Origin of the sequence: Zwartia panacis, from assembly GCF_030410395.1 — a bacterium.
Lineage (GTDB): Bacteria > Pseudomonadota > Gammaproteobacteria > Burkholderiales > Burkholderiaceae_B > Zwartia > Zwartia panacis.
Map to the genome: position 1 here is coordinate 461,374 of NZ_JAUHHF010000001.1, position 57,671 is coordinate 519,044.

The following is a 57,671-nucleotide window of genomic DNA, read 5'->3' on the forward strand; positions in this document are numbered from 1 at the left end:
TCGGTCGGCAACTTCGACTGCCGCACCAATGTCGTGGGTCACAAATATCACTGACAAACCGAGTTCGCGCTGGAGTTCGCGCAGCAACAGCAAAATCTGAATTTGCACAGTCGCATCCAGCGCTGTTGTTGGTTCATCCGCGAGTAAAAGTTGAGGATGACTGGCAAGCGCCAAAGAAATCATCGCGCGCTGTCGCATCCCGCCCGACATTTCGTGCGGATAGGCATCCAGTCGACGTTCCGGACTCGGGATACGGACTCGTTCGAAAAGGGACAACGCGCGAGCGCGGGCAGCGTCCTTGCCGATCGATTCATGACGCAGGATCGCTTCGATGATTTGTTCGCCAACCGTATAGACGGGATCCAGCGCCAGCAGAGGTTCCTGAAAAATCATCGAGGCGACTTTGCCCCTGAAACTGGACAAATCGGCATCGGAAAGTTTGACGACGTCCTGGCCGCCCACGACGATTTGACCTTCAAGTTTTGATTTGTCCGGATTGTGTAGTCTCAGAATCGAGCGCAATGTCACGCTTTTCCCGGAGCCTGATTCACCAATCAGCGCGACAACTTCACCGCGTTTGACAGATAAACTGACACCCGAAACTGCCCGCACGGGCTTGCGTCCTCCGGTAAACGTCACCGTCAGATCTCGAATATCAATAAAAGGTTTTTCTTGAGTCATGGTTGTGCTGCTGTGTGTTGACTTTACTTCCGTAGTTTGGTCCATCATGCAGCCTCCTGGGCGACTGTTGGCGCTTCAGTGTGACCACTGTTGACGACATGCATGAGGCAAGCCACACCGTGTCCATCCCTGGACATCGCCAAAGGAGGCATTTTTTCAGCACAAACAGCTTGAGCGTGCACGCAGCGGGTGTGGAAACGACAGCCAGAGGGCGGATTGATGGGATTCGGGGGATCTCCGGCGAGAGGAGGCTCTTCGGTCCGGTTGTCGGGATCCATGGAGGGCACAGAGGAGAGCAGTGCGCGCGTGTAGGGGTGCTGGGGACTTTCAAAAAGTGTCTCGCAGTCACCAATTTCCACGACCTGTCCCAAATACATCACCATCACACGGTCAGAGATATAGCGAACCACGTTCAAGTCATGACTGATGAACACGTAGGTCAGTCCGAAATCCTCTTTGAGATCAAGCAACAAATTCAGCACTTGCGCTTCTACAGATTTATCGAGCGCTGAAACAGCCTCGTCCAAGATAATTAGACGAGACTGCAAGGCCAGCGCACGCGCGATATTGACGCGCTGACGTTGGCCACCTGATAGCTCATGGGGGTAACGTTCTGCAAAACGTACGGGATCCAACCCGACGCGGCGAAGCAGATCCCGAGCGCGTTCGATGGCCTCGTTTTTAGATACGCCATGAACTTGAGGGGCAAAAGCAATGGAGTCTTCGATGGTCAGTCGAGGATTAAGCGACGCATAGCTGTCCTGAAACACCATCTGCGCCTGACGCCGAAACTCCTTGAGTGAGAGGTCTCTTCCACCAACGGACATCCCGTCAAAAATGATGTCCCCGTTGTCAGGTTTAATGAGATTCATTAATAAGCGGGCGGTTGTGGATTTTCCACAGCCCGACTCACCGACCACACCGAGTGTTTCACCTTTGCGGACCATGAAGTCGATGCCATCGACAGCACGCACAACACCGCCACCTCGCCCCAGCATGTCCTTTTTAAGCGCGAAGTGTTTGATCAGATTTTTAACCATCAGCAGCGGCTGAGCCTGACCGCCAACATCCGTTTGATTTTTCACAGTCGTATTCATTAGTTCTTGATCTCCATGGCGGTGCGCAGGCCATCCGAGAGCAGGTTGAAAGCAATCGAAGTCACGAAAATCATGACGCCGGGTAGAGCGGCAATCCAAGGCTGGACGTAAATTGCGGTGCGCAATGTATTGAGCATCAGACCCCACTCAGGCTCGGGAGGCTTGACGCCCAAGCCCAGGAAGCTCAAGCCAGAAGCTAGAATCATCGAAACGGCAATCAAGCTCGTGGCGTATACAAAAATAGGCCCCAGGACATTGCCCAGAACATGCACGCGAACGATTGTGAACGCATTGGCACCCGATGCGCGGGCCGCATCGACAAAGTCCCGACCCCTGATTTGAGTGGTCACGCTCTCGGCGACCCTGGCGATCGGGGGAATGAAGACGATGGTCAGAGAGATCAGAGAGTTGGTGATACCCGCACCCAGAACGCCTGATAACGCAATCGCCAGCAGCACGGAAGGGAATGCGTAGAAGACGTCAATCGTACGCATAATCACGGTGTTGATTTTGCCACCGGCATAGCCTGCGACCAGGCCGATAACCGATCCGATACCAAACGCCAGGATCACGGGCGTGATACCCATAAACAGGGACAATTTTGTACCGACGACCAGTCGACTCAGCATGTCACGCCCAAGCTCGTCTGTACCCAGGATATGGTCCGGGAATCCAATCGGCTTGAGCCGTTTCATGATGGAAGATTGAAACGGATCATGCGGGACGAGCCATGGTCCGAATATCGCCATGATCAAGAGGATCAGAATGACGATGCCGGCAAAAACGGCCACCTTGTCGCGCATAAAGCGTTGACCGACGTTTTTCCAGTAGCCCGTGGATTTCTCCATGACAACGGCAGGCACTTTAGAGGGATCTACGGTGATATTAAGCATGTGAGTTCCCTGTTCCTTAGCTACGCGCGATGCGTGGATCGAGCAGGGTCTGAATGACGTCTACGATCATGTTGAGTACAACGAAAAACATGGCGAGCACCAGAATCGTGCCTTGGAGTAACGGCAAGTCTCTCTGGAAGATCGCTGCGTTCAATAAAAATCCGGTACCAGGCCAGGAGAACACTGTTTCGATCAGGATCGAACCGCCCAGCAGATAACCAAGCTGCAAACCCATGACTGCCAAGGCAGTCGGGGCGGAGTTTTTGACGACATGCATAAAAATACCCACATTCGTCATACCCTTTGCACGCAGACCGACGATAAATTCCTGCGCGAGGATATCCGCGACCAAGGCCCGAACCGTCCGGGCGATGATTCCCATCGGAATCACACTCATCGTGACAGCAGGTAGGATCAGGTGTTTCATATGCTCCCAGTCCCAGACCCAGTCCGCCGAACCCCCTGGGCCAGCGCCGCTTGGAGGAAGCATCATGAGTGTCGAGCTGAAAATAATAACTAAGACCATGCCAAGCCAGTAGTGAGGCACGCTCACACCCAGCACTGAAGTTAGAGAGGCCGCCTTGTCAATCCAGGAGTTTTGAAAGTAGCCTGCGACAAAACCAAACAAGCTGCCGAAAATAAAGCCAATGATGGTCGCAAACACTGCGAGTCTGAGAGTGTTGCCAACAGCTTTGATGACTTCGTCCGTCACAGGACGATTCGTGGCAATGGATGTTCCAAGATCACCTTGTATCGCGCGCCATACCCAATGGAAAAATTGTTCAGGATAGGAGCGATTGAAACCATAGAGTTCAATCAACTGATCGCGCAGATCCTGCGAGGCATCGGGAGGCAAAATTGCCATCAATGGATCGCCAGGTGCCAGATGAACGAGGGAGAAACAGACGAGTGCTACGCCTACCATAATCGGGAGGGTGTAAACCAGACGCCTCAGGAGAAAGCTAAACATTAGAGGAGGTCTCAGAAAAAGGGTTGTCGGGCAAAACCAAATCAAACATGCGATTTAAAACAATACGTAAAAAAGATACGCAAAAAAAACTCGCCACATCCTCATGATGTGGCGAGCTCTCACAAACTTACTGCACGTTCATTGTGGCGAGATCGATGAACCAGTTTTGTGGCTGGACAACATCCTTCACCTTTTTGCTCATCGCGCGAGGACCTGCGTCGTGGGCAATCCAGACGAAAGGTGCATCGTTGACGATCTGAGTATGCAGGTTCGCGAGCGCAACATCCCGCTCTTTGGCATCAAACGTGGTGCGTGCCTTGGTCACGAGCGCTTCGACCTCAGGGCTGTTGTAGTAGCCCCAGTTGTTCGACACAGGTGGGAAGGTGCCCTTGCTGCTAAAGCGGACCATGCCAAAGAAAGGATCCATTGCCGAGAAGCTCACGTTGATCGCGTTAGCACCGTTGGCGGAAGGATCTTTGGCACCTTTGCGCCAGTTCGTGAACAGTGTGTTCCACTCGATCACGTCGAACTCGACGTTAAAGAAGCACTTTTTGAGTGATTCCTGAACGAATTCGTTCATAGGCAGCGGTTGCATTTGTCCTGACCCCGATGCTGAAATCTGGACCTTCACCTTCAGAGGCTTGGCAGCCGAAAAACCTGCATCAGCCATCAGCTTTTGGGCGGCTTTCGGATCGTATTTGACATCGAAAGAGGGTTTGCCAAACCATGGATGATCGGGTGCCATGGTGCCTTTTGGAATACCCATGATGCCGCCCAATAGCGTTTTCAGACCCTCACGGTCTACACAGAGGTTGGCTGCCTGGCGCACGCGTTTATCAAGCCAGGGTGAGCCTTCTGCGAAAGAAAGCTGCCATGGCCACACGTGTGGCTGGGGGTTGCTGTAGATGGTGAAGCCACGCTGCTTGATCTGAGGCATGGCATCCGGTGCGGGTGCTTCAATCCAGTCAACCTGGCCGGACAATAGAGCTGCCGTACGAGCATTTGCCTCGGGGATTGGGAGCAAAACGACGCGATCAATCTTGGGTGTACGCTTGGGATCCCAATAGTCTTTGTTTGCCACCATTTCAACACGCTCGCGTGGAACGAAACGTGCCATCTTGAATGGACCGCTACCCGACGCGTCGGCTGCAAAAGCAGCCCAAGCTTGTTTGGAACGCTCGGCGGGGTTGGTGACAGAAGCCGGCACTGCGGCAAGCTTTTTGTTCCAGTGCTCAGGTGAAGCGATAAACAGGTTGGTCAGGTTGATCGGGAGAAAAGCATCTGGTTCGCTGGTCGTGAGCTCAACCGTCAGATCATCGATCTTTTTGGCGCTGCGCAAAGTTGGCATGCGCGAGGCGGTCACGCCCACTTGTGATGCGTCAAATTGGGGGGAATCCTTGTCCAGGACTTTTTGAACGTTCCAGACGATGGCGTCTGCATTGACGGGCGAACCATCGTGAAACTTGACGCCAGGACGCAATTTGAAGACCCATTTCGTCTTGTCATTTGGGTTGACTTCCCAGGATGTCGCCAAACCTGGAATCACCACGCTGGGGACGTCTGCCTTTGAGAGATCCCACTGCGTGAGCGAGTCATACATTGGGATGCCGGTGAAACGATTGCCTTCGAAACCTTGGTCAGGTTGGCCAAGCGTGCGTGGGATATCAGCGGCCGTCATGCCGATGCGCAGCACTTTTTCTTGCGCGGAAGCGGGCAATGCGGCGCCGACTGCCAACGCTGCTGACAGAACGGTGAGTCCGAGTGGTTTACCTACCAGGCGGGAAATCAACGTATGTTGTTTCATGGAATCTCCAGTAATTCGGTTGTAAAAATATAGCTAACAGGTTTTGCTGCAAATCTGATACTTTTAGACCGGTCTGTGTTGTCTGCCTCCAGCTCGGTTGAGCCAACGTGACCGATATATGACCAGTGGTACGTTTTACGTATTGAAATACGTTTTGTTATCAAGCAAAAATCATGCCATGTTTAGCGCTCATGAATGTACACATTTCGCGATCATTGACGTTGATTTTTTAGTTTTTAAAAAGGTTATTGATTTCAGATGCTCCATACTGGTGTCTCATGTTCATTTTGGGGCATTTTTGTCCAGTTTGGTGCAAAAGCTTTGTTTCAATAGTAACTAAGGTAAACCAAGAACACACGATGAAACTACTTCTCATAAACCCTAATACGTCTGCACCGATGACCGCAGCCATCGCCAAAGGTGCGCAGGCTGTCGCAAGTTCCAATACCGAGATTATTGCGACTCAACCCAGCTTTGGTCCTTTGTCCATTGAAGGCCATTATGACGAGGCTTTCGCCGCCGCAGGCGTGGCTGAGCAGGTTAAGCTAGCTGCGTCCTGGGGACCGGATGCGGTTGTACTGGCTTGTTTTGGCGACCCTGGACTGGAAGCGGCACGAGAGGCAACCTCGGCCCCGGTGCTAGGTATCGCAGAGGCTGCTTTTCACGCGGCGAGCATGCTTGCGACAGGATTCTCTGTCGTGACAACGATGACCCGCACATGCATCATCGCCGAGCGTCTTGTTCAGCGGTATGGCTTTGAGCATCAGTGTCGCGGTGTGCACGGCACTGATATTGCCGTACTGGATCTGGAGGACGGCGGCGAGGAGATCATCGGACAAATCGAGCACGCAGCTCGCGAGGCGCTCAGCCGGGACCGAAGCGGTGCGATCGTGCTGGGATGCGCGGGGATGACCACGCTTTGTCACACCTTGACTCAGCGTTTGGGTGTTCCAGTGATTGATGGTGTGGCGGTTGCCGTCAAGTTCGCCGAGGCGCTGAGTGCCTTGGGGCTCGGTACAAGCAAACATGGTGATTACGCGACACCGCTCCCCAAGGTATACACGGGTTGGGCTGCGCCCCTCGGTTGGCCCAAAGCCCGCTGACACTCCTGAAGGTATAGAGACAGCTTGCTCACTCGTCTTCAGTCGCTCTTTGCGATTCATCTCGTCGCCATTCTTTTTGGAGCGACTGGAATTTTCGGCGCGATCATCCGCGCCGATGCCTTGATCATTACATGGGGACGCGCGTTATTTGCGGTGCTGTCATTATGGATCTTGAGCCGGTCGCTTGCGTTGATCGCACCTACTCAACAGGTCAAGGCAGGCTCGAGTTGGCATCAGCATTTGGGTGCTTTTGTGATGAGCGGCGCGATGTTGACGCTGCATTGGGTGACCTTTTTTCACTCAGTCAAAATAGGAGGTGTCGCCGTGGCGACACTCGGATTTGCCAGTTTTCCAGCCTTCATTACACTCATTGAGGCGCTTGTTCTCAGGGAAAAAGTGGGGCGAGCAGAGTGGCTCAGGCTGTTTCTGGTCAGTTTTGGGCTGGTCTTAATCACGCCCTCGTTCGATTGGGCGAACCAGGGTACCGAGGGGCTGGTGTGGGGCGTCATTTCTGGTGCTGCTTTTGGTGTTCTTGCTGTCCTCAATCGACGTCAATTGAGTCAAGTCAATGCTTTCAAAGTCGCAGGCTTTCAGAATGCACTGGTGTTTTTGTTTTTATTGCCTTGGGTGATGCCTAGTTTAAATGAAGTCACGCTGTCTGATTGGCTCTTGATTGCATCGCTTGGCGTGGTCTGTACAGGGCTGGCGCATTTGTTGTTTGTCCTGAGTCTGAGGCAGTTGCCTGCGCGCACGGCCGGGTTAGTGGTGGCCTCCGAACCCCTTTATGCGATCTTCTTTGCCTGGGTTTTGTTTCAAGAGGTCCCTTCTGCCAGGATGCTCCTCGGGGCGGCAGTCATGATGACCGCAATATTTAGTGCAAGCATGGCTGTCAGGCAGAAAAACACGGAATCGACAAGCTAAAGTTATGATGTCGAGATGAATTCCAATATTTCCACTCACTCTATGACAGCACAGACGACTGCTCCACATACCCGTGAGCTGGCACAATCCATGATTAGCTGCGTGGTGCCTGCCTACAATGAGCACGATAACTTGGGATTGTTATTGCCCAGGCTTCAGGCAGTTTTGGCCCAGACTGGCGCCAACTGGGAGGTCGTCGTGGTGGATGACGGTAGCAGAGATGCAACCGCCACATTGATGTCGGCTTGGACCCAGAATCCAGGTTTTCGCTATGTGCAGTTGTCCCGCAATTTCGGTAAAGAGCCAGCCATCACTGCCGGCATCGAAGCGGCGGTTGGCGATGCCGTGCTCATTCTGGATGCTGATCTGCAACATCCTCCCGAGCTATTGCCAAAAATGTTGAGTCGGTGGCAGGCAGGGGTCGATATGGTCTTTGCTGTTCGCGAAAATCGGGATGATGAAAGCTTTGGCAAGCGCCTCGGCACTAAGTTGTTTTACTCACTTCTGAGATCTTCGCGCGGTGTGGAGGTGCCTCCTCATGCGGGTGATTTTCGCTTGATGGACCGGACGGTGGTTGACGCCTTGCTTCGATTGCCTGAGCGCAACCGTTTCATGAAGGGTTTGTACGCGTGGGTAGGATTCAACACCGAAGCGATTCAATATGTGCCGGATGCAAGACTGCACGGTGACTCACGATTTAGCGCATTGACATTGCTCAGGCTAGCGATGGCGGGCTTGATGTCTTTCACGACTTGGCCATTACGTTTAGTGAGCTTGCTTGGTTTTCTGGTGTCCATTTGCTCTTTTGGGTATGGTCTGTTCATCGTCATCGAGTACTTGCTGTATAAAAATCCTGTTGATGGTTGGCCCACGATCGTGACCATTCTTCTTTTCTTTTCTGGCATCAACTTGATGTCTCTGGGTGTGGTGGGCGAATACATTGCAGGCATTTTCGATGAGGTCAAAGGCCGGCCGCTTTACATCGTGCGTCAGTCGCTTGGAAAGCCTTTCAAAAACTCAAAGTCCTGAGCGTCGATCACAATGATTTCAGAGCCTCGTCCACTTGTTGTCTGTGCAGATGACTTCGGTATTGAGTCGGGCGTGGATCGCGCGATTGTCGAGCTTGCGCAGACCGGACGTTTGAGCGCGACGGGTTGCCTAGTCACCTCTGAAAGATTTTCGTCTGCGGCACCTTTGCTTTCAGGATTGCCGATTGATGTCGGCCTTCATCTGAATTTCACCGAGTTTCTGGGATTGCCAGGGTTTTACACGCCGCTGGGTCGTTTGATCGCGCTGACCTATACGCGACGTATTTCCCGAATCGATGTACGCAGACAGATTGAGGTTCAGCTTGACTTGTTTGAGCTTCACATGAAGAAGACTCCCGACTTTGTCGACGGTCACTTACATATCCATCAGTTCCCTGTCATCCGAGATGAACTCCTTGCTGCGCTCTCTCGTCGCTATGCGGGACGTCTACCTTGGTTGCGTGATACACGACCCACTCACATGTCCGGATCGCTGCCGTTCATGCAACGCTTTAAGGCGCATGTGATTGGTGCGCTGGGAGCGCGTAGGCTGGTGAGTCAAGCCAAACGTGCTGGCATGGTCGTCAATGATGGTTTTATGGGAGCCTACGATTTTTCCCGACCCCACCCACCGTATCTGTCGATGTTGAGCGCATGGCTTGAAAACGCACGGATCAACAGTGTATTGATGACACATCCTGCTCAGTATGCGTCAGATAAGCTGGCCTTTGGTCGTGACCGTGTCGAAGAATACCGGGTGTTAGGTAGTGAGAACTTTGCAGCGCTTCTTGAGCGTCATGGCCTGAAAATAGGGCGCTTAAGCTCAGTTTAGGTTCGGATTCAGTTCAGTCCGGTTTGAGGATTTCTTCGCGACCATAAAACTTGACTCCGAGCGTGATTCGATCTCGACCTTGCGAACGGCGATGTCTGTTGGTGTCTCTTAGGGAATACACACAACCGCAGTACTCTTGCTGGTAAAACTCTTCCCGTTTGCTGATTTCGATCATGCGCGCCGAGCCGCCATGCTTGCGCCAGTTGTACGTCCAGTACAGCAAGTTTTCATAACGCGATGCGGCACGCTCACCAGAGCCATTGATTTGATTCATGTCCTTCCAACGCGAGATTCCTAGCGAACTGGTGATCGTGTCGTAGCCATGTTCATACGCATACAAAGCGGTCCGCTCGAAACGCATATCAAAACATTTTGTGCAGCGTTCACCTCGTTCAGGCTCGTTTTCGAGCCCTTTGATTCTATCGAACCAGTTGTCCACGTCATAGTCTGCGTCGATAAACCCGATTCCGTTTTTTTCAGCGAAACGGATGTTTTCATTTTTCCGGATTTCGTATTCTTTTACGGGATGAATATTAGGGTTGTAAAAGAAAATATCGTATTGAATGCCGGCTGCGAGCATGGCTTCCATCACCTCGCCCGAACAAGGGGCGCAACATGAGTGCAGCAAGACCTTGGAGCGGCCTTCGGGCAGTGCAAGAGAGGGTCTGAGAGCGTCTTTCACGGTGCTGAGTTCAGTTGAATAAGGTGGTTTGAACAAATGGTATTTCTTTGATTTTAGACTGTTTCAAATGGCGGATGCGCCCAAAACCGAGTCCCAAAGCTTTCGCACAGATGCGCGCTCTTTCATGAGTTGATCCTGGGGGACTCTTGCCTTATCTGCTCCTTGCAGGCGGGTCTCGTGCTGCGCACGGCGCAAGTTCCGATAGGCATCACCACCTTGAGTGGCGAGCTCTGCAGGAATGAGGCCCGCTTCGGCGCTCAGGCGAAGCAGGGCAATATTGCCCAGATTAGCTAATAAAGCGGGGTGATGACGTGCGTGAGTCAGCACAAGATATTGGGTGACAAACTCCAGGTCCACCATGCCACCCGCGTCATGTTTAATGTCAAATTCTTGACTTGTGTTCGGATGCCCAGCCGTCATTTTTTTGCGCATTTGCCGGACCTCCTCCGCGAATAACTGCGGTTCCCGGTTGAGCTTCAGTATTTCCTCGCGAATCTCTTCAAAGCGTTTCCCAACGGCTGCATCACCCGCCGCATACCTCGCGCGAGTCAGTGCCTGATGCTCCCAGGGCCAGGCTTTATCAAGCTGATAGGCTTTGAATGCCTCGACTGATACGGCGAGTAAGCCTGCGTCACCATCGGGTCGCAATCTCAGATCGACTTCGTAGAGACGGCCTGACGATGTCATCGTGGAGAGCCAGGATGTCATGCGTCGTCCCAGCTTTGTGTAGAGTTCAGTCGCGTCATCGCGGGGGTCATCATAAAGATAGACCAGGTCCAGGTCTGATGAGTAGCCGAGCTCTTTTCCGCCTAAGCGACCATACGCAATGACGGCAAGTCGCATGGGAGGAAGTACGCCTTGATCATTGGGTTTGGCGACAAGTGGCCATACTCTGTGCAGGGTTTCATTCAACAACATATCCGCAAGCGCAGAAAGCTGATCACCAAGACTCTCGACGGTCAACACCCCTTCAAGATCCTGTGCAAGCAGTTGAAAGCTGATTTGCCTTTGGATGTCTCGCATCATGTTCATCTGCTGCTCAACGTCCGCACTGCCGTCGGGCAGGACGCAAGCATCCAGATCCGCCCGCATCGCGACTTCCACCCTTTCATAGTCGACAGGTTCCATCAATGTGCGCCAGGCAATCAGGCTGTCGAGTACGACTGGATTTTGAGTGAGATATTGTGCGGCCCAGGGGCTTGCTGCCATCATGCGAGCGATACGCGCAAGTGTTTCCGGATATTCGGCGAGTAGCGCCACGTAAGCGCTGCGTTGAGAAATGGACTCGATCAAATCCAGCAAGCGCAAGGCTGTCGCCATGGGCTGATTGGTTTGCAGCGCAGCATGAAGCGCGATTGGCAGAAGAGTATCGATTCTGTTTCGGCTTGTTGTGGAAAGCGCCCGAATGCGATGTCCCTCCAAAAAACTGTCAATTCTCGAGGTCAGCGCTTGGGCATGCTCACCAAATTCAGCGATTTTTTGCACGAGGGCAGATCCCTCGGAGCCTTGTCCAGTGGTGCGACTGCCCGGTGAGATCGCGTGACTGGCAGGATCTATTTGCTCGGTTGCGTCTCCCAGGCCTGCGATCCTGAACGCATCGCGAAAAGTCTGAGCCACAAAGTGTCGATGCTTCGCGAGTGTTTGCACAAAGTCTTCGTGCGCCATTCCCAAAGCTGTCGCCAGTTCACTCATCCGTTCAGTCGTTTGTGGCAAAAGATGAGTTTGAGCGTCCTCCGCGTATTGAAGGGCATGTTCGACCCGGCGTAAAAAACGGTAAGCCTGCGCTAGCTGATCCGCGCGATCATTTGTCAAAATCCCCGCGCGTCGCTGCGCTTCGAGAGCGATTAAAAGCCCTCTTTGCTGGAGCGCGGGCATTCTGCCTCCCCGAATGAGCTGGGATAACTGCACGACGAACTCAATCTCTCTGATCCCGCCATCCCCGAGTTTGATATTGTGAGTGGACTCCACCCCCGGCCGCGCTAGCACTTTGCGTTGCCAGTCCTGCCGGATGCGTTCGCGAAGCGCGCGCAAAGCTGCCAAGGCATCAAAGTCAAAATATTTCCTGTAAACAAAAGGGATCCGCAGGCTCTCGGCATGCTGAAGACTCGCAGTTGGATCACTTTGTTCAAAAGCTTTGGCCGGGATCACCCGACCCTTCAGCCAGGCATAGCGCTCCCATTCTCGACCTTGTGTGAAGAGATATTGCTCAAACGCATCCAGGCTCCATGCGACAGGCCCTGAGTCTCCATCGGGCCGCAGTCGCAGATCAGTTCTGAATACTTGTCCATCAGCATCGGCTTCTGACAGGATAGGCATCATTTTGCGTGTCAGTCTGGCATAGAACTCATGATGGCTGATCGGTCTGGGACCGTCTGTTTCGCCTTCCTCTCCATAAAGCATGACCAGATCGATATCGGAGGAAACATTCAGCTCGCAACCGCCTAACTTACCCATGCCAATAATGATCATTTCTTGAGGTAAGTTTGTAGCGGGATCCCTGGGCGTACCATGAACAGGGAGTAAATCCTGAATCACGCTTCGATAAGCCTGTTCCACGCATCGATCCGCGAGTGCCGTCATCGCACCCACAACTTCCTCTAGATCAGCCAGCCCCCCAAGATCCCGCACCATGACCAGGTAAAAAGTTCTTTTGCGCAGGAGTCTCAGAACTTTTTTACAAGTTGGAATGTCCAGCTTTGCCTCTGCGACAGGCTGACCGGCGAGTTCGTGAAACCACAGATCAATTCGCTCTGGGCTGACCTTTTGGCTACTGGCGGTCTCCAGCCATTGCATGAAATCGGGGTTGGCGCTGCCCAGCCTGCGCAACACGCCTGACCAGGACAATGCGTTTGTCAGCGGTGATTTATTCATGGAGAGCTTGTCGTCAAGTTAAAATGGTTCTTAGTGATAGTGGTAATGGTAAGCGCTTTTTTATCAGTCATATACATTTCTAAGGTCATATCAAGTTTTGTTATTCGTTCGTAAAACTCTTCGCTATTTGCTGATTACTCTGCTGTTGCTCTATTTTGTCGCGGCAACCATGATGTTGGGTGTTCGATATTTGGTGTTGCCGCACATCAATGAGTGGCGGCCCCAGATCGAAAAGCGGCTGTCCAGCGCATTGGGCGCCCAAGTCACGATGGGCGAGATTGCTGCGAGCTGGTCTGGCCTGAATCCGACCCTTGCGCTGGAAAACCTGCGATTACGCGATCGTCAGTCCAACCTGGAGCTTCTGTATGTGCCCGATGCGTTTGCAGTCGTGTCCTGGCGCAGTCTTCTGGCGCTCGATATTCGGTTAAGACAACTTGAGATTAACGGTATCCATCTTTCCGGAAGCCGAAGGGACGATGGTCGGTTTGTATTGGCGGGGAATGTCGTCGAGGAACATAGCAGCGAAAAATTCAAACTTTCGACGGATACGCCGGCTGTGCGCTGGCTCCTGAATCAAGGACAAATCGTGATTCGGAATGCGACGTTTCTGTGGGATGATCAGTTGCGTCGCGCGCCCGAACTTGCGATCGAAGGGATCGACATCACCATTTCCAATGGGATTTTTCGCCATCAGCTGCGCGCGATTGCGACCTTGCCTCCAGAGCTTGGCAGCACTGTCGAAATGATTGTGCGTACGGACAATTTAATCAATCCACTCGCATCGCACGAACAAGGTGATGCAGAAGTTTTCTTTGAGATCAATGATGCGCAACCAAGCGCATGGCGTCCTTGGCTGGATGTGCCTCAAACCGAAGGCCGGTTTGCCACACGCGTCTGGATGACCATGTCGGCGGGACATTTTGGTCGAACAACTGTTGATCTGGCAGGCTCTCACGCAGCCGTTTTTCTAGGGGAACAAGATCGCACAGTCGTTCGGGCCGACAGGCTTGAACTCCGGCTCAACGGTTGGCTGGGCGATCTTTTTCCAGAAAATCAGTGGCTGATTTTTGATCGAAGTCCCAATCGACTGGGTACCGCACTTTCGCTCAAAGGGCAGGGCCTGAAAGTAGAAAACGGTATGTTTGATCCCCCCGTATTGCTGGTGGGAGACGTTTCGGCTAATACCCAATGGAATCGCACTGAGAATCAAAAGCTTCAAGTGGCCGCGACACGAATTGCTCTCGAATCAAAACAATTAAGCGCAGAACTTCAAGGTAAGTGGACGGAGGGGAACAACCCTTCTCCAGGAGTGGTGGATTTGACTGGAACCATACAAAAAGCCGATCCGACCCAGCTATACCAGTACGTGTCGACTGCTGTGAGTGCCGAATCGAGGGAGTGGATGCGACGCGCGATTCGAGGTGGCGAGTTAAACCAGATGACGCTTACTTTTCAGGGCGATCTCGCCAAGTTTCCATTTAATGCGCCTGGCAAAGAGGCGGGGATTTTTCGTCTTGAGGGGCAGTTTGCCAACGTTACATTTGATTACGATTACGTCGAGCCACATGAACCCCAGTGGCCGGCCGTGACCGTCGAAAAAGGCATTGTTGAGCTTGACAAGATGGGTCTGTCAATTAAAAGCGATCAGGCCCATGTTGTGGGTATGCATGGACGTCCCATCCAGATATCCTCGCTCGAAATCAAGGCGCCTGATCTTGAGCTCAATCCTAATATTTCTATCCGGCTAAATAGTCATGGATTGATACAGGATTACATGGCGACCTTAAATCGCACGCCCATTTCTCATGATTTGGGAGCACAGCTGGAGTCGATGGAGATCAAAGGTCAAGCTTCAATGCCTTTAGCCGTTGACTTCGATCTAGAGCAAAATAAAACCTTGACGGTTAATGGCCAATTCAAACTCAATGATGTCTCAGTTGCACTTTCTAAGGGAAGCATTCCAGTTGAAAAAATCAATGGAATGATCGACTTTGACGATGAAATGCTGGTGGTCAGAGATTTGCAAGGTCAGGCTTTGGGTGGCCCCGTTTTATTGACTGGCCAGTGGGGTTTTAAAAAACAAAGTCTCTCTCTGCGGGGTGAGTTGACGACCCTTGCATCAGAGAAACATCAAAAAATCAGCGCCATGCTCGCCATCACGGGTCGAACGAGCTATCAGGCTGACATCAAGGGGAATGAAAAAGGTGGAATAGAAGTTGAAGTGAAATCCAGTCTCGAAGGGCTGACAGTCAAACTTCCTCCTCCGCTTGGTAAGTCCGCGGCTCAGAAATGGCCGCTTTCAGTGCGTTTTGTGAGCACAAAGGACGGAAAGCTTGAACGTTCTGCACTCACTTTTACACTTGCCAATTTAATGAATGGTCGATTTGAGCATGTCCCGAATGGCAAGGGACAGCCTTACTTTTCGCGCGGTTCAGTCGTAATGGGAGGGCCTGCAGTGTTGCCCGCCTCTGGACTTTCAGTCAACCTTGGTTTTGATCGCGTGAACTGGGATGATTGGAAAGCATTATCTGATCAGTTGACGGCCCCGTCTCATAACAATGCAGTCAGTGCGCAGACTCCAATTTTTCCTGATTTGCAGCAACTGCGCGTGCGTTCCCCTGAATTCATTTTCGCTGAGTTGAATCTTCATCAAATGGATTTGATGGTGAGCAAAACAGCGTCTCAAAAATGGGCGGCTCGTCTGGAGTCGAAGGAGACACAGGGCGTTGCCTCATGGTCAACCGATCCCCGCGGGCGGATTGGACCCGTTGTCGCCAGGTTTTCCAGGCTTTCTGTAGGAACCGAGGGGACATCGACTGGCGAGCCGCCTAAAACGGAGGTGATTGATGATAAGCAATGGTCATCCATGCCCGCAATTGACCTGACAGTTGATGACTTTACTTTGTATGGAAGTCGACTTGGCACTTTGCGTCTTGTGGGTCAAAACGCGGACAACGGCACGCGCTGGATGATCAATGAGTTAGAAGTGACCAATCCGCATGCCAAAATGTCTGCAAAGGGTTTGTGGCTGTTGAAAGGGCCAGAGCGTGGCGTCAGTCTGGATGGCAAGATTGATATTTCCAGCTTGGGCAAGCTTTCGGATCAAATGGGGTATGAAAACCGGGCCGCAGAGGGATCTGGCACGATTACGGCAAAGGTGAACTGGACAAACTTTCCTTGGGTTTTCAGCTATGCAGGCTTGAATGGGCAAGTCAACATCGATTTGAAAAACGGCGTTTTTCAGCACGTCAATTCTCGTAGCGCTCGGCTCCTCGAGGTCTTATCCTTACAGTCTCTCCAGAGAATTTTGAGCTTTAATTTCCGCACGGGTGATGAATTTAAGGATGGCTTTCCCTGGAACAGCATTAGTGGGGATCTTTCTCTGAAGCAGGGTGTTGTCCATACCACGGATCTTGTCGTGCGCAGTCCTATCGCACGTATAGCATTGACCGGTGGCTCAGACCTCACTCAAAAAGTGTGGAACATGGAGGCGGATGTCCGTCCCGTCTTGGACATGAGTGGAGCAGCCGTTGCCACCGCGTTTGTCGTCAATCCGCTCGCAGGATTGAGCGCGCTTGTGACGCAGTTTTTGTTGCGCAATCCGATTGAGCGTGCGATGAGTGCAAAGTATGAGGTCAAGGGTCCTTGGGATGAGCCTGAACTCATCCCAATCGGAGTGCCGACTCCTGTCCAGACTCAGACGAGTCCAGGAGGATAGTCAAGTTTCTTGACTAGTTTCCGGATACCTTACTTCTTCATCATGTCAAAAAATTCGGCGTTGTTTTTAGTCGAACGCATTTTGTCCATGATGAATTCCATGGCTTCCACTTCGTCCATATCATGGATGAATTTGCGAAGGACCCAGATTTTTTGCAACAAGTCTGGTTTGATCAGTAGCTCTTCGCGTCGTGTGCCTGACTTGTTCAAGTTGATCGCAGGGTAGACGCGTTTCTCGGCCAGGCGGCGCTCGAGGTGAACCTCCGAGTTACCCGTACCTTTGAATTCTTCGTAGATGACTTCATCCATGCGGCTGCCCGTTTCAATCAGTGCAGTACCGATGATCGTCAATGAGCCGCCTTCCTCGAGGTTGCGAGCCGCACCAAAAAAACGCTTGGGGCGTTGGAGGGCGTTGGCATCGACACCGCCTGTCAACACCTTGCCCGAAGCAGGAACAACGGTGTTGTAGGCGCGAGCCAGTCGGGTGATGGAATCAAGCAAAATCACCACGTCTTTTTTCATTTCTACCAGACGTTTCGCGCGTTCTATGACCATTTCAGCGACTTGGACGTGGCGTGTAGCGGGCTCGTCAAAGGTTGAGGCAACAACCTCTCCACGAACAGTGCGCTGCATTTCAGTCACTTCTTCAGGACGCTCATCGACCAGCATCACAATCATTACCGCTTCGGGAAAGTTGGTGGTGATCGCATGAGCGATATGTTGCATCATGACCGTCTTGCCTGACTTAGGGCTCGCAACGATCAGACCGCGCTGGCCTTTGCCGATTGGAGCAAAAATATCCAGGATGCGACCCGTCAAATTTTCTTCGCTCTTGATGTCGCGCTCAAGTGTCATGACCTTGTCAGGATGCAGCGGAGTCAGGTTCTCAAACATGATCCGATGCTTAATTGCCTCGGGCGGAAAACCGTTGACCTTGTCAACTTTGACCAAAGCGAAATAGCGCTCCCCGTCCTTCGGCGTGCGCACCTCACCCTCGATTGAGTCACCGGTATGCAGGTTAAAGCGACGAATCTGAGATGGGGAGATATAGATGTCGTCCGTGCTGGCCAAATAAGAAGTGTCAGGCGAGCGCAGGAAACCAAAACCATCTGGCAACACTTCGAGTACGCCATCACCAAAAATCTGTTCGCCTTGTTTCGCACGCCGCTTCATGATCGCAAACATCAGTTCTTGCTTGCGGAGTCGGTTTGCGTTTTCGATTTCGAGGCCTGCGGCCATTTCGAGCAGCTGCGAAACGTGCTGCGCCTTTAGTTCATTCAGGTGCATTGATATTTATCTGGAAAAGTGACTTCTTTAGAGAAGACAAGGGTCAAAAGTAAGAGGGAGGTCAAGACGCGCTAAGAAGAGTCTGTGGCGGGCCTCGGACGGGCCCGCGCGTGGAAACGAATTAGATCGCGCCGTTTAAAAATTCTGTCAGTTGAGATTTGGAGAGGGCACCGACTTTGGTCGCTGCGACTTTGCCGTCCTTGAACAACATCAATGTTGGAATGCCACGGATACCAAATTTTGCTGCGGTTTCCTGATTTTCATCAACGTTAAGCTTGGCGACGGTCACCTTGCCTGCGAACTCAGCAGCAACTTCCTCAAGCATGGGGGCGATCATTTTGCATGGACCACACCAAGCGGCCCAATAATCCACCAGAACAGGCTGAGACGAATTCAATACGTCGGCGTCAAAGCTGACATCGCTCACGTTTTTAATGTGTTCACTCATGATTTTCTCTAGGGTATTTCAGTGATGGGTCTGTACGACTGTCAGACGCGTCCACCAGATGGGATGTAAAGACCACGGCGGGACATTTTTCGACTGTGTTACTTCATTAAAGCACAAATTAAGCGGATCAGATGAACTAGCAAGACACTTTTTGACTGATGGGTCATCTTTACCACATTAAAAGCTTGCTCAGATTTTGAGCAGTCCGGTGATCAATGCACCCTAATTGCCAATTTCCGTAAAATGGGCAATCTTTTCCACAGATCTTGGGGATAACTTGAGTACGAAGTCCTACAACGAATCATCCATACGTGTCCTGAAAGGGCTTGAGCCGGTCCGACAACGACCTGGCATGTACACCCGTACCGAAAATCCTCTCCACATCATCCAGGAAGTGATTGACAACGCAGCTGACGAAGCACTCGCGGGTTTCGGCAAACACATTCAGGTGACGATGCAGGCGGACGGCAGCATGACGATCGAAGACGATGGTCGCGGCATACCTGTCGGTTTGCACCCTGAGGAAAAAGCGCCTGTCGCTGAGTTAGTCTTTACTCGATTGCATGCGGGCGGAAAGTTCGACAAAAAAGGTGGCGGAGCATACGCTTTTTCAGGCGGTTTGCACGGTGTGGGCGTCTCCGTGACGAACGCACTCTCAAAAAAGCTTGAACTCGTGGTGTGGAGAGACGGGGCTGCCCACCGGATGGTGTTCGCCAATGGAGACGTCGCCGAACCTCTGAAAGTGATGCCAGAGCTTGCGCGTAAAAAGTCTGGCACCCGCGTGCGCGTCTGGCCGGATGCATCATTTTTTGACTCTGCCACGATTCCAACGCATGAGCTGATGCATTTGCTGCGCAGCAAAGCTGTCTTGATGGCTGGCGTCAAGGTCACCTATGTGAATGAAAAGACCGGCGAGTCGCGTACCTGGCAATATCAGGATGGACTAGCGGGTTATCTCACCGAAGCACTTCAAGGCCTCGAGTTGCGCGTTCCGCTTTTTGGGGGGGAGCAGTTCGCCTCCGCAGATCACGAGACCTTTGCAGAGGGAGAGGGCGCTCAATGGGTAGTCGCTTGGGCTGATGAAGGCAACGTCGTGCGCGAGTCCTATGTCAACCTGATTCCTACTCCGGCTGGCGGAACGCATGAGTCGGGCTTGCGGGAAGGACTCTTCGCTGCCGTCAAGGGATTTGCCGAGTTGCATAGTTTGCTTCCCAAGGGCGTCAAGCTATTGCCCGAGGATGTTTTTGCGCGTGCCAGCTTCGTATTGTCCGCCAAGGTGCTGGATCCCCAGTTTCAAGGTCAGATCAAAGAACGTCTAAACAGCCGCGATGCGGTTCGCTTGGTGGGGGGATTTGTGCGGACATCCCTGGATCTTTGGCTCAATAGCCACGTTGAATATGGAAAAAAGCTCGCCGAATTAGCGATTCGTCAGGCCCAGGCGCGTGCCCGATCCGCTCAAAAGGTTGAAAAGCGCAAGAGCTCCGGTGTTGCTGTTTTGCCTGGCAAGCTCACGGATTGCGAGTCTACAGATACGTCGCGAACCGAGGTGTTTTTGGTTGAGGGCGACTCCGCGGGAGGCTCTGCCAAAATGGGTCGGGACAAGGAGTTTCAGGCCATCCTTCCGCTTCGCGGCAAGGTCCTGAACTCTTGGGAAGTCGACCGGGATCGCCTGTTTGCGAACAATGAAATCCACGATATTGCTGTCGCAATCGGCGTGGATCCGCATGGTCCCAACGACTCTCCCGATCTATCAGGATTGCGATACGGTCGAGTGTGCATCCTGTCTGATGCGGACGTCGATGGCTCTCACATTCAGGTGCTGTTGTTGACCCTTTTCTATCGGCACTTCCCGAGGCTCGTGGAGTTGGGGCATGTGTTTGTCGCGCGTCCGCCACTATTCCGTGTGGATGTGCCGGCATTAGGCAAACGACCTGCCCGTAAAGTGTATTGTCTGGATGCTGGCGAGTTGGAAGCCGTCCAGGACAAGCTCCGCAAAGAAGGGGTGCGGGAGGGCTCTTGGGATATCAGCCGGTTCAAAGGGTTGGGTGAAATGAGCCCCACTCAGCTGTGGGAAACCACCATGAATCCTGATACGCGACGCATGCTGCCGGTTGGTTATGGATCGCTTGATCAGTCTGCAACAACACAAATGTTTGACATGTTGATGGGCAAGGGCGAGTCCGGCGCCCGCCGTACTTGGCTTGAAGAAAAAGGCAATCTCGCAGAGGTTGATATCTAAATGACCGACAGTTCTCAACCTGGTTTGTTCGACCCGAGTGATGCGGATGCATCTTTGACACTCGGCTTATACGCTGAGCAGGCGTATCTTGATTATGCCGTTTCCGTTGTCCGAGGGCGCGCTTTGCCCGATGTGGGGGACGGCCAAAAACCGGTGCAGCGCAGGATTTTGTATGCCATGCAAGCCATGGGTTTGCAGTCTGGCGCCAAGCCCGTGAAATCCGCCCGCGTCGTGGGTGATGTGTTGGGTAAGTATCATCCGCATGGTGATCAGGCCGCATATGACGCGCTTGTGAGGATGGCGCAACAGTTTTCTTTGCGTTATCCCTTGATCGATGGTCAGGGTAACTTCGGCTCCCGGGACGGAGACAACGCAGCTGCGATGCGCTACACGGAAGCCCGTCTCACGCCCTTTGCGCGATTGTTGTTAGACGAGCTTGACGAGGGAACTGTTGACTTCATTCCCAATTATGACGGCAGTCATCAAGAACCATCGATGCTGCCCGCCCGTTTGCCTGTCATGCTCCTCAATGGCGCGTCCGGAATCGCAGTGGGTATGGCGACAGAAATCCCCGCCCACAACTTGAGAGAAGTCGCTCAGGCATGTGTTGCGTTGATTAAAAATCCCGCGCTCCCAGATCCGGATCTCTACGAGATGATCCCTGGGCCTGACTTTGCAGGGGGCGGTCAGATCATCACGGCCGCTGCCGAAATTGCGCAGATCTATCAGACTGGGCGTGGTTCACTCAAGGCGCGTGCCCGCTGGCAGTTCGAAGAGCTGGCTCGCGGACAATGGCAGCTGGTTGTGCATGAATTGCCGCCTGGAGCCTCATGTCAAAAAGTCCTCGAGGAGATTGAGGATCTGACGAACCCCAAGGTCAAGGCTGGCAAGAAAGCACTTACGACAGAGCAGCAGCAGACCAAGGCGCAGATGTTGGCGTTGCTCGATGCCGTGCGCGACGAGTCCGGCAAGGATGCTGCCGTGCGCCTGGTGTTCGAACCTAAGACTTCGAAGATCGATCGCGAGGAATTTGTCACAACGCTGCTCGCACTAACCAGCATGGAGACTAGTGTTCCGATCAATCTTGTTTGTATCGGTACGGATCACAGGCCTCGCCAGAAAGGTTTGCGCGACGTGTTGCTCGAGTGGATCGGTTTCAGGACGAGCACGGTGTTGCGTCGCACGCGTTACCGGTTTGACAAGATCACTGACCGCATTCATGTGCTCGAAGGGCGCATGTTGGTCTACCTGAATGTGGATGAGGTCATCCAGACGATTCGCGAGTCCGACGAGCCCCGTCCCGCCCTGATGACCCGCTTTAAATTAAGCGAGCGTCAGGCAGATGACATTCTTGATATGCGTCTGCGTCAGCTCGCACGCCTGGAGGGCATCAAAATCGAGCAAGAACTGGCCGAAAAGCGCGAAGAACAGCAAAAGCTTCAGGAACTGATCGAACAGCCTGCAGCCCTCAAAAAGCTGGTTGTTAAAGAAATCGAGGCTGATTCCAAGCTTTATGGCGATGAGCGTCGCACATTGATTCAGGTTGCTGAGCGCGCCGTCAAAGAAGTGCGTGTTCTCGATGAACCTGTGACAGTCATCGTTTCGCAGAAAGGTTGGTTAAGATCGCGTCAAGGGCATGGGCACGATGCCTCGCAATTCAATTTCAAAGCGGGCGACGGTCCATATGGCGTGTTTGAGTGTCGCAGTACGGATACTCTGATTGCTCTGGGAGATAACGGTCGCGCATACAGCGTCGCGGTTTCCGGCTTGCCATCCGCCAGAGGCGATGGCGCGCCAGTCACATCGATGATCGATCTTGAGCCCGGTTCACACGTGGAGCATATGATTGCTGCAGCCCCCGATACCAAGTGGCTGTTAAGTACAAAACAAGGATTTGGTTTCTCGACCAAACTCTCCGATATGACAAGCCGACAGCGAGCAGGCAAGCAGTTTGTGACGCTTGAGGAAAATGATCGTTTGCTTCGTCCGGTTCCATTATTTCCCCAGGCGACACAGGTTGCGTTTTTGACAACGCGCGGCAAATTACTGGTGATTGCGTTGGAAGAGGTCAAGAGTCTTTCCTCTGGCGGTCGTGGAACGATTCTGATGGGAATCGATGCGCCTGACACGTTGGCGCAGACGGTGCCTGTTTCAAAAGCGGGTTTACGCGTGACAGGTATTTATAGAACCAAGCAAGTAGAAGACATTTTGAGTGGTGCTTTGCTTGAGATTTATGTCTCCAAGCGTGCCCGCAAAGGCAGACTGCTCGACGTCCGATCTAAAGAGCCGGTCCTTTCGCCCGTGCTTTAAAGGATAAAATGCCGCAGGTCACGATTCACGTCTTAGATTCACGTTTTAATTAGGTATTCTCATGTCGTTTCAAGTCACCATACAGCCTAGTCAGCACCAGTTTCCTGCAGACTCCGACAAAAGCGTACTGGATGCCGCGCTTGCTGCCGGGATATTACTGCCCTACAGTTGCAGGAGCGGGGCATGTTCGACGTGCAAGGCGCGTGTGGTTTCAGGTACGGTCGAGGCCGGCCACAGCGCCGAACAGATTTTGACGCCTCAAGAGATTCATGAAGGCTTTACCCTTTTGTGTCAAGCGCGGGCGACTTCGGATCTGGTGATCGAGTCCCGCGAAATTCGCCTGGCCTCCGACATTCAGGTTCGGAAATTGCCCTCCCGTGTGACCTCGATTCAGCGTCCCGCGCCTGATGTCGCCGTGTTGCAATTGCAGTTGCCCGCTACGGAGAGCTTTCGTTTTTACGCAGGTCAGTATGTGGAAATCATCCTCAAAGACGGAAAGCGTCGCAGCTATTCGATGGCCAATCCCCCGCATGCGTCTTCCGCATTGGAGCTTCACGTCCGTCACTTGCCCGGCGGTTTATTCACAGACCATGTTTTCGGTGCAGGCGCGACACAAATGAAAGAGCGCGAAATCCTGCGCATTGAGGGGCCTTTCGGCTCGTTTTTCCTGCGTGAAGACAGCGATTTGCCGATTATCATGCTCGCCAGCGGCACAGGCTTCGCACCTATCAAGTCCATCGTGGAACACATGATCCATCAAAATATTCAACGCCCGGTTGCACTATATTGGGGCGGCCGGCGACCCGTGGATCTGTATATGGACGGTCTTGCTCGCCAATGGGCTCAGGATTTGCCTCATTTCACTTATATTCCTGTTGTCTCTGATGCACTCCCCGAAGATGCGTGGACCGGTCGCACGGGTTTTGTGCATCGCGCCGTGATGGAGGATTTTCCTAGCCTGATGGGGCATCAGGTCTATGCTTGCGGCGCACCCATCGTGGTGGAGTCTGCGAGGCGAGAGTTTATCGCCCAGTGCTCTTTACCGGACGATGCATTCTTTGCTGACTCTTTTACTTCCGAAGCAGATATTGCCGCAGTAAAATAGGCGTTTGTACCTTGCACAAAGGTTTTGTGCATTCGAATTTTATTCTTGGGATTTCCAGCGTGACCTTTCTAAAACGTATTGCCGCGGTGCTCGGTGTGTCCTGTGTGTTTGCTGTGTCTGTGCAGGCCAATCCTGTCAATATCGAGGTCTGGCACACAATGACCTCCACACATAAATCTGAATTCGAAAAAATCGCACGTCGATTCAACAACGAACAGAAAGACGTTAATGTTGTTTTAAAAGCTTTCCCAAACCAGGAAGCGCTTCGTAAAGCCGGTGAGCAAGCTGTCGCCGAAAAACGCAAGCCCAACTTGGTTCAACTGCCTGACAATCGCTCACCCGAGATGATTGCCCAGCACAAAGACATCATTCCTTTTCATCAGCTGCTCAAACAGTATCCGATGAAAGACGCCAACTGGTTTGTTCCGCAGACAACAGGCTTTATGCGCGATAGCAAGGGCCTGTTGATGGCATTCCCATACATGGCTGAAATTCCAGTGATGTTCTACAACGTCGACGGATACAAAAAAGCAGGTCTGGACTCAAACAAGCCCGCCAGAACTTGGCCCGAATTGCAAAATCATCTGCTCGCTTTGAGAGATAAGGCGCATTACCAGTGTCCGTTTGCGACGAGCCATCAGGTCACGACCCACCTTGAAAACACAGCGCCGCTCAATGGCGCCTTGTATGTCACACCTAAAAATGGTTTGGACAACGTCAAGGGCGCTCATCTCAATCTGCTTGACGCCGTGTTCATGCGCCATCTCTCGATTATGGTGAGCTGGAAGCGTTCGGATCTCTTCCCGCACAACAGTAATGGCACAGAGGCCGACAGCATGTTTGCGGATAATCGCTGCGCTGTGATTACAACGACCTCTGGCGCGCTGGCGCGGATCCAAGAAATGAAAGGGCTCAATTTTGGCGTCGCGCCAATGCCTTTCTATGACCAGGTTGTCAAAACTCCTGGCGCTCCTTACGTTAGTGGATCAGCCTTGTGGGCGACATCAGGTCACACCAAGGATCAAGACAAAGCAACAATGGCTTTCCTGTCCTTTTTGGCTCAGCCAGTCATTGCCTCGGCTTGGCATCAGCGTACCGGATTCCTGCCACTGACTGACGCAGCCTTCCGCACAGGTGACGCGGCCTTCTATGATCGTATCCCCGGCGCACGTCAGCTCGTGGACAGCATGCGCAGTGTAAAGGATCCCAACAGCCGTGGGTTCCGCTTGCGTGATTACCCACGTATCGAGCCCATCCTGAGTCGCGAGTTTGATGCGGCTTTATCAGGGAACACTCCGCCTGTCGAAGCGCTGACTAAAGCCGTTGATCAAGCAAAAGTTCTTTCTCAAGACCCTCCAGGCGCAGCGCCTGCGGCCAAGCGTAGGTAATACGCGCGGGTCATGAAAAAAACGGAGCCTCATGGCTCCGTTTTTTTCATGGGAACGTTTTATCCATTCGTATTACATGCAATTGTTATTCGCCTGAATGAGCCCCAACATAGGCGCCCTCGAACAAATGCGATGCGAATATGTTGGCGACATGGATAGGAACGGTATTTTTAATTCTTGCGTTGTCTCTTCAAGGCTGCGGGTTTAGTCAGATCCGTCCTGGCGCAAGACCGAACAATCATCAGACGATCACGCCTTCGGGACCCCTGGATTTTTCCTGGAAACTATCTGGCGATCGTTCGGTTGCGCCAGTTCAGGTTTTTTCAGATGCAACGCATACATGGTTGCAATGGCAACCGAATCAGACATTACCCGCTATTTTTGGGGCTGCTGGTACCGACGAACAGCTTGCGTCCTATGTGAAATCAGGGCCCTACACACGCATTGAAGGTCACTGGGTTGCCCTCGTTTTTCGCGGAGCGCACCAACAGGCGAGGGCACGTCGTGTTCAAAAAACACCAGAAACTCAAGTGTTAGTAACTGAATCTGTTTCAGTTGCTTCAGCGGCTGTCTCCACAGCTGTTCTGGAGTCCACGCCTGCTTCTAAAAAAGCTCTGCCTGCATCACCGGCAACTTTGAGCTCCCAACCGTTCTATGCCATCACACAGTCAGATAAAAATCTTCGACAAGCCTTATCAAGATGGGCAAATTTGAGCGGTTGGAAATTTCAAGCGGAACACTGGGCTGTGGATGTAGACATTCCCTTGACTGCAACGGCTAATTTCTCGGATGAATTTGTCAGTTCAGTACGTGCGTTGATTGAGGCGACTGAATTGTCTGAACGACCTCTGCAGCCATGCTTTTACGCAAATCAAGTTTTACGGGTTGTGCCGATCACTGAGGCCTGCGATCGTACGATCGCCGAAGGAGTCCGAGCATGAGCGGATTGACTTCACATCCCTACTATTTTTGCAGAACAACTTTCGCACTTGTCATGGTTTCATCACTGGCAGCTTGCACTTTACAAAAGCGCATGCAGCAACAGGATGGTCGCGTCCAAGAAGCAAGAAGCCTGATTGATCAAACGCAGGAGAAATTTGTTTCAGCAACACGCTCGGCACAGCATCGTACCCAGGCTCAAAACGTTTCAAAGCCTTGGTTGATGGGGCGAGCCATACCTCTAGGGCGTGAGGTGACTTTGCCGATGGCTCTGCGAGCCAAAATTGACACGACACTGATGTATCGCCATGGCAAGGTTGATCTGTCCACGCTTTCTGAGCGAATCACTCAGGCAACCGGAATTCCCGTTCGTATTAAGCCTGAAGCCTTGTTGCCAGTAGATCATTTCTTGCCGCGCTTAAGTACAGCAACAGCCCAGACACCGTTGACGACATTGACACAAGCAGAGTTTCCGATGGGGGCACGTCCCTTGCCAGAGGTGTTGGATATCCTGACCAGGCGTTTGGGTGTGCAGTGGCGGTATCACGACAGGGCACTTGAGTTTTATCGAACCGAAACGCGAGTATTTGACGTGCGCGCACTCACTTTATCCGCACAGACGGACGCTCGGCTTGGCCGGACCGCGAACAGCAAGACAGGAGGATTCGATAATTCTTCTCGCACATCGTTAATCGCCTCAGATCAGCACGTTTTACTTGCCATTAAGCAAAGGCTTGAACCATTTTTGACACGGGCTGCGATTATCGCTGCGCAACCTGGCGCCTCAACCTCAATTGTGGTGACTGATACACCAGAGGTGTTGGCCGAAATTTCCCGTTATCTGGAAAGGGAAAATCGAGTCTTAACCAGACGTGTCCGATTGATATTCGAAGAGATCACGCTTGTCACGCATCAGGACGCAGAGTTTGGTTTGGATTGGGACTCGCTCTGGGAGCAAGGTAAGATGACTGCCTCTCTTTCCAGCACACTCTCCGGAGCGCCGATTGCAGGTGCCAAGGCAATGCTCAGCGGCGCGCCCAATCATGCGATACGCAGTCAGGCGGTATTGCGTGCACTGTCCAAATATGGAACGGTGTTGCGACATGTGACGATCCCTGTTCTGACTTTGAATCGCAGGCCGGTCACGCATGCGGTCAGAACAACTTTTTCATACATTGATCAAGTCAAGTCGACTCAAAACGCAGAGTCAAATTTTGCCGCATCACGATCTGGATCGAGTTCGGTGTCTGTGAGTCAGAAAGAAGAGACCGTTGGCGCATTTCTCACTCTCGTTCCGGATGCCCAGGAAAACGGACAAGTGTTGTTATCCGTTGCGTATGACAATACGGTTGCTCAGCCGTTGAAGTCAGTTGTTGTGGGAGATCCCAGTAGTCGTCTGCAAATTCAACAAATCACCATTGATGGTCATGGAACCGTTCAGCAGATCGCGCTGCAGAACGGACAACCAATGTTGATCTCTGGTTTTGATTCCAAGCAGGATGAGTCAGATCGTGCACGCTTGACGCCGGATGCGCCTCTCGCCCTGGGCGGTTCGGATCGCGCTAAACAGGCTCGAACGGCAACTCTGATCATGGTGACAGCCCAAGTGGAAGAGGGAATATGAGCATGCCCGGTGATCTTGGGCTCGCGGATCAATCTGGCACATTGTTATGGTCACGTGCAGATGGGGTTGAAGTTGTTTTTGGTCTGGATTGGTCCCCTTTGGTTGGCGGGGAGCCTAGTGTGCTTGGTCGGCGACGTGCTCGAGCATTGCGAGCGACCCATTATCTAGTCATGGGTGACCTCGCAGCCGTCGTTGGGTGCGGTGTTGTGCCAAAACGAAATCGTCAAGATCAACATAAAAATCGCGTCTCAGGAAGACGCTTACATGCAGCTGCAGCAATGTTTGCCTCGGCGCACTCGGAGGGCGTGATTGCTGCTGTTTATGCGATGGCACCGAGAGGCTATTGGCTTGTTGCAGTCAATGCAGGTTTGATTCTGGCGCAGACTGACAGATGGTATGCCGAGCGAGAGGAGGTCGATTCAGTACTTTTCGCTCTCAAAGCACGTTTTCCGAGTATGCACATCATGAAAACAGATGTGTTGGATGAAGAAAGTCCTCCTGAGTGGATGGCCCGTCATTCAAGTATCCGGACGCAACTTCAGAGTCTTGTCCACCCCGTTTGGAAACGGACGCGTCTGATGAGTTTGATGCTCGTAGTCGGAGTCGTTGTTTGGATCATGATGGATCGCGGCTCAGATCGTCCGGCTGAATTGCCACAAGAACAGCCAGATATGCTTTGGCGTCAAATTTATGCTGACTTCAGCAGAAATCATCCCGTTCATCATCCTGATCAAATATTCAAGGTTGTGAGCACTTGGCATCAGGCGCCTTTAAATCCTGGTGGCTGGAAACTTAAGCAGATTATGTGTGAGCCCATGGCGATGGACTGGTATTGCGCGGCGCGCTATCAGCGTCGCAAGATGCTTGCACTGAGTGAAAAATTAGATGCAGTCAAGCCGCAAGGTTGGACGGCAGAATTTATTGACCTTGATCACGGAATATTACGATGGCAGGTGCTGGCCGCGGCAAGCGCGTTCGAACCTGTTCCCGCCTCAATCCCCATGAAGGAATGGATCAGTTATTTGCAAAGTATGACACCTGTTTTTGAAGCGATTCAAATCGGAACAGGTACTTCAGTTTCGTTTGCTGCACCCGTCGGGCGTCAAGGAATGATTTTGGAGCGTCCTCCATTTATCAAACCTCTCAAGCGAAGAACAATTTCAATCAAGGGCCCCATGCGATCAATTTCCACTCTACGTGGACTGACTATTCCTGTGCGATGGCGGGGTCTTCAGCTCGATATCGGGCAGTCAACAGGTCAAGGCATTCGTCGAAGTGAGTTAACAGTGAGCTTAACTGGAGAGATTTTTGAGATTTCTGAATAAATATGCTGCCCCATTGATATTGCTCGGTATGTCGCATTGTGCTGTTGCCCAGGAGCCTGCAGTGGTTGAGGAGCTTTTGCAGTTGGATACACAGGCCGCATTACATGCCGCTCGTCAAAACTTGATCGGATCGATGACTGTCCCGGGTCCGGTGACAAGTCTCAGCTCAGAAAATATGTTGCTGGCGATCTATGGAGTTGGTCAATCGCTGACTGCGGAGGTATTGCTTGAGACAGAAAAGCATGTATTTAAAAATCTCCGCAAAAAAGCGGTTCTGGGTCGATCTGCTCTTTATACCCTGGAGCGTATTACTCCACCTTGCGTTCATTTGAAAAAGTCGGAGCAAACGGAGACTTTATGCTTGGGGCAGCGGGTTCAATGAATAAAAATTTCTCAGTTCAGCTGGATGGGTTGACTAAAGAGCAAATGCCAAAGGACCCAATGCCAGAGGAGCTTCGAACGCAGGGAGAGCTTGAACGCTTGGCTCCTCCCGTGACCCGAATCCTATGCAAGGAGTTGGATGTCATGAGTTTAGTGATCCGAATGTGTCCAGTTCTCTTTGCGGATGGTACTTCGGGAGTATTTGTACTGAGTGATTTTTATTATGACGATCAGACCATCGCGCTTTTACAGTTACTTAAGCAACGAGGGTATCGCCTGAATTCAAACTCTTTATTCGTTTTATCGCCGGCGTTACTGATTGCTGTCACCAAGTCGATACGTGGCTCTTCAAAGAGCGCGCCTCAGATGACAGAGACGACGACCAATGGGGGTGCTTTAGTCATGGCAATGAACGCTATCCTGGTTTGGGGTCTGAGGCGGCGCGCGAGTGATATTCACTTTAATGTGAGGCGTTTCAAGAGCGAATCTCCCGTCATGTTCACGATCGATGGCCGTTACGTTTGTCCTGAAAGATATGCGCACATTCCAACCGCAACCATGCTTGCAATGCTTGCTGTGACATGGATGGAGGTTGAAGGGGGAAATGGAGCAGTCTTTGATCCAACCATAGAGCAACAGGGCAGGATCAATCGTGAGCTTGACGGTCATCGAATCAGTTTGAGGTGGGCATCGCTCGCAACTGACCTGGGACCTTCGGTATGTTTACGTATATTGGTTCTTGATGACTCTGAATTAACACCGGATTTGGCCGATCTAGGCTACCTTGATTCACAAATCACAGCCCTTCGTCGAGCCACTCTTTCCCAGGGCGGAGCAATCGTACTGGCGGGAACCGTCGGTTCTGGAAAGTCTACGACGCTTGCGACGCTGATGCGAGAAATTCCTTCATACCGGAAAATCATCACTCTTGAAGATCCTGCTGAATATTTAATACCCAACGCTTTACAAAATACTGTATCGAGATCGTTAGATGAAAATGAATTGAATGTTTTTGATAATAAGCTCAGGGCATTCAAGCGCTCCGCCATGAATGATTTGTTGATTGGTGAAATAAGAGATTCCGCAGGTGGAAGGGCATTTTCAGATCTTGCAGGTACGGGTGTGAGTCTCTACACCACTGTTCATGCTGGATCCGCCCTTTTGGTTCCTGATAGATTGTCTTCGAGCTTTATTGGAGTGCCCAGAGACTTGTTGGCAACACCGGGTATTCTCAAATTACTCGTATTTCAATGCCTTCTGCCGCAAGTTTGTCAGATTTGCGCGCAGACGCACGAGGAAATACTTCGGATGCCGAACTGGAGATGTTCTGTTGACCAATCACGGTCTCTTCAGTGGAAGCTGGGATGGTTAGCCGCACTTGAAGAACACTCTGGTTTGTCGAGAGAGCGTTTGAGATTTCGATCTGAAATAGGTTGTGAGAACTGTGCAAAGGGATTATCCGCTTTGGTTGGAACCTCTGGTCGCACGGTCGCTGCCGAGTTCATTGAGCCTGCAGAGGAACCTGATTTTTTGATGGTGCTCAAAGAAAATGATGCGCTGATGTTGCAGCGTTGGTTTGATGCGCGTGAACGCGGTCCGCTATCAAGCGCAGAGATGAGTGGGAAAAGTGTAAAAGAATGTGCATTACACAAAGTTTGGAATGGACAGGTGGACCCCCGAACGGTTGAGCAGTTTTTTGGAAGGAAGCATGTTGCCGGGAGTTTCGCGCATGAATCCAGATAAGTTCTTTTCCTTGCGACTCATTCATGACATCAGATCGCTATTTCACAAAGTGTGGATCATGTTTGCTGCTCAAGATTTTAGGGCACAGCGTGCGGACTATTACGAATATCTTGCTGATCTGATTGATACGACAGCAGGAGCCAAAACACTTCAAAGCGTGTTTCAGGACGATGCGATTCGTTACGCTCAAACCTCTTCCCGTGGCTTTTTGTCACGCCTATGGTTAGCCAGGTTCCCGCAAACGGGCGGAGACTTATTTTCCACTTGGAATGGGACGTTGCCATTGGAGGATCTCTTAGCGATACAGTCCGCACAATACGCTGGTGCGCAAGCGTTGACCAAAGCACTTAGACAACTCGCCTCAGTCGTCAGACTTGTAGATCATGCGCGTGAACTATTGTGGACGACTGCATTCGTCGGTTTCGCGGGTTTGTTCATGGCTTTTGGCTCAGTAGCTTCCATCCCGACATTTACGGTCAAGCAACTTAAAAAAGTATTTGAAGCAGTTCCTTCAGAGTTTTATTTGGCCTGGACGAAAGCATTATTTGCCACGGCTGAAGGATTGAGTGAGTGTTGGCCTTATTTATTGATCGCGTTGCTTATAGGTGTATTTGCGCTGGCTTGGTCCTTTGCAAACTGGACGGGTGCGCTGCGTCAAATCGCAGATTCGTGGGGTCCCTGGGCTTTTTACAGGCGGGTTCAAACAGTTCGTTTTGTGTCATTGCTTGCGGTGACGCTCTGCCCGGGTGCTAGTCAGACTACGCGGTTGCGCGAGGCGATCAACTTGCAGAGACACGGGGCGTCCCCTTGGTTTGGGAGACACTTGCAAATCATGGTGACACGTCTGGATTTAGGCGGACAGGCAACGGATGCCTTGGACACAGGGTTGATCGATCCAGAAATTTGGTGGTATTTCACGGACCTGATGGGTACGCTTGGACTTGATGAGGCGCTGTATCGCACACGCCTGAGGACTGAGGTCCATGCGCTTAAACGGATCAAGAAACAAGCACAATATTTACGCTGGGGAGCCTTGTTGCTGGCCTTGTCGATTGTGTTGAGTATCGCATTCTGGCACGTTCAAGTATTCGAGGAGCTCAGACAAGCACTGAGCCTGCACTATTCACGCTGAGTGAGCGTTCTTGAATAGGCATTCTTTTTATTTGCAATCATATTTACAACGTTTCTCATCCCATTTAAAAGGTCATCACTCAATGCCGATTGAAATCGCCTCGCAGCGCGCAATACCGTCTTCATTTTTTGTTCATGTTTTTTCTGGATTTTTTTCTTCTTCCACAGTCGAGCGTCAGCGCGGTTTTTCTCTGATAGAAATTTCGATTGTGACGACCATTATGATGCTGCTCGCAATTGTTGGTATCCCTGCGATACAGGGCTATGTCGTTGAGAGCAAAGTTCCTCGGGTCGCTGAGGAGCTTCAGCGCTTTGTGGCGCGCCTCAAAGTGACCACCAATGGTTTTGGTGCCAGTCCTTATGTGAACGTGGATACAAGAGTTCTTGCCAATTCACTGCGTGGCTCGAGTGTGGTTGCTGTTTCCGGAGAGGGCGCTGGGGCGAACGTGGCGCACGGGCTGGGTGGACCGGGCGTCTCTGGCCGCGGTGTTGTGCGCATTGCACCGTACGCTTTATCTGGCGCGCCTGTTGGATCGGCGTTTCTATTGACTCTTAATGACGTCAATCATGCGGCGTGTCCCGGACTGGCCTCCATCTTGCAACGTATCGCAGAGGTGGTCAAGATTTCAGGTACGTCGGGACCTGTGACTGTTAAAGACAATTTGAATCAGCCCGTTTCAGCCTATGACCCTTTACTGGCTGATGCGCAGTGTTTAAACGGTGACCGTAATGTTTTTGAATTTGTGATTCGCTGATGCGTCAGAATCAAAACGGTTTTTCACTGCTTGAGATGATCGTTGCGACAGCGTTGACGTCGCTGATTGGAGTCTGGTCTGCAACGACCTGGGTTCAGCAGTCCGAAGATGCTGCTTCGCAAGCCATGGGTCGCTGGTTGCTGACGGTTAAAGATTCGGTGGATAAGATGCTCATCCGGCAAGCCGACTTCTTGGTAGGCTTGTCTTCTGCCAATCAGAGTCAGGAAGCATATCAAGATGTATGGCGACCAACCTTGAGCGAGCTCATTCGGGCGGGTCATTTGAGTGCAAGTTTTTCTTTGCGACCGCCTCTGGGCTATGACCTCAGTATTAGAGTGCTCAAGCCTGTCGGAAAATGTTTGACGCTAGGTTGCAAGGTTGAGGTGTTCACTATCGCAACCCCTCAAGCTTCCCAGTATGAACAGTCGGGACAGGTCACGCGTATTGGAAAAATCATGTCCTCACTGGATGGACATGGGGCGACGGTCACACCTCTGTCGCCGCAGTGGATTCGAGGTCCAAACCTGCAGCTCGCAAACCCTCCGTCACCCGATATGACGTCTTTGCCGATCGGATCCATTGTGCTGCACAGTTTTCACGACTCAAGTGCGCAGGTCAGTTTTTTAAGGCAAGGTGAAAAGCGTGATGTGCATCTGGGTGCAAATCTTGATCTGGCAGGCAGGCTGACCGCAAAGGGGAATATTGTCGCGGCCGGTCGAGTGGCCGCCTCAGGTCATCTTCAGCTTGGTGCGATCGGCAGGCCGGGTGAGCCGTGCGATGAAGGGGGGCTGTTGGCCCAGTCAAGCGCTGGAGGGTTGTTAGTTTGCCAGGGAGGGGTCTGGCAAAAGAGCGCGAATGGCTCAGGTGGCCAGTACATCGAACGCGCAGGCTTTCCTTGTCACCTTCGCGATGGAGTCGATATCGAACGTCGTAACCCGATGACAGGTGATTGCACGTGTCCCGAGGGCTATAAGCCCTATCTGATTTCAGTCTGGCGGTTTCCATTTTGGTCTTACAACGAATTTCAGACTTTTCAATGCGTAAACTGATCGAGGCAGGAAAATTGTCCTCTCAAATGCGGGGCGGTTTGGCCTGAATGGACGAGGGGGCTGCCTGAATTCATGGGCACAAGCCCGTATAATCGACCACCAAGCTTGAGGGGGACTGTCATGATGTCCCCTTCGTCTTTTCCTCTCATTTGATGCCGTACGATGAAAACGACCGAAATTCGCCAGAAATTCTTGCAGTTCTTCCAGTCCAAGGGACATACGATTGTGCCTTCGTCGTCATTGGTGCCGGGAAATGATCCGACGCTGCTGTTTACCAACTCTGGGATGGTCCAATTCAAAGACGTCTTTACTGGCAAGGATTCACGCCCGTATAAACGTGCGACTTCCTCACAGCGCAGTGTTCGCGCGGGTGGCAAACATAACGATTTGGAAAATGTGGGCTACACCGCTCGCCACCATACTTTCTTTGAAATGCTGGGTAACTTTAGTTTTGGTGACTATTTCAAACGCGATGCCATTGCGTATGCCTGGGAAATGCTGACGGGTGTTTATGGCTTACCCAAGGAAAAGCTTTGGGTCACTGTTTATCAAGAGGATGACGAGGCTTACGGAATTTGGGAAAAGGAAATTGGTGTTCCACCCGAACGCATCATCCGCATAGGCGACAACAAAGGCGCGCGTTACGCGTCTGACAACTTTTGGCAGATGGCCGATACGGGTCCTTGCGGTCCTTGCACCGAGATTTTTTATGATCATGGTGCCGATATCTGGGGCGGACCACCGGGATCTCCCGAAGAGGATGGTGATCGCTACATTGAAATCTGGAATCTGGTTTTCATGCAATTCGAGCGTGATGCAGCCGGAAATATGACGCCTTTGCCAAAGCCTTGTGTTGATACTGGCATGGGCCTGGAGCGCATTGCCGCGGTCTTGCAGCATGTGCACTCGAATTACGAGATTGATTTGTTTGTGGCGCTGATCGAGGCGGCTGCGCGCGAGACTGGTTGTAAAGACTTGTCCAATAACTCCCTCAAGGTGATTGCCGACCATATCCGGGCTTGTTGCTTCCTTGTCGTCGATGGTGTGATTCCGAGTAACGAGGGTAGAGGATACGTACTGCGTCGCATCATTCGTCGCGCGTTGCGTCATGGTTACCAGTTGGGTCAGAGCAAGCCGTTTTTTTACAAAATGGTGCCTGATCTGGTTAAACAAATGGGTGAGGCATATCCCGAGCTCACTAAAAATGCAGCTCGTGTAGAGCAAGTCCTACGTCAAGAAGAGGAACGTTTTGGCGAAACTCTTGAGCATGGCATGAAAATTCTGGATGCCGCTTTGGCCGCCTTGCCAAAAGTTTCCCAAGGTCAGTTACAGGTCCTGGATGGCAATACACTGTTTACTCTTTACGACACCTATGGCTTCCCAGTCGATCTGACAGCGGATATTTGCCGAGAGCGTGGCGTAGATGTTGATCAGGCTGGGTTTGAATCCGCAATGAATCGACAAAGAGATCAGGCTCGGGCGGCAGGGAAATTCAAAATGGCTGAGGGGCTCGCTTACTCAGGTACCCAAACTGTTTTTGAGGGATACGATCACCTCCAGCGCTCGGGCAAAGTCCTGGCACTTTATGTGGGTGGCGCTTCAGTCGACCGTGTTGTGGCGGGGCAGGATGCCATCGCCGTCCTCGATAATACCCCTTTCTACGCGGAGTCTGGCGGACAGGTCGGGGATACGGGTGCATTGACATCAGGCGCTGCAATGTTTGAGGTTCTTGATACGCAAAAGATTCAGCCAGGCGTATTTGGACACCATGGTCGAGTCGCAACAGGTGCGCTTTCGGTTGGCGATACGGTGACTGCGACTGTCGATGCTGAACAGCGTGCCCGGACGGTGCGCAATCACTCTGCGACACATTTGATGCACAAGGCATTGAGGGAAGTGCTGGGAGGGCATGTCCAGCAAAGAGGCTCCTTGGTCGATGCGGACAAGACGCGATTTGACTTTGCGCATGATGCGCCTTTGTCCGAACAAGAGATCGCCCGAGTTGAATCAATTGTCAACGCAGAAATTTTGAAAAATCAGGCTGCTATGGCGCAAACAATGTCCTATGACGATGCCGTGAAAGGCGGTGCGATGGCGTTGTTTGGCGAGAAATATGGCGATACTGTGCGTGTGCTCGATATCGGTTTTTCTCGCGAGTTGTGCGGTGGCACGCATGTTGCCCGCACGGGTGACATTGGTCTTTTCAAGGTGGTGGCTGAGGGTGGTGTTGCCGCTGGGGTGCGCCGGATCGAGGCTGTTACGGGTTTGAATGCGCTCGCCTGGGTGCAAAACCTGAATGCGACTGTTCAGCGCGCAGCGGCTGCGCTCAAGACACAACCCGCCGAACTGCCAGAGCGCATTGGCCTTTTGCAAGATCAGCTCAAGTCCGTTGAAAAGGATCTCGAGCAGGCGCGCGCCAAGCTTGCTTCCAGCGCGGGTAACGCTTTAACCGAAGCAGCTGTCGACATGCCTGCCGGGTTCAAGCTTTTGGTTACCGAAGTCAAGGGTGTCGATCCTAAAGATCTGCGCTCAATGGTGGATCAGCTCAAAGATCGTCTGAAATCAGCCGTCGTTTTGCTGGCAACAATCTCCGCTGATGGAAAGATCAGCTTGGTGGCGGGAGTGACTGCGGACTTGAGTGCAAAGATCAAGGCAGGCGATCTGGTTGGTTTTGTTGCGGGTCAGATTGGAGGCAAAGGTGGCGGTCGAGCCGACATGGCAATGGGTGGTGGGGCTGATGTAGCTGCTTTGCCTGCCAGCTTGTCGAGCGTGAAAGCGTGGGTCGAGGCTAAATAAGCATGACAGGTCAATCCAATTTGACGGGCTCTGGTCAGGTCGGCTCTCCGGAATTTAAAGAGACGGTTGATGCGACTGGGCTTTCTTGTCCGCTCCCAATTCTGCGCGCTAAAAAAGCTTTAGCAACACTCTCGGCTGGAGATGTTTTGAGAGTGATTACCACTGACCGTGGTGCCGTGCGTGATTTTCAGGCTTTTTGCAAGCAAACTGGCAATGCTCTACTCGCCCAAATTGACGAAACGGATCGAGTGACGCATTATTTGGAGCGGCGCTTAAAATAAGCGGTACCGATCAGCAGTTTAGTGCTATACTCTTTGGCTTTACTGAACATTTTCAAGGGATTACGTATGGTGGTGATTCGCCTGGCCCGTGGCGGCTCCAAGAAACGTCCTTTTTACAACCTCGTTGCGACTGATTCCCGTGATCGTCGTGATGGTCGTTTCATTGAGCGCGTTGGTTTTTACAACCCAGTTGCAAATGCAAACGAAGAGCGTCTTCGTATTGCACTTGACCGTGTCCAGCATTGGACTGGTGTGGGTGCTCAGTTGTCCCCAGCGGTTGCCCGTCTGGTTAAAGACTTCTCTGCAAAAGTCGCAACCGCGGCTTGATCGTTGCGTTTGACTGACTTCGTATCACAGCCATGGCTGACATAGGCGCTTCACAGGCGCCAGACGATCTGGTTGAACTGGGTCGTATTGTGTCAGCCTATGGTGTGCGAGGTTGGGTGAAAGTGCAGCCGCATTCTGCACAAGGTCTCGTTTTACGCGCTGCTCCGGTGTGGTGGTTAGCTCCGCCTATTCCACCGGCTTCTAAGCTGTACTCTCAGCCTGATTTGAATCCACAGCTCCGTGCACACAAAGTTAAACAGGTCAGGCCTCAGGGTTCGACTGTTGTAGCCGATCTTGAGCATGTGGGAGACCGCGATATTGCTGAATCGATGCGCGGTTTTACCGTTTACGTTTCAAGGCAATACTTTCCAAAAGCTCAGGCTGACGAGTTTTATTGGGTCGACCTTGTCAACTGTTATGTCTTTAGTGATGCCCGCTTAGTGGGGGTGGTTGACGAAGTGGTTGATAACGGCGCGCATGCAATATTGCGTGTACAACGTATGCAACTAGAAGGTGACCAAACGCCGTCACCTGAGCATCAGCCTCAGTTGCTGCTCGATGAAAAAGGCCGTCCTCAAGAAATTCTGATTCCTTTCGTTGCTGCGCATGTTCAGCACGTCGACATCGCAACCCGTCGGATAGAGACAGATTGGCCTCTTGATCTTTAAGGTTCCGTCATGCGCATTGACGTCATTAGTTTGTTTCCGGATATGTTTGGTGTGGTCCGTGACTCCGGCGTAACAGGGCGTGCGCACAATCAAGGTATATGGGCATTACACGCGTGGAATCCTCGCGACTTCACCCATGATATCCATCGCACTGTTGATGACAGACCCTATGGAGGCGGGCCAGGCATGGTGATGCTGGCTGAGCCCCTCAAACAAACCTTGCAGACCATTCGGACGCAGCGAGGAACGACCTCGGTGGATAACGCTCCAGTGATTTTGTTATCGCCTGTGGGCAAGCGTTTTGATCAGTCTCTTGCAGCCCGACTTGCCAACTCTGCAGGCGCCATTTTTGTTTGTGGTCGTTATGAGGGAGTGGATCAGCGCTTTATCGATGGATACGTCGATGAGCAATGGTCGCTTGGAGATTTTGTTTTATCCGGAGGCGAGATTGCTGCGCTGGCCATGATTGATGCTGCTGTGCGTTTGATGCCAGGCGCGTTGAATCATGGTGATTCATCCCTGCAGGATTCTTTCCAAGACTCGATCTCGGGCTTGTTGGATAGTCCGCATTACACACGCCCCGAGCTCTTATGGGATCAACCCGTGCCCCCGGTTTTACTCTCTGGCAATCATGCCAGTATTGCTCGTTGGCGTCGTGAACAGTCGTTGGCGCTGACCTCTAAAAATCGTCCTGATTTGCTTGAGCACGCACGTCACTTAGGCTTGTTGACCAAAAGCGATGAAAAGTTTCTGGACAGTCTGAAAACATAGTTGTTTGCAGACTGAAACCAGATTTCTTTGAGCCGTTTCGAACAATTAGCCGAGTTTGGCGCGTTGACCTTTAACCTGGGCAAGGGTCTCGCCAAATTGCGCAACACGTTGCTGTTCCTGCTCAACCACTGCGGCGGGGGCACGCGCCACAAATGACTCATTGGAAAGCTTGGCTTGGGCTTTGTTGATTTCACCCTCGAGTCGAGCGATTTCTTTGTCCAAACGTATTTTTTCAGCGGCAACGTCAATTTCAACTTTGAGCATTAACCGAGTGTTACCCACGACTTGGACAGGTGCGCCATCGTCAGGTAATGACGCGACCACATCGACCCCTGAGAGCTTGGCGAGCGCGGCAAGATAAGCGGCATGCTGCAGTAGCATTTCTTGCGGACCTTCGGCGATCAGCGGCACGCGAGCCGCGGGCGATAGGTTCATCTCGCCGCGCAGCGCGCGCACTGCCTCTACCTGTCCTTTTAATAAATCTACTTGTGCGCAAGCGGCTGGATCAATGGCCTGGGGATTAGCTTGCGGGAAGGGCTGGACGGATATGCTGGTTTGCTCTTCGATCTGACGTTTACCAGCCACCACGGAAACTTTTTGCCAGAGCTCTTCGGTGATGAAAGGCATGATGGGGTGCATCAGACGCAGGATGGCTTCTAGTACGCGGATCAGCGTGCGTCGGGTTGCTCGTTGTTGCTCAGGTGTGCCTGTTTGGATCTGAACCTTGGAGAGTTCCAGATACCAGTCACAGTATTCATCCCAGACAAAGTGATACAAAGCGTTGGCGATGTTGTCGAAACGATAATCAGCAAAGCCTTTGGCAACATCAAGCTCCAGTTGTTGAAGTCGGCTAATAATCCATTTGTCAACAAAGCTTTCAGCGCTCGCATCGACTGCGGCCATGTCTTGGCCTTCAGTGTTCATCAGCACAAACCGAGTGGCATTCCATAGTTTGTTGCAGAAGTTTCTGTATCCCTCGCAGCGCTTGAGATCAAAATTGATGTTGCGTCCCAGTGTTGCATAAGCGGACATTGTGAAACGCAGGGCATCGCTTCCAAAAGCGGGAATGCCCTCGGGAAACTGTCGACGAGTTGCTTTCTCGATGGCACCGGCTTGCTTGGGATTCATGAGGCCAAAAGTACGTTTTTTGACCAGAGTTTCCAGATCAACGCCGTCAATCAGATCCACGGGGTCAAGCGTGTTTCCTTTTGATTTGCTCATTTTTTGGCCTTCTGCATCGCGAATCAGACCATGAACATAAACGTGCTTGAAGGGGACTTGTCCAGTCAAGTGCGTAGTCATCATCACCATTCGGGCGACCCAGAAAAAGATAATGTCAAAACCCGTTACCAAGACGCTCGAGGGCAAGTAACGCTCGTAGTCTGGGGTTTTTTCAGGCCAACCCATGGTGGTGAAGGGCACCAGTGCAGAGGAAAACCATGTATCCAGCACATCCGGATCACGTACAAGTGGTCCCTGCACCCCGGCTGCTTGGGCTTGTTTCAAAGCATCTTGTTCATCGTGCGCCACGAAAACTTCACCATTGGGCGCATACCAGGCGGGGATCTGATGGCCCCACCACAGTTGTCGGGAAATACACCAGTCCTGGATGTTTTCAAGCCATTGGTTGTAGGTTGTTGTCCAGTTGCTGGGAAAGAACTCGACCTCTCCTTTTGCGACAACCTCCAAAGCAACCTCGGTGATGCTCTTGCCGGGATGAAGGGTATCCGCGGGCGCGGGTTTGCTCATGGCGACGAACCATTGGTCCGTGAGCATCGGTTCGAGAACCTCTCCAGTTCGGTCGCCCCGCGGCTGCATCATTTTGTGCGCGTCAACTTTGACTAGAAAGCCTTGCGCTTCGAGTTCGGCGACGACAGCTTTGCGTGCGTCGTAGCGGTCAAGGCCGCGAAACTGTGCGGGACCTTGATCATTAATTTTTGCATCGAGTGTAAAGATCACAATCAAAGGGAGATTGTGTCGCATCGCGCAGGCGTAGTCGTTAAAGTCATGCGCGCCTGTGATCTTGACGCAACCCGTACCAAACGCCTGATCAACAAAATCATCCGCAATAATGGGAATCTGGCGATCACAAAGCGGGAGGTCGACCATTTTGCCAATCAGATGTTGGTAGCGAGGATCTTCGGGGTGCACGCAAAGTGCGCCGTCCGCGAGCATGGTCTCGGGCCGGGTGGTCGCGATGGTCATGCCCCGGATAATTTCCTGAGATCCGTCTTCGTGCTTGATGGTTTGCGGACCATCAACAAAGGGATAGAGGATGTGCCAAAGATGGCCATCTGTCTCAACAGATTGGACTTCGAGATCCGATACGGCCGTCAGCAGTTTGGGATCCCAGTTGACCAAGCGTTTGCCGCGATAAATCAAGCCTTGTTTGTAAAGGCGCACAAATGTTTCAACCACTCCGGCAGACATCTGTTTGTCCATCGTGAAGTATTCGCGCGGCCAGTCCGCTGATGCGCCCAGACGACGTACTTGGCTCGTGATGGTGTTTCCGGATAGCTCTTTCCACTCCCAGACTTTTTCAATGAACTTTTCACGGCCAAGGTCATGCCGTGAGGTTTTTTGAGCGTCGAGCTGTCGCTCAACGACAATCTGGGTAGCAATACCCGCGTGATCGGTGCCGGGGACAAATACGGTGTCATGTCCCAGCATCCGGTGGTAGCGAATCAGGCCATCCATGATGGTCTGGTTAAAGGCGTGACCCATGTGCAGAGTCCCAGTCACGTTCGGCGGTGGAAACTGAATGGCGTAGGGAATACCGGCGCCAGGGCCCTCTTTGGTGTGCTGGCCTGCGGCAAAGTAGCCCCTTTTTTCCCATTCCTGATACCAGCGAGCCTCAAGTGCCGCAGGCTCAAAACTTTTGGAAAGTTCCCCGTCGGGGGTGTTGTTGGGCTGATTCATCGATATATCCGGAAAAAGTGGGGTCGCAAGTCGTCGCCAGAGGGCGAATAACTCGCTATTTTAGGGTGTTGCGGGCAGATGTGGCATGCTAGAATCATGGGTTAGGGTCAGCACAAGCAAAGTCCCTGTTTTTATTGAGATTTCTTGGAGTTTTACATGTCAGTCGAACGTACCTTATCGATTATCAAGCCTGATGCCGTGGCAAAAAATGTCATCGGTCAGATTATTGCCCGCTTTGAGGGCGCAGGCCTGAAAGTCATCGCCGCACGCATGATGCATTTGTCGCGTGCCGACGCCGAGCGTTTTTACGCTGTTCACAGCGCACGTCCTTTTTTCAAAGATCTGGTCGATTTCATGATCTCTGGCCCTGTTTTTGTTCAAGCCCTCGAAGGTGAAAACGCCATCCAGAAAAATCGTGATCTGATGGGCGCAACCGACCCCAAGAAAGCTGAAAAAGGCACGATCCGTGCTGATTTCGCAGACAGCATCGATGCAAACGCTGTTCACGGTTCAGACGCTCCTGAAACCGCCAAGGCAGAAATCGCCTTTTTCTTCCCCGAAATCAACATTCACAGCCGTTAATTCGGTTGTCTGGCTCGTGGCACATCACGCATGCATCCTGAACCGATCAATCTGCTTGGGCTCGATGCCTCGGCACTGACCCAGCTAGTTGGGCAGTGGGGGGGCAAGCCTTTTCGTGCCCGGCAGCTTCAAAAATGGGTGCATCAGCGTGGTACGAGTCAGTTCGACGACATGACCGATCTTGCGCGCGATTTTCGCGCGCAACTTACGCAACGTTGTGTTGTTCAGGCTCCCAAAGTTTTATCCCAGCACCGGTCATCAGACGGCACCAGAAAGTGGTTGTTCGATGTCGGGCAGGGCAATGCGATCGAGTCCGTGTTTATTCCCGAGGACGATCGCGGCACATTGTGCATATCGAGTCAGGCAGGTTGTAACGTTGCCTGCAGATTTTGTTCGACCGGACATCAGGGTTTCAATCGCAATCTCACTGCAGCAGAGATTATCGGACAGCTCTGGTGGGCAAGACATGAGTTGATGCAGGATCTCGACTCCGCCCGCATTCAGCATGCCAATCCTGACCGTCACGCGGTGGTGACCAATGAAACTCGCTTGATCAGTAATGTGGTCATGATGGGTATGGGCGAGCCCCTGCTCAATTACGAGCCTGTTCTCGCGGCATTGCGCATGATGCTGGACGATAATGCGTATGGTTTGTCGCGCAGGCGCGTGACAGTCTCGACCTCCGGCGTGGTGCCGATGATGGACAGGTTGTCCCAGGATTGCCCTGTCGCATTGGCAGTTTCCCTGCATGCGCCGAATGATGCGCTGCGCGACGAGTTGGTACCCCTGAACAAAAAGTATCCGCTTGACGAGCTTCTTGCGGCTTGTGAACGATATCTGGAGTTTGCACCCAGAGACTTCATTACTTTTGAGTATGTGATGCTGGATGGTGTCAATGACAGCGACCTGCATGCAAAACAGCTCATAGAAATTGCTCGCCGGGTACATTGCAAACTCAATCTGATTCCTTTTAATCCTTTTCCTGCCTCCGGATTGCAAAGATCTTCGGCGGCAAGAATAAAAGTATTTTCCCAGCATCTGATAGATGCTGGCATCGTGACAACGGTGCGCAAAACGCGCGGAGACGATATCGACGCGGCGTGTGGTCAGCTTGCAGGTGAGGTCAAGGACCGCACCAATCTCAGTGAGAAAATGGCCTCAAGAAAAATGATCCCCATCAAGGAGACGCGTGAATGAGTGAGCTTGATTTAAGCAGTCCTTTGCGAACAGAGTCTGCGCCTGTGCCAACTGAGCTCATCACGTCAGCAGGGTCATTGCGTGCATTGCGCATTTCCAAGGGATTTTCGATTGAAGACGTTGCGGTCAGACTCAAATACGCTGCGCGTCATATCGAGGCGCTTGAGTCGGAAAGCTACGATAGCTTGCCACAGGGACTTGGCTTGCGAAGCATGGTCAGAAGTTATTCAAAACTGTTAGGTATCGACCCCAAACCTCTCGAAATTGCTCTGCAATCGCGTATCGGTAAAGTCGAGGGAGGCATTGCCAATCACACCTCGATCAGAACGCTGGGCGCGCATCAGGCTGAACAAGTGCCGCACTCAGGGGCATGGGTCTGGCTTGTTTTAATTTTTCTGGTTGTGATCGCTGTGCTCGGTGTTGCGGTTTGGCAGGGTCTGATTCCTCAAGCCTGGGTGCCTGATTGGGTTGAGGCGTTATTTCAATGAGTCAAATTTCTACCTCCCGGGATGAGCCCGTCATCCAACCCTTGATTGGTCCTTCAGCACGGCATCGCACCAGGAAGGTTTTGGTTGCATGGGGTGATCAAAAAGTATGGATTGGTGGTGATGCGCCGGTCGTCGTGCAATCGATGACCAATACCGATACTGCCGATGCTATTGCAACGGCTATTCAGGTCAAAGAACTGGCGCTGGCCGGTTCTGAGATTGTGCGGATTACTGTCAACACACCCGAAGCGGCCCGTGAGGTGATCGCGATCCGGGAACAACTCGATCGCATGGGTATTTCTGTCCCCCTAGCTGGAGACTTTCATTACAACGGTCATAAGTTACTGACTCAGTTTCCAGATTGTGCACAAGCGCTTTCCAAATATCGTATTAATCCAGGCAACATGGGGGGTGGAAAAAAGCGGGATGATAATTTTGCCCAGATGATTGAAGTTGCCTGTCGTCATCAAAAACCTGTGCGCATCGGGGTCAACTGGGGCAGTCTTGATCATGAATTGCTCGCACGCATGATGGATGAAAACGTCAAGCTTGCTCAGCCAAGAGACGGACGTGCTGTCATGCGGGACGCTCTAGTTGTCTCGGCGATTAGTAACGCAGAACGCGCCCAGGAACTTGGTTTACCGGGCGACGCGATTATTCTTTCTTGCAAAGTGAGTCATGTGCAGGATCTGATTGCGGTTTATCGCGACCTTGCCGCACGATGCGATTATCCCTTGCACCTTGGGTTGACTGAAGCTGGTATGGGAAGCAAGGGCATTGTGGCTTCCACTGCGGCCTTGAGCGTCTTACTGCAAGAAGGTATCGGAGATACGATTCGAATCTCTCTGACCCCAGAACCAGGAGGCGATCGTACGCGTGAAGTCATCGTGGCACAGGAAATTCTGCAAACGATGGGGTTGAGAGCCTTTACGCCGATGGTGGTTGCTTGTCCTGGATGCGGTCGCACCAGCAGCACGGTTTTTCAAGAACTGGCTGATCGCATACAGACCTATCTGCGAGAGCAAATGCCACTCTGGAAAACACAATATCCAGGCGTTGAATCGATGAACGTCGCTGTCATGGGGTGCGTGGTGAACGGACCTGGCGAGAGTCGGCATGCGGATATCGGTATCAGTTTGCCAGGCACGGGTGAGGTTCCCTCAGCCCCGGTGTTTGTCGATGGTGAGCGCACCGTCACTCTGAAGGGTGATCATATCGCCGAAGAGTTTCAAAAAATTGTTCAGGATTACGTCGCACGCCGTTACGGCGCTCACGCGAGATAACATTATTTATGACACAAGCATTTTCCAAGGTCACCGCAATACGCGGGATGAACGACGCATTGCCAGGTTCTGGTGCCCGCTGGGAACAACTTGAAGAAGTTGTTCGCCAATGGTTGTCTGATTATGGTTATCGCAATATGCGTACCCCGATCCTCGAGCACACGCGCTTATTTACAAGAGGGATTGGAGAGGTGACTGACATTGTCGAAAAGGAAATGTACAGTTTCACGGATTCGCTGAACGGCGAATCTTTGACGATGCGTCCCGAGTTCACGGCAGGGATGGTTCGCGCTGCAATCGAACACAACCTGCTGTACGATCGCCCACAGCGAGTTTATGCGATGGGCCCTGTTTTCAGGCATGAGCGTCCACAACGTGGGCGTTATCGGCAATTTCATCAAATTGATGTTGAAGCGCTCGGGCTGCCCGGTCCTGATATCGATGCTGAATTGATCGTGATGGTGGCCAGATTATGGAAAGCTTTGGGTATCACCGATGTGCAACTTGAGATCAACTCTCTTGGACAAGGTCAGGAACGATCCGCGCATCGCGCAGCGTTGATTGAGCATCTCGAAGCGCACAAAGCGGTTCTAGACGAGGACGGTTTGCGACGCATGTATACCAATCCTCTGCGTGTGCTGGACACTAAAAATCCGGCCATGCAGGCGATGGCTGACTCAGCGCCCAAGCTTTTTGACTTTCTAGGTGAGGCGTCTCGTGCCCATTTTGAAGGTGTTTGTGCGCGACTCGATGATGCCGGGGTCGCCTATCGACTGAATCCCAGAATGGTTCGAGGTCTGGACTACTACAATCTGACAGTATTTGAGTGGGTCACTGACAAGCTTGGCGCGCAAGCAACGGTGTGTGGTGGCGGACGTTACGATGGGTTGATTGAGTTGCTTGGCGGAAAACCTGCACCTGCGGTGGGTTTTGCAATTGGCATGGAGCGGCTCATGGATTTGTGGGGTCAGTACCAGCCAGAGGTTGCCAAGGCGGAATGTTCAGTCTACTTTGTCCACCAAGGTGAACAAGCCCAGCGTAAGGCTGCATTGCTTGCCGAAGGTCTGCGAGATGTGGGTATTTCTGCCATTGTCCACGCGGGCTCCGGGAGTTTTAAGTCGCAGTTCAAGCGTGCGGATGCAAGCGGCGCACAGATTGCGGTTATTCTTGGGGGCGATGAGCTCGAGTCAGGTACGGCCTCGGTGAAAATGTTACGTGCTGAGCAATCAGATGCGCTCGCTCAGCAGCAAGTGCCATTGGATAATTTAGTTGTGTATTTGAAAGATAAGGTTAATTAGGCATGGCTTACGATCTCGACGAACAAGAACAAATAGACCAGATTAAAGCCTGGTGGAACAAGTACGGCACCCTGGTGCTGACTGTCTTGATTATTGCGACAGCCGCCGTGGCAGCCTGGCGGGGTTGGCAATGGTACGAAGGACACCAGTCATCTCAGGCGCGCGGTTACTTTGAGGCACTCGAGGAGGCTGGACGTTCCCAGGGTGAGGAGTCTGTCGCGCGGATCAATGCCGCGATGAAAACCTTGCGCAGCGATTATGCTGCGACGGACTACGCGGCGCGCGGGGCTTTGGTTGCCGCATCCGCACTGGCTTCACGCAAAGACCTCCCGGGTGCCCGAGCACAGCTTGAGTGGCTTGCACAGACCAAGCACGCTGCCTTGGTGCCAGTTGCCCGGTTGCGATTGGCAGCCTTGTTTCTTGATCAAAAAGAATACGATTCGGCGCTCGCTCAGCTCAAGGACGCACCACCTTCTTTTGAGGGATTGTTCGCGGATCGACGTGGCGACATTCTGGCTGCGCAGGGCAAGTCTGCCGATGCCAAAAAGGCCTGGAATGCAGCCATCGAATCTCTTGGTCCCACCAATCCGTTAACACCTATCGTTAAGCTCAAACTTGATGCATTGGGAGGTTGAGTATGCGTTCATCTTTTGCAATAGGTTTTTTTCGTGTTTTCGCGACGTTGATTGCGACGGCCACACTCGCGGGCTGCAGCCTGTTTGGAAAAGATGATGATCGCTACAAACCAGCACCACTGACCTCATTTATACCTGGCTTAGCCGCGCAAGTGGCTTGGAAAGCGCAGATTGGCAGTGGTTCTGGCTTGGGCTTTGCTCCCGCAATTGTTCAGAACACTGCTTATGCCGCAACGCCTGACGGTGCGGTTGTCAAAGTTGATCTTCAGACTGGCGGAGTTGTCTGGAGAGCGATGATCGATAAAAAACTCTCAGCGGGTGCAGGCAGTGATGGCAAGATCACGGCCGTCGTCACCAGAGAGGGGATGGTGGTGGCGCTGGATGAGGCAGGGCAGGTTAAATGGCGCGCTCAAGCCACCAGTGACGTGACGATCCCGCCCGTAGTCGGTTACGGGGTGGTGGTGGTTCGTAGCGGTGATTATCGGGTGCAGGCTTTTAATGCGGAAACCGGAGATCGTATTTGGAGCGTTCAGCGCCCAGGCCCCGCTCTGACTTTGAGAGCACCCGCCCGCATGTTGATGTTTGAAGGTTTGGTGATCAGTGCGATTCCCGGTGGAAAACTTATTGGTATCAATGCGGTATCCGGTGATGTCCAATGGGAAGGTACTGTGGCTGTTCCCAAGGGATCCTCTGATCTTGAGCGTGTGATTGATGTTGTCGGCGCGCCTGTCGTGCTGGGTCCCGTGATGTGTGCAGTGTCCTATCAGGGTCGAATCGTTTGTTTTGATATCGCAGCAGGCGGTCGTCCAGCCTGGACGAAAGATTTTTCTTCTTTGTCAGGACTGACGCTGGATAATAGACAGGTGTATGCGCCTAATCAAACGGATGTTGTCAGCGCATTAAGCTTGCAAAACGGTGCAGTCGTCTGGACCCAGGATGCCTTGCGCAATCGTAAGCTGACCAGTCCTGCGGCCGTGGGAGTTGCCGTAGCTGTGGGTGACTATGAAGGCTTCGTGCATTTCATGGCCCAAGATGATGGGCATTTACTTGCCCGGGTTTCTGTGGGCGGCGGAGCGATTCGTTCGCCGCTATTGGCCACGCCTCAGGGCGTGCTTGTTCAAACGGGTGATGGTGCGCTCGTAATGTTGGCGTTGAAATAACTCGTGTCTGTCAAACCTGTCGTCGTTTTAGTGGGGCGCCCGAATGTGGGCAAGTCCACACTTTTTAATCGCCTGACGCGTTCGCGCTCAGCCCTTGTTGCTGATTTTTCGGGTTTGACCCGTGATCGCCATTACGGAGAGGGTCGAGTCGGCCAAACGCCATTCATCGTGGTTGACACCGGCGGCTTTGAGCCTGTCGCCAAATCAGGCATCCTGCATCAGATGGCCCGCCAGACCAAGCAGGCGATCGCAGAAGCTGATGTTGTCATTTTCATGGTGGATGCCCGTGCCGGACTGAATGCGCACGATCATGATATTTCAAGGCTTTTGCGCAAGCTCGGTCAGCGCGTCATTCTTTGTGTCAACAAAGCCGAAGGCATGCCACATGGAAGCGCAGTGGCCGAGTTCCACGAACTTGGCTTGGGACTGCCTGTTGCAATTTCTGCCGCGCACGGTGATGGCATTGCAGATCTGATTGAACTTGCACTTCAGGGCCTCGGTGAGCCTGAACCTGAAGCGCCAGAGTTCGATGCGGATGATGCAGAGCCGACTGACGCGACTTTGAAACTCGAGGCTGATGCGGTTGAACCTGAGCTTAAGCACCGCATCAAACTTGCGATTGTCGGTCGACCCAACGTCGGTAAATCAACCCTCATCAATACACTCTTGGGGGAAGAGCGCGTCATTGCTTTTGACATGCCCGGCACGACGCGCGACGCAATCGAAATTGAATTCGACCGGGGCGGTAAACAATATACGCTGATCGATACAGCCGGTTTGCGAAAGCGCGGCAAGGTTTTTGAAGCCATTGAGAAATTTTCCGTCATCAAGACGTTGCAAGCGATTGAGGCAAGCAATGTAGTGTTGTTGATGATTGATGCTCAACAGGAAGTTTCCGAGCAAGACGCTCACATTGCAGGTTTTATTCTTGAAACAGGTCGCGCACTGGTTGTAGCGATCAACAAGTGGGATGGTCTGGATGAGGATCAGCGCGAAAAAATTCAACGTGAATTTGATCGCAAGCTTCGTTTTCTCTCCTTCGCGCGTGTACACACGATCTCCGCATTGCGCGGACAGGGCATCAATACGGTCTTGCGTTCTGTGAATGCGGCTCATGCCGCAGCCTTCGCCAAGCTCTCCACTCCCAGGTTGACGCGCGAATTGCAAGCGGCCGTTGAACAACAACCCCCACCACGCAAGGGTATCTTTAGACCCAAAATGCGTTACGCTCATCAGGGTGGTCAAAATCCTCCACTGATCATTGTCCACGGCAATGCACTGGATGCGATTCCCGATTCTTATCGGCGTTATTTGGAAAATAGATTCCGTGATGCTTTTGAGTTGGCCGGTACGCCCTTGCGCATTGAGTTCAAATCGTCTTACAACCCCTACGCGGATAATTAAGTTGTCATGAGTCGTTACTGGAATAGTTTGGTCGCTAAGCTTGATCCCTATGTTCCGGGTGAGCAGCCGCGTATTCAGAACTTGATCAAGCTCAACACAAACGAGCATCCTTATGGTCCTTCGCCAAAGGTTCTTGAGGCGATCAAAGCTCAAACCAATGACAGTTTGCGCTTATATCCCGATCCAACGGCTCTAGAGCTCAGGCAAGCGATCGGACGGCGCTTTAATCTTGTGCCTGAACAGGTTTTTGTGGGCAATGGATCCGACGAGGTGTTGGCGCATGTTTTTCATGCGCTGCTCAAGCACGATCAGCCCGTGCTGTTTCCGGATATCACCTACAGTTTTTATCCGGTGTATTGCGGTCTCTACGAAATTCAGTACAAAACTCTACCGCTTGATGCGCATTTGAAAATCCGTGTGGAGGATTATCTGCCTTCCCCTGGTGACAGAAATGTGGGTGGGATCATTTTCCCCAACCCCAATGCTCCCACCGGTTCAGCCCATGCTTTAGGTGATGTTGAGCGCATTGTTGCCGCAAACCCTGACGTGGTCGTGGTTGTGGATGAGGCCTATGTGGATTTCGGTGCACAAAGCGCGGTCAGTCTGATTGATCAGTATCCTAATCTTCTCGTGGTTCATACTCTTTCCAAGTCTCGCTCACTTGCCGGTCTTCGCGTGGGCTATGCGATGGGACATCCTGATCTGATTCAGGGCCTGGATCGGGTGAAAAATAGTTTTAACTCCTATCCATTGGATCGACTTGCTCTGGCGGGTGCTACGGCAGCGATTGAGGATCAGGCTCACTTTGAAGCCACGCGCGATGCTGTTGTTCGTACTCGCGGCATGCTGACCCAAGGATTGGAGCAGCTGGGGTTCGAGGTTTTGCCCTCGACTGCGAATTTTGTCTTTGCAAGACATCCTGCGCGCGATGGCGCCTTACTTGCATCCGCTTTGCGTGAAAAAAATATTATCGTTCGTCACTTTAAAAAGCCCAGGATCGATCAATATCTACGCATCACAATTGGCACAGACGAGCAGTGCGCCAAACTTCTCGAAGCATGTCAGTCAATTCTGAATGGATCTGCTGTTAGATCATTTGGTAACTAATCGTTTCATAAACTGGCGCACCGAGGGAAAACCCTGTACAGTGTGATCATTGGCGCCGCATCGCAGCAATATCCTCACGTTGCGGGGTCGTTAACAACAACATATGGAGCCTGCCAATGAGCAATAAAGGGCAAACTTTGCAAGATCCCTTCCTGAACGCACTTCGTAAGGAGCACATCCCAGTGTCTATTTATCTGGTGAATGGGATCAAACTCCAGGGCCAGGTTGAATCTTTCGACCAGTATGTCGTGTTGCTGCGCAACACTGTCACACAAATGGTTTACAAACACGCGATTTCAACGGTTGTGCCTGCACGCGCCGTGAGCCTGCCTGTCGATGCCTCGACCGAAGCAGAGGCTGAATAAGCAACCTGGGATTAACGCATGCGTGCGTTAATCATCAGCGTTGACCTTGGGTCTCCCGACCATATTGCGCACGCCGAAGAGTTTGCGTTGCTGGCCAAGGGCGCTGGTGCGGAGTTGGTGGCGACACTGACCGCGCGCAGGCAGCGTCCCGACGCAGCTTACTTCATTGGTTCTGGAAAGGTCCAGGAGGGCGTCCTTCTCTCACAAGAGAGTGGGGCCGAGGTGATCCTTTTTGACCAGCCCTTATCTCCTGCTCAGCAGCGTAACCTTGAGCGCCAATTCAACCTCAGAGTTGTTGACCGTGTCGCTTTGATTCTGGATATTTTTGCTTTACGGGCAAAAAGTCACGAAGGCAAACTTCAGGTTGAGCTTGCTCAGCTTCAACATCTTTCTACACGATTGACTCGTCTATGGTCTCACCTTGAGCGCCAGCGCGGTGGCATTGGAATGCGCGGGCCGGGTGAGTCCCAGCTTGAGATGGATCGTCGAATGATCGGCGCCAAGGTGAAATTGCTGCGTGAGCGATTGGAACGTGCCCAGCGCCAGCGCACGACACAGCGGCGCTCTCGGGCGCGTGGGTCAATACTCTCTGTCTCGCTGGTGGGTTACACCAATGCCGGAAAATCAACCTTGTTCAACGCGATGACGCGTGCCGGAGCGTATGCGGCCGATCAGTTGTTCGCTACGCTCGATACGACAACCCGACGGTTATGGATCGAAGGGGCGGGTCAAATTACCCTTTCAGATACTGTGGGTTTTATAAGGGATTTGCCACCCACGCTGATCGCTGCTTTCAGGGCGACGCTCGAAGAGGCTACGCAGGCGGATTTGCTCCTGCACGTCGTCGATGCAGCCAGTCCTCAGCGAGATGAGCAAATCGCCGAGGTTAATAAGGTGTTGGCAGATATTGGTGCGGCTGATATCCCCTGTATTTTGGTCTACAACAAAACCGATTTGGCTGGACTGGAATCACGTGTTGAGCGAGATGAACATGGTACGATTTGTCGAGTTTTTTTAAGTGCTCAAAAGCGGTCTGGTCTAGGCGGTTTGCGTGACGCAATCAGTCAGTTTGCTACTACCTCGGAAAATAATGCGATTTCTTACGAAAATATTCAACCTGAATGATCCCGGCTGGGGTCGAGGTCAGGGCGGCGGTGGCAACGAGCCCCCGCGTCGTCCTCCGCAAGGTAACGGTCCACCTGATCTTGATCAGGTATGGCGTGACTTCAACAATCGTCTCGGTGGCTTGTTTGGTGGCAAACGCGGCGGTGGGAAGAGTGGCGGTCCCTTAGGGGGCGGTGGACCGAGCCCCCGCCAGTCCAAAATCGGACTTGGTGTGATTGTTGTCGCGGCGTTGGCACTTTGGTTGGCGAGTGGTTTCTTTATCGTCCAAGAAGGCCAGGTTGCCGTGATTACGCAATTTGGTAAATACAAAAGCACAGCTCAAGCAGGTTTCCAATGGAGAATTCCTGCTCCGATCCAATCGCACGAGATGGTGAACTTGTCCCAGTTGCGCACTTTCGAAGTCGGTTTTCGCGGCAATGCGCGTAACCGCGTGCTGCCAGAATCCCTGATGCTGACTGACGACGAGAATATCGTGGATGTGCAGTTTGTGGTTCAGTACAGATTGCGTGCGGATGGTGCACCGGATTATTTGTTCAAAACCAAGGATCCAGACGAGTCTGTTCGCCAGGTATCTCAATCAGCAATGAGAGAAGTGGTCGGTACGCGCTCGATGGACTTTGTCCTGTACGAAGGTCGTACTGCTGTCGCGGCCGAGGTGCAAAAACAAATGCAACAGATTCTGGATCGTTACCAGACCGGTATTCAGGTCAGCAGTGTTGCGATTCAAAACGTCCAACCGCCCGAGCCTGTTCAGGCTGCTTTTGATGACGCAGTCAAAGCCGGTCAGGATCGCGAACGTCAGATTAACGAAGGCCAAGCCTACAGAAACCAGATCGTGCCTCTTGCTGCGGGTCAGTCTTCGCGCATGCTCGAACAGGCAGAGGGTTACCGCGCACGGGTGGTGGGTGTTGCAGTCGGTGATGCGGCGCGCTTTACCAGCGTTCTTGCTGAATACCGCAAGGCGCCTGAAGTGATTCGTGAACGTATGTACCTTGAGACGATGCAGCAGATGTTTGCCAACGCCAGTAAGATTTTGGTGGACACCTCGGGTTCGAACAACATGCTTTATTTGCCTCTGGACAAAATCACGCAGCAAGCCGCTCAAGGTGCGATGCGACCCAATCCTCTGGCCAATACCCCTGTGCAAACGAATGCACCCGCTCCCTTGACGCAGTCCGTGCCTGTCACGCGACCCGCATCCCAAGGGCCTTCAAACACACTGACGCGCGATCGCGGCAGTCGATAATACAGAGGACAGAATCATGAAAAGATTATTTCCCCTGTTGATCGCCTTGTTCATTGGCGCGGTGGTGTTGTCATCCTCCGTGTTTATTGTGCGTGAGCGTGACTATGCGCTGGTTTTTGCGCTGGGTGAAGTCAAGAAAATCGTCTCCGAGCCTGGTCTTTATTTCAAGCTTCCACCGCCTTTCCAAAACGTGGTGACGCTGGACAAACGTTTGCTCACGATTGACCTTCAGGAAGCTGAGCGTATTCAGACATCTGAAAAGAAAAACTTGTTGATTGACTCGTTCGTGAAGTGGCGGATTGTTGACCCAAGGTTGTATTACGTGACCTTTGGTGGCAATGAGCGCGCTGCGCGTGAGCGTTTACAAGCTCAGATCAGAGATGCATTGAACGCTTCCGTCAACGTGCGCACGGTCAAGGATGTGGTGTCTCTTGAGCGTGATGTCATCATGACCGAGGTGCTCAATAACGTTGCCAAGCGTGCCGAGCCCCTTGGCGTCAAGATTGTCGACGTACGTCTCAAACGCATTGAGTTTGCGCCTGAGATTTCGGAGTCTGTCTATAGGCGAATGGAGTCTGAGCGTGTTCGCGTTGCGAATGAATTGCGCTCGATTGGTGCTGCAGAAGGTGAGCGTATTCGTGCAGAAGCCGACCGCGAACGCGAGCAGATTCTCGCCAAGGCACAAGGCCGTGCCGAAGCCATTATGGGTGAGGGCGATGCCGAAGCCGCAGGGCTCTACGCAAAAGCATACGGTGCTGATTTGTCTTTCTACAGTTTTTACAAGAGCTTAGAGGGATACCGCGCAGCTTTTGGTAAATCCGGCGATGTTCTGGTTGTGGATCCAAGCTCCGAGTTCTTTAAGTACCTAAAAAACTCGCAGGGCAAAAAATAATCTGGAAGGTTTTATTGCATTGACTTCTTGTCTCCCGGGTGAGGATTCTCTCATTCTGGAGACATAAAGTTTCCAGATAATCTGTATAATGTGTTGTAAGCTTTAACGATTGTTCTGGCGGCTTGCCGGGCTTACGCCCCAAGCCGCTTTTTGTTTGGGCATTTGTTTTGTGTTCAAACACATAGGTGTTTTGGGTATTCGTTAAAGATAGTTCTTCTTGAACTCAACCTTTTTATATTTTCTTGCAACTATGAAAGGCAATTGGTTGTTGCCAGAAAGCTTGGCAGATGTTTTGCCAGCAGAGGCACGCCGTATAGAGGATCTACGCCGGCAGCTGCTTGACTTGTTCCGTACTTACGGCTTTGAGTTAGTGGCGCCACCGTTGGTCGAATACATTGATTCGTTGCTTTCCGGTACCGGAAGCGACTTGAATCTTCGCACCAGCAAACTTGTGGATCAATTATCCGGGCGTACATTGGGTGTGCGTGCCGATATGACCCCTCAGGTGACTCGGATTGATGCACATTTGCTCAATCGTCCCGGTGTCACCCGCTTGTGTTACTGCGGACCTGTGTTGCATGCTCGTCCGGCCGGTTTGTTGTCTAGCCGTGAATTATTGCAAATCGGTGCCGAAATATATGGCCATGCCGGTGTAGAGGCCGATTTGGAAATTATCCGTCTGGCACTAGAAAGCACTAGGTTGGCGGGTGTGAAGTCTGTTCGTCTGGATTTATGTCACGCAGGTTTGGTTCGCAGCCTGCTTGAAAGTGATCCGCGTGCACACGCGCGTGCGGATGAAATTATGGCGCTGCTACGCGAAAAGGATCTGCCTGGCTTGAATCTGCTGGCCACCGGTCCAGAGCCTTTGCTAGAGGCGACTGTCAGTGCCCTGTGCGCGTTACCTCAGCTTTATGGTGATATTTCCGTCATTGCCCGCGCGCGCAAGGTTCTGCCCGTCGTCGCAGGAGTCACCCAGTCACTCGATACGCTTGAGCAGTTGCTTGCTTCGCTTGATGATGTATCCGTGGGTGTCGATCTTGCGGATGTGGGGACTTATGGATATCACTCTGGCGTGACGTTTTCTGTTTATGCCGAGGGTTGGCATGACTCGATTGTGCAGGGCGGTCGTTATGATGATGTGAGCAGGGCTTTTGGACGTGCGCGTCCCGCGACAGGTTTTAGTTTGGACCTGCGAAAGCTTGTCGCAGGTTTGGTTCCGGCATTACCTGCCCCGGCCATTCGTGCGCCTTCAGGGCAAGATGTTGCACTTCGTGAAGTGATGCAAACCCTTCGCCAAAGCGGCAATATCGTTGTACAGGTTTTTCCTGGCGAAGTTGCCACACATGACGAGTTTGTTTTTGATCGCGAGCTCGTTCAGCGCGACGGTCAATGGGTAGTGCAGCAGGTTCTTTAGGCTTCGGCGCGTGACGGGTCGTCTCGACTCAAGGCGCGTTCGAAGATATTTATTCTGATACTGATTGTTTTGATTATCCAATATGAGCAAGAACATCGTAGTGATCGGCACCCAGTGGGGTGACGAAGGCAAAGGCAAAATCGTCGACTGGCTGGCTGAGTCCGCTTCGGGTGTCGTACGTTTTCAGGGCGGTCATAATGCCGGTCATACGCTCTGGGTGAATGGCAAAAAAACAATTTTGCGCCTCATCCCTTCGGGCATCATGCATCCGAGCGTGACGTGTTACATCGGTAACGGTGTCGTATTGTCTCCAGAAGCGTTGTTAAAAGAGATCTCTGAGCTCGAAGCCGCCGGTCTGGATGTTCGCTCACGCCTCAAGATCTCCGAGGCTTGCCCATTGATTTTGCCTTATCACGTTGCACTTGATCAGGCGCGTGAAGCTCGCCGCGGTGATGCGAAGATTGGTACCACGGGCCGTGGAATCGGCCCGGCTTACGAAGACAAAGTCGCGCGCAGAGCTTTGCGTGTGCAGGATTTGTTCGATCCCCAGGGTTTTCGCGCCAAGGTTGATGAGGTATTGGATTTGCACAATTTTGTGTTGACCAAATATCTCGGCGCTCAGGCGATTTCCGCGCAGGAAGTCGTTGATCAAGCGATGGCGCTCGCTCCTGCAGTCGCACCCATGGTCGCTGACGTGAGCAGTCTTTTGTTTTTGGCTCAGCAAGCCGGGCAAAATCTGTTGTTCGAAGGCGCACAAGGCGCTTTGCTCGATGTGGATCATGGCACGTATCCGTATGTGACCAGCAGCAACTGCGTGGCAGGTGCCGCGGCAGCGGGTGCAGGCGTGGGTCCTCAAAGTTTGAATTATGTGCTGGGCATCACCAAGGCTTATGCGACACGAGTGGGTTCGGGACCTTTCCCGACAGAGCTCATGGATGAGACGGGCGCGCGTCTTGCGACGGTTGGCAAAGAGTTTGGCTCTGTCACGGGGCGCCCGCGTCGTTGTGGCTGGTTTGATGGTGCTGCGCTCAAACGGTCGGTTCGTTTGAATGGTATTACGGGTCTTTGCATCACAAAGCTGGACGTGCTTGATGGCTTGCCACTCCTCAAGATGGGTGTGGGTTATGAGCTCGACGGTCAGATTTGTGATGTGCTGCCTTATGGTGCGGCAGCCGTTGCACGCGCCAAGCCAATCCTCGAGGAAATGCCGGGTTGGACGGAGTCAACGGTCGGTGTGACGGATTTTGATAAGTTGCCCGCCAATGCGCAACGCTACCTGAAGCGACTCTCAGAGGTTTGCGGTATTCCGATCGACATGGTTTCAACGGGTCCGGATCGCAATGAAACCATTATGTTGCGTGATCCATTCAAATCCTAATGTCTAATCCTC

The 57,671-nt window shown here is 52.3% G+C and carries 48 protein-coding genes (2 of these 48 only partly in view); 38 read left to right on the plus strand and 10 right to left on the minus strand.

The window, feature by feature from the left end:
• The 5 genes from QWY30_RS02165 to QWY30_RS02185 form a co-directional block, all read right to left on the minus strand.
• Positions 1-681, minus strand: partial view of an ABC transporter ATP-binding protein gene (locus QWY30_RS02165; RefSeq protein WP_290237814.1) — the 5' portion only. 312 nt of this gene lie to the left of the window's left edge; only the first 681 of its 993 coding nucleotides appear in the window; its start codon is at positions 679-681; its stop codon lies off the left edge, out of view.
• 44 nt (positions 682-725) lie between these two features.
• Complete coding sequence (locus tag QWY30_RS02170; RefSeq protein ID WP_290237816.1) at positions 726-1,778, minus strand: ABC transporter ATP-binding protein; 1,053 nt, start codon at positions 1,776-1,778, stop codon at positions 726-728.
• Positions 1,778-2,671, minus strand: coding sequence for an ABC transporter permease (locus tag QWY30_RS02175; protein WP_290237818.1), 894 nt, complete (start codon positions 2,669-2,671; stop codon positions 1,778-1,780). The genes QWY30_RS02170 and QWY30_RS02175 overlap by 1 nt, the downstream gene beginning before the upstream one ends.
• Before the next feature lie 16 nt (positions 2,672-2,687).
• Positions 2,688-3,641, minus strand: coding sequence for an ABC transporter permease (locus QWY30_RS02180; RefSeq protein WP_290237819.1), 954 nt, complete (start codon positions 3,639-3,641; stop codon positions 2,688-2,690).
• Between the two features lie 127 nt (positions 3,642-3,768).
• Positions 3,769-5,445, minus strand: a complete 1,677-nt coding sequence (locus tag QWY30_RS02185; protein ID WP_290237821.1) for an ABC transporter substrate-binding protein — start codon at positions 5,443-5,445, stop codon at positions 3,769-3,771.
• A 359-nt stretch (positions 5,446-5,804) separates the two neighbouring features.
• On the opposite strand from QWY30_RS02185, the gene QWY30_RS02190 reads away from it, so the two are divergent.
• The 4 genes from QWY30_RS02190 to QWY30_RS02205 are packed head-to-tail and all read left to right on the plus strand — an operon-like array spanning position 5,805 to position 9,329.
• Positions 5,805-6,548, plus strand: a complete 744-nt coding sequence (locus QWY30_RS02190; protein ID WP_290237822.1) for an aspartate/glutamate racemase family protein — start codon at positions 5,805-5,807, stop codon at positions 6,546-6,548.
• A gap of 24 nt (positions 6,549-6,572) precedes the next feature.
• A complete protein-coding gene (locus QWY30_RS02195) occupies positions 6,573-7,469 on the plus strand; it encodes a DMT family transporter (protein WP_290237824.1) in 897 nt (298 codons plus the stop codon).
• A 42-nt stretch (positions 7,470-7,511) separates the two neighbouring features.
• Positions 7,512-8,498, plus strand: coding sequence for a glycosyltransferase family 2 protein (locus QWY30_RS02200; RefSeq protein ID WP_290237955.1), 987 nt, complete (start codon positions 7,512-7,514; stop codon positions 8,496-8,498).
• A 12-nt stretch (positions 8,499-8,510) separates the two neighbouring features.
• Positions 8,511-9,329 (plus strand): ChbG/HpnK family deacetylase, encoded by an 819-nt coding sequence (locus QWY30_RS02205; RefSeq protein WP_290237826.1) that lies wholly within the window; start codon positions 8,511-8,513, stop codon positions 9,327-9,329.
• Between the two features lie 13 nt (positions 9,330-9,342).
• Here QWY30_RS02205 and QWY30_RS02210 read toward each other — a convergent pair whose 3' ends face one another.
• Together QWY30_RS02210 and glnE are read right to left on the minus strand one after the other, a co-directional pair.
• A complete protein-coding gene (locus QWY30_RS02210) occupies positions 9,343-10,011 on the minus strand; it encodes an epoxyqueuosine reductase QueH (protein WP_290237957.1) in 669 nt (222 codons plus the stop codon).
• A gap of 63 nt (positions 10,012-10,074) precedes the next feature.
• Positions 10,075-12,882 (minus strand): bifunctional [glutamate--ammonia ligase]-adenylyl-L-tyrosine phosphorylase/[glutamate--ammonia-ligase] adenylyltransferase, encoded by a 2,808-nt coding sequence (gene glnE, locus QWY30_RS02215; RefSeq protein WP_290237828.1) that lies wholly within the window; start codon positions 12,880-12,882, stop codon positions 10,075-10,077.
• A 97-nt stretch (positions 12,883-12,979) separates the two neighbouring features.
• Here glnE and QWY30_RS02220 point away from each other — a divergent pair, with 97 nt between their 5' ends.
• Positions 12,980-16,600 (plus strand): YhdP family phospholipid transporter, encoded by a 3,621-nt coding sequence (locus tag QWY30_RS02220; RefSeq protein ID WP_290237830.1) that lies wholly within the window; start codon positions 12,980-12,982, stop codon positions 16,598-16,600.
• A gap of 29 nt (positions 16,601-16,629) precedes the next feature.
• On the opposite strand, the gene rho is transcribed toward QWY30_RS02220, so the two are convergent.
• A complete protein-coding gene (gene rho / locus QWY30_RS02225; RefSeq protein WP_290237832.1) occupies positions 16,630-17,886 on the minus strand; it encodes a transcription termination factor Rho in 1,257 nt (418 codons plus the stop codon).
• A gap of 121 nt (positions 17,887-18,007) precedes the next feature.
• Entirely contained in the window at positions 18,008-18,334 is a 327-nt protein-coding gene (trxA, locus tag QWY30_RS02230; RefSeq protein WP_290237834.1) for a thioredoxin TrxA, read from the minus strand.
• 277 nt (positions 18,335-18,611) lie between these two features.
• On the opposite strand from trxA, the gene QWY30_RS02235 reads away from it, so the two are divergent.
• From QWY30_RS02235 to trmD, 17 genes are all read left to right on the plus strand, one after another.
• Positions 18,612-20,573 (plus strand): DNA topoisomerase IV subunit B, encoded by a 1,962-nt coding sequence (locus tag QWY30_RS02235; protein ID WP_290237835.1) that lies wholly within the window; start codon positions 18,612-18,614, stop codon positions 20,571-20,573.
• Positions 20,574-22,883 carry a DNA topoisomerase IV subunit A gene (parC, locus tag QWY30_RS02240; RefSeq protein ID WP_290237838.1) on the plus strand — a complete coding sequence of 770 codons (2,310 nt, stop codon included), beginning with the start codon at positions 20,574-20,576 and terminating at the stop codon, positions 22,881-22,883.
• A gap of 61 nt (positions 22,884-22,944) precedes the next feature.
• Entirely contained in the window at positions 22,945-23,988 is a 1,044-nt protein-coding gene (locus tag QWY30_RS02245; RefSeq protein ID WP_290237840.1) for a CDP-6-deoxy-delta-3,4-glucoseen reductase, read from the plus strand.
• A 59-nt stretch (positions 23,989-24,047) separates the two neighbouring features.
• Positions 24,048-25,376 (plus strand): extracellular solute-binding protein, encoded by a 1,329-nt coding sequence (locus tag QWY30_RS02250; protein WP_290237842.1) that lies wholly within the window; start codon positions 24,048-24,050, stop codon positions 25,374-25,376.
• 140 nt (positions 25,377-25,516) lie between these two features.
• Positions 25,517-26,317, plus strand: coding sequence for a TrbG/VirB9 family P-type conjugative transfer protein (locus QWY30_RS02255; protein WP_290237844.1), 801 nt, complete (start codon positions 25,517-25,519; stop codon positions 26,315-26,317).
• Positions 26,314-27,939 (plus strand): hypothetical protein, encoded by a 1,626-nt coding sequence (locus tag QWY30_RS02260; RefSeq protein ID WP_290237846.1) that lies wholly within the window; start codon positions 26,314-26,316, stop codon positions 27,937-27,939. The genes QWY30_RS02255 and QWY30_RS02260 overlap by 4 nt, the downstream gene beginning before the upstream one ends.
• Positions 27,936-29,264, plus strand: a complete 1,329-nt coding sequence (locus tag QWY30_RS02265) for a type IV pilus inner membrane component PilO (RefSeq protein WP_290237848.1) — start codon at positions 27,936-27,938, stop codon at positions 29,262-29,264. The genes QWY30_RS02260 and QWY30_RS02265 overlap by 4 nt, the downstream gene beginning before the upstream one ends.
• On the plus strand, positions 29,248-29,646 hold the full coding sequence (locus QWY30_RS02270) for a hypothetical protein (RefSeq protein ID WP_290237849.1): 399 nt from the start codon (positions 29,248-29,250) through the stop codon (positions 29,644-29,646). The genes QWY30_RS02265 and QWY30_RS02270 overlap by 17 nt, the downstream gene beginning before the upstream one ends.
• Positions 29,643-31,388, plus strand: coding sequence for an ATPase, T2SS/T4P/T4SS family (locus QWY30_RS02275; RefSeq protein ID WP_290237852.1), 1,746 nt, complete (start codon positions 29,643-29,645; stop codon positions 31,386-31,388). The genes QWY30_RS02270 and QWY30_RS02275 overlap by 4 nt, the downstream gene beginning before the upstream one ends.
• Positions 31,375-32,520, plus strand: coding sequence for a type II secretion system F family protein (locus QWY30_RS02280; RefSeq protein ID WP_290237853.1), 1,146 nt, complete (start codon positions 31,375-31,377; stop codon positions 32,518-32,520). Before QWY30_RS02275 ends, QWY30_RS02280 begins: the two co-directional genes overlap by 14 nt.
• A gap of 82 nt (positions 32,521-32,602) precedes the next feature.
• Positions 32,603-33,274: a prepilin-type N-terminal cleavage/methylation domain-containing protein gene (locus tag QWY30_RS02285; protein WP_290237855.1), complete on the plus strand. Its 672-nt coding sequence runs from the start codon at positions 32,603-32,605 to the stop codon at positions 33,272-33,274.
• Complete coding sequence (locus QWY30_RS02290; RefSeq protein WP_290237857.1) at positions 33,274-34,323, plus strand: prepilin-type N-terminal cleavage/methylation domain-containing protein; 1,050 nt, start codon at positions 33,274-33,276, stop codon at positions 34,321-34,323. Before QWY30_RS02285 ends, QWY30_RS02290 begins: the two co-directional genes overlap by 1 nt.
• A 162-nt stretch (positions 34,324-34,485) precedes the next feature.
• Entirely contained in the window at positions 34,486-37,119 is a 2,634-nt protein-coding gene (alaS, locus tag QWY30_RS02295; protein ID WP_290237858.1) for an alanine--tRNA ligase, read from the plus strand.
• Between the two features lie 20 nt (positions 37,120-37,139).
• Complete coding sequence (locus tag QWY30_RS02300; protein ID WP_435433348.1) at positions 37,140-37,400, plus strand: sulfurtransferase TusA family protein; 261 nt, start codon at positions 37,140-37,142, stop codon at positions 37,398-37,400.
• Between the two features lie 66 nt (positions 37,401-37,466).
• A complete protein-coding gene (rpsP, locus tag QWY30_RS02305; protein WP_290198742.1) occupies positions 37,467-37,727 on the plus strand; it encodes a 30S ribosomal protein S16 in 261 nt (86 codons plus the stop codon).
• Positions 37,728-37,750: 23 nt separating this feature from the next.
• Positions 37,751-38,395 (plus strand): ribosome maturation factor RimM, encoded by a 645-nt coding sequence (rimM, locus tag QWY30_RS02310; RefSeq protein ID WP_435433349.1) that lies wholly within the window; start codon positions 37,751-37,753, stop codon positions 38,393-38,395.
• Positions 38,396-38,404: 9 nt separating this feature from the next.
• Entirely contained in the window at positions 38,405-39,166 is a 762-nt protein-coding gene (trmD, locus tag QWY30_RS02315) for a tRNA (guanosine(37)-N1)-methyltransferase TrmD (protein WP_290237864.1), read from the plus strand.
• Positions 39,167-39,211: 45 nt separating this feature from the next.
• Here trmD and QWY30_RS02320 read toward each other — a convergent pair whose 3' ends face one another.
• Positions 39,212-42,085 carry a valine--tRNA ligase gene (locus QWY30_RS02320; protein WP_290237866.1) on the minus strand — a complete coding sequence of 958 codons (2,874 nt, stop codon included), beginning with the start codon at positions 42,083-42,085 and terminating at the stop codon, positions 39,212-39,214.
• A gap of 156 nt (positions 42,086-42,241) precedes the next feature.
• Between QWY30_RS02320 and ndk the strand changes: the two genes are divergently transcribed.
• The 16 genes from ndk to QWY30_RS02400 form a co-directional block, all read left to right on the plus strand.
• Positions 42,242-42,667: a nucleoside-diphosphate kinase gene (ndk, locus tag QWY30_RS02325; protein ID WP_290237868.1), complete on the plus strand. Its 426-nt coding sequence runs from the start codon at positions 42,242-42,244 to the stop codon at positions 42,665-42,667.
• A gap of 30 nt (positions 42,668-42,697) precedes the next feature.
• Complete coding sequence (gene rlmN, locus QWY30_RS02330) at positions 42,698-43,864, plus strand: dual-specificity RNA methyltransferase RlmN (RefSeq protein ID WP_290237870.1); 1,167 nt, start codon at positions 42,698-42,700, stop codon at positions 43,862-43,864.
• Complete coding sequence (locus QWY30_RS02335) at positions 43,861-44,352, plus strand: helix-turn-helix domain-containing protein (protein ID WP_290237872.1); 492 nt, start codon at positions 43,861-43,863, stop codon at positions 44,350-44,352. Before rlmN ends, QWY30_RS02335 begins: the two co-directional genes overlap by 4 nt.
• Positions 44,349-45,635 (plus strand): flavodoxin-dependent (E)-4-hydroxy-3-methylbut-2-enyl-diphosphate synthase, encoded by a 1,287-nt coding sequence (gene ispG / locus QWY30_RS02340; protein ID WP_290237874.1) that lies wholly within the window; start codon positions 44,349-44,351, stop codon positions 45,633-45,635. The genes QWY30_RS02335 and ispG overlap by 4 nt, the downstream gene beginning before the upstream one ends.
• Before the next feature lie 8 nt (positions 45,636-45,643).
• Positions 45,644-46,933, plus strand: a complete 1,290-nt coding sequence (gene hisS, locus QWY30_RS02345; protein WP_290237876.1) for a histidine--tRNA ligase — start codon at positions 45,644-45,646, stop codon at positions 46,931-46,933.
• Positions 46,934-46,935: 2 nt separating this feature from the next.
• Positions 46,936-47,568 carry a YfgM family protein gene (locus QWY30_RS02350; protein ID WP_290237878.1) on the plus strand — a complete coding sequence of 211 codons (633 nt, stop codon included), beginning with the start codon at positions 46,936-46,938 and terminating at the stop codon, positions 47,566-47,568.
• A 2-nt stretch (positions 47,569-47,570) separates the two neighbouring features.
• On the plus strand, positions 47,571-48,728 hold the full coding sequence (gene bamB, locus QWY30_RS02355) for an outer membrane protein assembly factor BamB (protein ID WP_290237880.1): 1,158 nt from the start codon (positions 47,571-47,573) through the stop codon (positions 48,726-48,728).
• Between the two features lie 3 nt (positions 48,729-48,731).
• The gene (gene der / locus QWY30_RS02360) at positions 48,732-50,132 is read left to right on the plus strand and encodes a ribosome biogenesis GTPase Der (RefSeq protein WP_290237881.1); all 1,401 of its coding nucleotides are present in this window, start codon (positions 48,732-48,734) and stop codon (positions 50,130-50,132) included.
• Positions 50,133-50,138: 6 nt separating this feature from the next.
• Positions 50,139-51,239 carry a histidinol-phosphate transaminase gene (hisC, locus tag QWY30_RS02365; RefSeq protein ID WP_290237882.1) on the plus strand — a complete coding sequence of 367 codons (1,101 nt, stop codon included), beginning with the start codon at positions 50,139-50,141 and terminating at the stop codon, positions 51,237-51,239.
• 116 nt (positions 51,240-51,355) lie between these two features.
• Entirely contained in the window at positions 51,356-51,604 is a 249-nt protein-coding gene (hfq, locus tag QWY30_RS02370; RefSeq protein WP_290237883.1) for an RNA chaperone Hfq, read from the plus strand.
• 18 nt (positions 51,605-51,622) lie between these two features.
• A complete protein-coding gene (gene hflX / locus QWY30_RS02375) occupies positions 51,623-52,729 on the plus strand; it encodes a GTPase HflX (protein WP_290237884.1) in 1,107 nt (368 codons plus the stop codon).
• Positions 52,695-53,975: an FtsH protease activity modulator HflK gene (hflK, locus tag QWY30_RS02380; protein ID WP_290237885.1), complete on the plus strand. Its 1,281-nt coding sequence runs from the start codon at positions 52,695-52,697 to the stop codon at positions 53,973-53,975. Before hflX ends, hflK begins: the two co-directional genes overlap by 35 nt.
• 16 nt (positions 53,976-53,991) lie before the next feature.
• A complete protein-coding gene (gene hflC, locus QWY30_RS02385) occupies positions 53,992-54,867 on the plus strand; it encodes a protease modulator HflC (protein WP_290237886.1) in 876 nt (291 codons plus the stop codon).
• 250 nt (positions 54,868-55,117) lie between these two features.
• On the plus strand, positions 55,118-56,281 hold the full coding sequence (locus QWY30_RS02390; RefSeq protein ID WP_290237887.1) for an ATP phosphoribosyltransferase regulatory subunit: 1,164 nt from the start codon (positions 55,118-55,120) through the stop codon (positions 56,279-56,281).
• An 82-nt stretch (positions 56,282-56,363) separates the two neighbouring features.
• Positions 56,364-57,659 carry an adenylosuccinate synthase gene (locus QWY30_RS02395; protein ID WP_290237888.1) on the plus strand — a complete coding sequence of 432 codons (1,296 nt, stop codon included), beginning with the start codon at positions 56,364-56,366 and terminating at the stop codon, positions 57,657-57,659.
• Positions 57,659-57,671, plus strand: partial view of a phosphoribosyltransferase gene (locus tag QWY30_RS02400; protein ID WP_290237889.1) — the 5' portion only. It continues 512 nt past the right edge of the window; 13 of the gene's 525 nt are visible here — the first part of the coding sequence; it begins with the start codon at positions 57,659-57,661; its stop codon lies beyond the right edge, outside the window. The genes QWY30_RS02395 and QWY30_RS02400 overlap by 1 nt, the downstream gene beginning before the upstream one ends.

Excerpts from the sequence above, each read along its gene's own strand:
- trmD (WP_290237864.1), top strand. The coding sequence starts at position 38,405 with ATGCGCATTGACGTCATTAGTTTGTTTCCGGATATGTTTGGTGTGGTC.
- QWY30_RS02245 (WP_290237840.1), top strand. The coding sequence starts at position 22,945 with ATGTCGTTTCAAGTCACCATACAGCCTAGTCAGCACCAGTTTCCTGCA.
- ndk (WP_290237868.1), top strand. The coding sequence starts at position 42,242 with ATGTCAGTCGAACGTACCTTATCGATTATCAAGCCTGATGCCGTGGCA.
- parC (WP_290237838.1), top strand. The coding sequence starts at position 20,574 with ATGACCGACAGTTCTCAACCTGGTTTGTTCGACCCGAGTGATGCGGAT.
- hflX (WP_290237884.1), top strand. The coding sequence starts at position 51,623 with ATGCGTGCGTTAATCATCAGCGTTGACCTTGGGTCTCCCGACCATATT.
- QWY30_RS02170 (WP_290237816.1), bottom strand. The coding sequence starts at position 1,778 with ATGAATACGACTGTGAAAAATCAAACGGATGTTGGCGGTCAGGCTCAG.
- QWY30_RS02290 (WP_290237857.1), top strand. The coding sequence starts at position 33,274 with ATGCGTCAGAATCAAAACGGTTTTTCACTGCTTGAGATGATCGTTGCG.
- hflK (WP_290237885.1), top strand. The coding sequence starts at position 52,695 with ATGCGATTTCTTACGAAAATATTCAACCTGAATGATCCCGGCTGGGGT.
- hisC (WP_290237882.1), top strand. The coding sequence starts at position 50,139 with ATGAGTCGTTACTGGAATAGTTTGGTCGCTAAGCTTGATCCCTATGTT.
- QWY30_RS02350 (WP_290237878.1), top strand. The coding sequence starts at position 46,936 with ATGGCTTACGATCTCGACGAACAAGAACAAATAGACCAGATTAAAGCC.
- QWY30_RS02390 (WP_290237887.1), top strand. The coding sequence starts at position 55,118 with ATGAAAGGCAATTGGTTGTTGCCAGAAAGCTTGGCAGATGTTTTGCCA.
- rpsP (WP_290198742.1), top strand. The coding sequence starts at position 37,467 with ATGGTGGTGATTCGCCTGGCCCGTGGCGGCTCCAAGAAACGTCCTTTT.
- QWY30_RS02180 (WP_290237819.1), bottom strand. The coding sequence starts at position 3,641 with ATGTTTAGCTTTCTCCTGAGGCGTCTGGTTTACACCCTCCCGATTATG.
- QWY30_RS02285 (WP_290237855.1), top strand. The coding sequence starts at position 32,603 with ATGCCGATTGAAATCGCCTCGCAGCGCGCAATACCGTCTTCATTTTTT.
- rlmN (WP_290237870.1), top strand. The coding sequence starts at position 42,698 with ATGCATCCTGAACCGATCAATCTGCTTGGGCTCGATGCCTCGGCACTG.
- hfq (WP_290237883.1), top strand. The coding sequence starts at position 51,356 with ATGAGCAATAAAGGGCAAACTTTGCAAGATCCCTTCCTGAACGCACTT.
- QWY30_RS02175 (WP_290237818.1), bottom strand. The coding sequence starts at position 2,671 with ATGCTTAATATCACCGTAGATCCCTCTAAAGTGCCTGCCGTTGTCATG.
- glnE (WP_290237828.1), bottom strand. The coding sequence starts at position 12,882 with ATGAATAAATCACCGCTGACAAACGCATTGTCCTGGTCAGGCGTGTTG.
- QWY30_RS02255 (WP_290237844.1), top strand. The coding sequence starts at position 25,517 with ATGTTGGCGACATGGATAGGAACGGTATTTTTAATTCTTGCGTTGTCT.
- QWY30_RS02190 (WP_290237822.1), top strand. The coding sequence starts at position 5,805 with ATGAAACTACTTCTCATAAACCCTAATACGTCTGCACCGATGACCGCA.
- QWY30_RS02260 (WP_290237846.1), top strand. The coding sequence starts at position 26,314 with ATGAGCGGATTGACTTCACATCCCTACTATTTTTGCAGAACAACTTTC.
- rho (WP_290237832.1), bottom strand. The coding sequence starts at position 17,886 with ATGCACCTGAATGAACTAAAGGCGCAGCACGTTTCGCAGCTGCTCGAA.
- bamB (WP_290237880.1), top strand. The coding sequence starts at position 47,571 with ATGCGTTCATCTTTTGCAATAGGTTTTTTTCGTGTTTTCGCGACGTTG.
- QWY30_RS02335 (WP_290237872.1), top strand. The coding sequence starts at position 43,861 with ATGAGTGAGCTTGATTTAAGCAGTCCTTTGCGAACAGAGTCTGCGCCT.
- hisS (WP_290237876.1), top strand. The coding sequence starts at position 45,644 with ATGACACAAGCATTTTCCAAGGTCACCGCAATACGCGGGATGAACGAC.
- hflC (WP_290237886.1), top strand. The coding sequence starts at position 53,992 with ATGAAAAGATTATTTCCCCTGTTGATCGCCTTGTTCATTGGCGCGGTG.
- QWY30_RS02395 (WP_290237888.1), top strand. The coding sequence starts at position 56,364 with ATGAGCAAGAACATCGTAGTGATCGGCACCCAGTGGGGTGACGAAGGC.
- ispG (WP_290237874.1), top strand. The coding sequence starts at position 44,349 with ATGAGTCAAATTTCTACCTCCCGGGATGAGCCCGTCATCCAACCCTTG.
- QWY30_RS02205 (WP_290237826.1), top strand. The coding sequence starts at position 8,511 with ATGATTTCAGAGCCTCGTCCACTTGTTGTCTGTGCAGATGACTTCGGT.
- trxA (WP_290237834.1), bottom strand. The coding sequence starts at position 18,334 with ATGAGTGAACACATTAAAAACGTGAGCGATGTCAGCTTTGACGCCGAC.
- QWY30_RS02185 (WP_290237821.1), bottom strand. The coding sequence starts at position 5,445 with ATGAAACAACATACGTTGATTTCCCGCCTGGTAGGTAAACCACTCGGA.
- QWY30_RS02200 (WP_290237955.1), top strand. The coding sequence starts at position 7,512 with ATGACAGCACAGACGACTGCTCCACATACCCGTGAGCTGGCACAATCC.
- QWY30_RS02265 (WP_290237848.1), top strand. The coding sequence starts at position 27,936 with ATGAGCATGCCCGGTGATCTTGGGCTCGCGGATCAATCTGGCACATTG.
- QWY30_RS02320 (WP_290237866.1), bottom strand. The coding sequence starts at position 42,085 with ATGAATCAGCCCAACAACACCCCCGACGGGGAACTTTCCAAAAGTTTT.
- QWY30_RS02275 (WP_290237852.1), top strand. The coding sequence starts at position 29,643 with ATGAATAAAAATTTCTCAGTTCAGCTGGATGGGTTGACTAAAGAGCAA.
- QWY30_RS02280 (WP_290237853.1), top strand. The coding sequence starts at position 31,375 with ATGAATCCAGATAAGTTCTTTTCCTTGCGACTCATTCATGACATCAGA.
- alaS (WP_290237858.1), top strand. The coding sequence starts at position 34,486 with ATGAAAACGACCGAAATTCGCCAGAAATTCTTGCAGTTCTTCCAGTCC.